Origin of the sequence: Parapedobacter sp., assembly GCF_035556095.1 — a bacterium.
Classification (GTDB): domain Bacteria; phylum Bacteroidota; class Bacteroidia; order Sphingobacteriales; family Sphingobacteriaceae; genus Parapedobacter.
Map to the genome: position 1 here is coordinate 1 of NZ_DATMFT010000011.1, position 57,671 is coordinate 57,671.

At 49.5% G+C, this 57,671-nt stretch carries 46 protein-coding genes (1 of these 46 running past the window's edge); 19 read left to right on the forward strand and 27 right to left on the reverse strand.

The window, feature by feature from the left end; all coding sequences use genetic code 11:
• The 8 genes from VNQ80_RS04820 to VNQ80_RS04855 form a co-directional block, all read right to left on the reverse strand.
• Window positions 1-5,705, reverse strand: a 5,705-nt coding sequence (locus VNQ80_RS04820; RefSeq protein WP_325636321.1) for a DUF4347 domain-containing protein, incomplete at its 3' end; no start/stop codon positions are given.
• Window positions 5,706-5,721: 16 nt separating this feature from the next.
• Complete coding sequence (locus tag VNQ80_RS04825) at window positions 5,722-6,555, reverse strand: sulfotransferase (protein ID WP_325636322.1); 834 nt, start codon at window positions 6,553-6,555, stop codon at window positions 5,722-5,724.
• Window positions 6,552-7,115, reverse strand: a complete 564-nt coding sequence (locus VNQ80_RS04830) for an adenylyl-sulfate kinase (protein WP_325636323.1) — start codon at window positions 7,113-7,115, stop codon at window positions 6,552-6,554. The genes VNQ80_RS04825 and VNQ80_RS04830 overlap by 4 nt, the downstream gene beginning before the upstream one ends.
• Before the next feature lie 383 nt (window positions 7,116-7,498).
• Entirely contained in the window at window positions 7,499-8,236 is a 738-nt protein-coding gene (locus VNQ80_RS04835; RefSeq protein WP_325636324.1) for a hypothetical protein, read from the reverse strand.
• 384 nt (window positions 8,237-8,620) lie between these two features.
• The gene (locus tag VNQ80_RS04840; RefSeq protein ID WP_325636325.1) at window positions 8,621-9,100 is read right to left on the reverse strand and encodes a hypothetical protein; all 480 of its coding nucleotides are present in this window, start codon (window positions 9,098-9,100) and stop codon (window positions 8,621-8,623) included.
• Window positions 9,101-9,154: 54 nt separating this feature from the next.
• Complete coding sequence (locus VNQ80_RS04845; protein WP_325636326.1) at window positions 9,155-10,756, reverse strand: hypothetical protein; 1,602 nt, start codon at window positions 10,754-10,756, stop codon at window positions 9,155-9,157.
• Between the two features lie 7 nt (window positions 10,757-10,763).
• Window positions 10,764-11,714: a FecR domain-containing protein gene (locus tag VNQ80_RS04850; RefSeq protein ID WP_325636327.1), complete on the reverse strand. Its 951-nt coding sequence runs from the start codon at window positions 11,712-11,714 to the stop codon at window positions 10,764-10,766.
• Window positions 11,707-12,285 (reverse strand): RNA polymerase sigma-70 factor, encoded by a 579-nt coding sequence (locus VNQ80_RS04855; RefSeq protein ID WP_325636328.1) that lies wholly within the window; start codon window positions 12,283-12,285, stop codon window positions 11,707-11,709. Before VNQ80_RS04855 ends, VNQ80_RS04850 begins: the two co-directional genes overlap by 8 nt.
• A 113-nt stretch (window positions 12,286-12,398) precedes the next feature.
• On the opposite strand from VNQ80_RS04855, the gene VNQ80_RS04860 reads away from it, so the two are divergent.
• Window positions 12,399-13,253 (forward strand): transglutaminase-like domain-containing protein, encoded by an 855-nt coding sequence (locus VNQ80_RS04860; RefSeq protein WP_325636329.1) that lies wholly within the window; start codon window positions 12,399-12,401, stop codon window positions 13,251-13,253.
• 14 nt (window positions 13,254-13,267) lie between these two features.
• Here VNQ80_RS04860 and VNQ80_RS04865 read toward each other — a convergent pair whose 3' ends face one another.
• Window positions 13,268-14,347 (reverse strand): hypothetical protein, encoded by a 1,080-nt coding sequence (locus VNQ80_RS04865; RefSeq protein WP_325636330.1) that lies wholly within the window; start codon window positions 14,345-14,347, stop codon window positions 13,268-13,270.
• Window positions 14,348-14,491: 144 nt separating this feature from the next.
• Between VNQ80_RS04865 and VNQ80_RS04870 the strand changes: the two genes are divergently transcribed.
• From VNQ80_RS04870 to VNQ80_RS04925, 12 genes are all read left to right on the forward strand, one after another.
• Complete coding sequence (locus VNQ80_RS04870) at window positions 14,492-15,145, forward strand: epoxyqueuosine reductase QueH (RefSeq protein ID WP_325636331.1); 654 nt, start codon at window positions 14,492-14,494, stop codon at window positions 15,143-15,145.
• Window positions 15,146-15,261: 116 nt separating this feature from the next.
• Entirely contained in the window at window positions 15,262-15,798 is a 537-nt protein-coding gene (locus VNQ80_RS04875; protein ID WP_325636332.1) for a DUF177 domain-containing protein, read from the forward strand.
• Between the two features lie 91 nt (window positions 15,799-15,889).
• Entirely contained in the window at window positions 15,890-16,081 is a 192-nt protein-coding gene (rpmF, locus tag VNQ80_RS04880; protein WP_325636333.1) for a 50S ribosomal protein L32, read from the forward strand.
• 103 nt (window positions 16,082-16,184) lie between these two features.
• A complete protein-coding gene (gene plsX / locus VNQ80_RS04885) occupies window positions 16,185-17,123 on the forward strand; it encodes a phosphate acyltransferase PlsX (RefSeq protein ID WP_325636334.1) in 939 nt (312 codons plus the stop codon).
• An 8-nt stretch (window positions 17,124-17,131) separates the two neighbouring features.
• Window positions 17,132-18,127 (forward strand): beta-ketoacyl-ACP synthase III, encoded by a 996-nt coding sequence (locus VNQ80_RS04890; protein ID WP_325636335.1) that lies wholly within the window; start codon window positions 17,132-17,134, stop codon window positions 18,125-18,127.
• A gap of 116 nt (window positions 18,128-18,243) precedes the next feature.
• Window positions 18,244-18,723 (forward strand): acetyl-CoA carboxylase biotin carboxyl carrier protein, encoded by a 480-nt coding sequence (accB, locus tag VNQ80_RS04895; protein WP_325636336.1) that lies wholly within the window; start codon window positions 18,244-18,246, stop codon window positions 18,721-18,723.
• Window positions 18,724-18,802: 79 nt separating this feature from the next.
• Window positions 18,803-20,143, forward strand: a complete 1,341-nt coding sequence (gene accC / locus VNQ80_RS04900; protein ID WP_325636337.1) for an acetyl-CoA carboxylase biotin carboxylase subunit — start codon at window positions 18,803-18,805, stop codon at window positions 20,141-20,143.
• Between the two features lie 73 nt (window positions 20,144-20,216).
• Window positions 20,217-21,122 (forward strand): twin-arginine translocase subunit TatC, encoded by a 906-nt coding sequence (gene tatC / locus VNQ80_RS04905; protein WP_325636338.1) that lies wholly within the window; start codon window positions 20,217-20,219, stop codon window positions 21,120-21,122.
• A 2-nt stretch (window positions 21,123-21,124) separates the two neighbouring features.
• On the forward strand, window positions 21,125-21,565 hold the full coding sequence (rpiB, locus tag VNQ80_RS04910; RefSeq protein WP_325636339.1) for a ribose 5-phosphate isomerase B: 441 nt from the start codon (window positions 21,125-21,127) through the stop codon (window positions 21,563-21,565).
• Window positions 21,566-21,612: 47 nt separating this feature from the next.
• Window positions 21,613-23,184, forward strand: coding sequence for a M28 family peptidase (locus VNQ80_RS04915; protein ID WP_325636340.1), 1,572 nt, complete (start codon window positions 21,613-21,615; stop codon window positions 23,182-23,184).
• A 15-nt stretch (window positions 23,185-23,199) separates the two neighbouring features.
• On the forward strand, window positions 23,200-24,846 hold the full coding sequence (gene pgi / locus VNQ80_RS04920; RefSeq protein WP_325636341.1) for a glucose-6-phosphate isomerase: 1,647 nt from the start codon (window positions 23,200-23,202) through the stop codon (window positions 24,844-24,846).
• 65 nt (window positions 24,847-24,911) lie between these two features.
• Complete coding sequence (locus tag VNQ80_RS04925; protein ID WP_325636342.1) at window positions 24,912-25,409, forward strand: hypothetical protein; 498 nt, start codon at window positions 24,912-24,914, stop codon at window positions 25,407-25,409.
• A gap of 24 nt (window positions 25,410-25,433) precedes the next feature.
• Here the strand turns inward: VNQ80_RS04925 and tpx are convergent, their stop codons facing one another.
• From tpx to VNQ80_RS04950, 5 genes are all read right to left on the reverse strand, one after another.
• Window positions 25,434-25,934, reverse strand: coding sequence for a thiol peroxidase (gene tpx / locus VNQ80_RS04930; RefSeq protein ID WP_325636343.1), 501 nt, complete (start codon window positions 25,932-25,934; stop codon window positions 25,434-25,436).
• 202 nt (window positions 25,935-26,136) lie between these two features.
• Window positions 26,137-27,255, reverse strand: a complete 1,119-nt coding sequence (locus VNQ80_RS04935) for a DUF4998 domain-containing protein (RefSeq protein WP_325636344.1) — start codon at window positions 27,253-27,255, stop codon at window positions 26,137-26,139.
• 25 nt (window positions 27,256-27,280) lie between these two features.
• Window positions 27,281-28,495: a DUF5000 domain-containing lipoprotein gene (locus VNQ80_RS04940; RefSeq protein WP_325636345.1), complete on the reverse strand. Its 1,215-nt coding sequence runs from the start codon at window positions 28,493-28,495 to the stop codon at window positions 27,281-27,283.
• On the reverse strand, window positions 28,489-30,420 hold the full coding sequence (locus VNQ80_RS04945; RefSeq protein ID WP_325636346.1) for a RagB/SusD family nutrient uptake outer membrane protein: 1,932 nt from the start codon (window positions 30,418-30,420) through the stop codon (window positions 28,489-28,491). Before VNQ80_RS04945 ends, VNQ80_RS04940 begins: the two co-directional genes overlap by 7 nt.
• Window positions 30,421-30,425: 5 nt before the next feature.
• A complete protein-coding gene (locus VNQ80_RS04950; protein ID WP_325636347.1) occupies window positions 30,426-33,650 on the reverse strand; it encodes a TonB-dependent receptor in 3,225 nt (1,074 codons plus the stop codon).
• A 471-nt stretch (window positions 33,651-34,121) separates the two neighbouring features.
• On the opposite strand from VNQ80_RS04950, the gene VNQ80_RS04955 reads away from it, so the two are divergent.
• Both VNQ80_RS04955 and VNQ80_RS04960 read left to right on the forward strand, forming a co-directional pair.
• Window positions 34,122-34,826: a polysaccharide deacetylase family protein gene (locus VNQ80_RS04955; RefSeq protein ID WP_325636348.1), complete on the forward strand. Its 705-nt coding sequence runs from the start codon at window positions 34,122-34,124 to the stop codon at window positions 34,824-34,826.
• Complete coding sequence (locus tag VNQ80_RS04960; RefSeq protein WP_325636349.1) at window positions 34,807-35,448, forward strand: outer membrane lipoprotein carrier protein LolA; 642 nt, start codon at window positions 34,807-34,809, stop codon at window positions 35,446-35,448. The genes VNQ80_RS04955 and VNQ80_RS04960 overlap by 20 nt, the downstream gene beginning before the upstream one ends.
• 42 nt (window positions 35,449-35,490) lie before the next feature.
• On the opposite strand, the gene VNQ80_RS04965 is transcribed toward VNQ80_RS04960, so the two are convergent.
• Together VNQ80_RS04965 and VNQ80_RS04970 are read right to left on the reverse strand one after the other, a co-directional pair.
• Window positions 35,491-36,546, reverse strand: coding sequence for a sugar phosphate isomerase/epimerase (locus VNQ80_RS04965; RefSeq protein ID WP_325636350.1), 1,056 nt, complete (start codon window positions 36,544-36,546; stop codon window positions 35,491-35,493).
• A 46-nt stretch (window positions 36,547-36,592) separates the two neighbouring features.
• A complete protein-coding gene (locus VNQ80_RS04970; protein WP_325636351.1) occupies window positions 36,593-37,762 on the reverse strand; it encodes a Gfo/Idh/MocA family oxidoreductase in 1,170 nt (389 codons plus the stop codon).
• A gap of 265 nt (window positions 37,763-38,027) precedes the next feature.
• On the opposite strand from VNQ80_RS04970, the gene VNQ80_RS04975 reads away from it, so the two are divergent.
• Window positions 38,028-38,882: a hypothetical protein gene (locus VNQ80_RS04975; protein ID WP_325636352.1), complete on the forward strand. Its 855-nt coding sequence runs from the start codon at window positions 38,028-38,030 to the stop codon at window positions 38,880-38,882.
• On the forward strand, window positions 38,883-40,265 hold the full coding sequence (locus VNQ80_RS04980) for a peptidylprolyl isomerase (protein ID WP_325636353.1): 1,383 nt from the start codon (window positions 38,883-38,885) through the stop codon (window positions 40,263-40,265). It begins immediately after the preceding gene.
• Between the two features lie 31 nt (window positions 40,266-40,296).
• Here VNQ80_RS04980 and VNQ80_RS04985 read toward each other — a convergent pair whose 3' ends face one another.
• The 4 genes from VNQ80_RS04985 to VNQ80_RS05000 form a co-directional block, all read right to left on the reverse strand.
• Window positions 40,297-41,166 (reverse strand): nuclear transport factor 2 family protein, encoded by an 870-nt coding sequence (locus VNQ80_RS04985; protein WP_325636354.1) that lies wholly within the window; start codon window positions 41,164-41,166, stop codon window positions 40,297-40,299.
• 9 nt (window positions 41,167-41,175) lie between these two features.
• The gene (cysS, locus tag VNQ80_RS04990; protein WP_325636355.1) at window positions 41,176-42,639 is read right to left on the reverse strand and encodes a cysteine--tRNA ligase; all 1,464 of its coding nucleotides are present in this window, start codon (window positions 42,637-42,639) and stop codon (window positions 41,176-41,178) included.
• Window positions 42,640-42,889: 250 nt separating this feature from the next.
• A complete protein-coding gene (locus VNQ80_RS04995; RefSeq protein WP_325636356.1) occupies window positions 42,890-44,083 on the reverse strand; it encodes an ATP-binding protein in 1,194 nt (397 codons plus the stop codon).
• A 174-nt stretch (window positions 44,084-44,257) separates the two neighbouring features.
• Complete coding sequence (locus VNQ80_RS05000; protein ID WP_325636357.1) at window positions 44,258-47,776, reverse strand: DUF4157 domain-containing protein; 3,519 nt, start codon at window positions 47,774-47,776, stop codon at window positions 44,258-44,260.
• A gap of 306 nt (window positions 47,777-48,082) precedes the next feature.
• On the opposite strand from VNQ80_RS05000, the gene VNQ80_RS05005 reads away from it, so the two are divergent.
• Window positions 48,083-48,310, forward strand: a complete 228-nt coding sequence (locus tag VNQ80_RS05005; RefSeq protein ID WP_325636358.1) for a hypothetical protein — start codon at window positions 48,083-48,085, stop codon at window positions 48,308-48,310.
• Window positions 48,311-48,380: 70 nt separating this feature from the next.
• Here VNQ80_RS05005 and der read toward each other — a convergent pair whose 3' ends face one another.
• The 4 genes from der to recJ form a co-directional block, all read right to left on the reverse strand.
• Window positions 48,381-49,682: a ribosome biogenesis GTPase Der gene (der, locus tag VNQ80_RS05010; protein WP_325636359.1), complete on the reverse strand. Its 1,302-nt coding sequence runs from the start codon at window positions 49,680-49,682 to the stop codon at window positions 48,381-48,383.
• A 37-nt stretch (window positions 49,683-49,719) separates the two neighbouring features.
• Window positions 49,720-51,237, reverse strand: coding sequence for a GH3 auxin-responsive promoter family protein (locus VNQ80_RS05015; protein ID WP_325636360.1), 1,518 nt, complete (start codon window positions 51,235-51,237; stop codon window positions 49,720-49,722).
• 69 nt (window positions 51,238-51,306) lie between these two features.
• Complete coding sequence (gene lptB, locus VNQ80_RS05020) at window positions 51,307-52,041, reverse strand: LPS export ABC transporter ATP-binding protein (protein WP_325636361.1); 735 nt, start codon at window positions 52,039-52,041, stop codon at window positions 51,307-51,309.
• Between the two features lie 43 nt (window positions 52,042-52,084).
• Entirely contained in the window at window positions 52,085-53,785 is a 1,701-nt protein-coding gene (gene recJ, locus VNQ80_RS05025) for a single-stranded-DNA-specific exonuclease RecJ (protein ID WP_325636362.1), read from the reverse strand.
• Window positions 53,786-53,918: 133 nt separating this feature from the next.
• Here recJ and VNQ80_RS05030 point away from each other — a divergent pair, with 133 nt between their 5' ends.
• Window positions 53,919-54,698, forward strand: a complete 780-nt coding sequence (locus tag VNQ80_RS05030; protein ID WP_325636363.1) for an MBL fold metallo-hydrolase — start codon at window positions 53,919-53,921, stop codon at window positions 54,696-54,698.
• On the opposite strand, the gene VNQ80_RS05035 is transcribed toward VNQ80_RS05030, so the two are convergent.
• From VNQ80_RS05035 to VNQ80_RS05045, 3 genes are all read right to left on the reverse strand, one after another.
• Window positions 54,695-55,645: an endonuclease/exonuclease/phosphatase family protein gene (locus tag VNQ80_RS05035; protein WP_325636364.1), complete on the reverse strand. Its 951-nt coding sequence runs from the start codon at window positions 55,643-55,645 to the stop codon at window positions 54,695-54,697. The two genes, VNQ80_RS05030 and VNQ80_RS05035, sit on opposite strands and share 4 nt — an antisense overlap.
• A complete protein-coding gene (locus VNQ80_RS05040) occupies window positions 55,642-56,544 on the reverse strand; it encodes an endonuclease/exonuclease/phosphatase family protein (protein WP_325636365.1) in 903 nt (300 codons plus the stop codon). Before VNQ80_RS05040 ends, VNQ80_RS05035 begins: the two co-directional genes overlap by 4 nt.
• Window positions 56,545-56,656: 112 nt before the next feature.
• On the reverse strand, window positions 56,657-57,671 hold the 3' portion of the coding sequence (locus VNQ80_RS05045; protein ID WP_325636366.1) for a BT_3987 domain-containing protein. Its footprint extends 374 nt past the window's final position; only the last 1,015 of its 1,389 coding nucleotides appear in the window; its start codon lies off the right edge, out of view; the stop codon is at window positions 56,657-56,659.

A 57,671-nucleotide genomic window follows, 5' to 3' on the forward strand; every position in this document is an offset into this window, starting at 1 on the left:
TTGCCCTCGTTGAACGTAACGACCACATCATCCCTGTAGAACGCCCCATCTTCCACACCCGTGATCTCCGGTAACGTTCTGTCAATCGTAAACATCACCGTATCCGCGTTGCCAGCGGCATCCGTGACCACCAGTGTATACTCATCCTCATCGGTAACCACCGTACCTGGAGTGAATGCCTCGCCGTTGAGCGTCGCCGTGCCTTCGTTGAATGCCGGGGTCACGTCCGTATTATAGGACGCGCCGTCATCTACGCCCGTGATTTCAGGAACGGTCTTGTCAATAGTAAAGGCCACCACCGTCATATTACCCGCAGCGTCCGTAACCACCAGCTTGTAACCACCTTCAGCGGTAATCGGTGTACCCGAAACATAGGGATTGCCGTTCAGCAACGCGGTGCCTTCATCGAAAGTGGGCGTTACATCTTCGTTGTAGTATTCACCGCTCACAACGCCTATAACCTCAGGGACGGTCTTGTCGATGGTAAAGGCCACAACCGTCATGTTGCCCACTGCACCCGTAACCACCAGCTTGTAACCGCCTTCGGCCGTAATCGGCGTACCCGAAACATAGGGATTGCCGTTCAGCAGCGCGGTGCCTTCATCGAAAGTGGGCGTTACATCCTCCTTATAGTATTCACCGCTCTCAACGCCTTCCACCTCAGGAACCACCCGATCAAGTATCGCAGCATCCGTCACCGCACTGGCACTGTTTCCCGCAGCATCCATCACCATCACCGATAGCGTCAGCGTACCGTCCGAAAGGCCGCTCACGTCAATGCCGCTTATCGGATCGGTGGTTGTCGCAATCGTACCGTTACCCGTCACCGGCGTGCCGCCGCCGCTGCTCGCAATCGTATAACTATAGCCTGTACCCACTTCCGCGTCTCTGAAAGAGAAGCCGATCGAAGCAGCTTCGGTGGCATTGATGGCATCGTCGTCAAAGCCTACGCTATGGCCGTCGGGGGCAGTGGCATCGATTACAACCGTCACCGCATCGGAATATACGCTGGTATTGCCCGCAGCATCGGTAGCGTTGATCTGTAGCTCATGTGTACCCTCGGCGAGTGCCAATACGTCAAAACTCCAGCTGCCATCGGCGTTGGCCGTACCGCCCGTCAATCCGCCATCCAGTGCGGAGCGCGCGTGGAGCGCCGTGTTGGCCTCCACCGAGCCGACGGCGCCCTGTAGGGTGAGATCAGTAAGGTTTGTGATGTTATCCGTATTGCTTTCACCGCTGTCCGAGGCCGGCGCCAGATCCGGTACGGCCGGCTTTGCCGGGGCCGTAATATCTATAACAACAATCCGTTCGGCTGATGCTTCTCCCGGATTGCCCGCCGCATCCGTGGCTATGGCCGTAAGCGTGTGCGTGTCCTCAGTGAGCACGTCGCTGGTGATTGTCCAGTTGCCATCTGTGGCAACAGCCTGCCCTAACTCGGTGACACCATCTGTATCGTACAATCTCACGGTTGAACCCACTTCCGCTGTTCCTGTAAATCTTGGGGCTACCACATTCGTGATATGGTCCGAACCCGATGTGCCGGTATCATCGTCTGCGTATAACAGCGGCCGCGATGGCGCCGCCGGGGCAACTCCGTCGATCACGATACCGTGCTGACCAGCGATCGAGTTGGATCCGCCCACTGCAGGCAACGTCAATACCGCATCATCAGCGGCCGTATTCCGAATGGTCGCGCCATTCAATGCCAGTGCAGCCGTGGATGCATAATCCAGGTCGGCACTATGGTCGCCCGCCTCAACGGTGTAGGTAAAAGCCAGTGTATTGGAACCAGAGCCAGAATCGTAAACTGCCTCCCGGTCCGTATCGCCTGTTTCCAACAAAAGTGCCGGTGATCCACCCGATTCATCCACCGTGACGGTCTGGTCGAAGGTCACAATGAGGATAACCTCATCGCCGATTTTATAGGTCCCGTCCGGGCTAAGCGAACCCGTCGTATTCACTGTCGGGCTGATGGAGTTCACGGTGATGCTGATTTCGTCCGTATCGGTCCGTGTTCCGCCCGCGCCCGAAAGGCCGTTGTCGTCCGAGATGATCTGTAGGCTGGCCGGGCCGTTGTAGCCACCTGTCGGGGCGAACTCCAGTCCCGCAAGCGCCAGGTTGATGTCTGCGATGGTACCCTCGAAGGCCATCGTCCCGTCATCTGTTCCGTCGCCTGCAGAGAACGTCAGTCCCGTGGTACCCGATAATGTCAGCAGGCCATTGGCGGCGGTCAGCGTGACCTGTATGATGCCTCCCCCGGCATCAACATCGGCTACCGAAATGGCATTGCTGTTGGCCGCACTGAATACCAGTACCCCGCCCTGGTCGACCGTCTGGCCGCCAGGAACCGTATTCACCGGCGCATCGTTCACTGCAGCAACCTGCAACGTGGTCGTTGCAGCATCCTCCTTGGCCCCACCCGTTCCGGTGTTACCGCCATCATTGATGGTTACTGTAAGCGTTACATCGTCCGTCTCGTTCAGCACAGTGGCGTATGCCACGCTGCCCGAAGCTATAAAAGCATTGATGTTTGCGATTGTTCCGCTCAATGTCAGGGCACTGCTGGTACCCCCAACGGTAACACTGCCGCTGCTGGCCGCTGCCAGTGAGCCGCTCGGGACAGTTAATGTCGCGGTAACACTCCCGCTACCCGCATCCACATCGCTGAAGCTGATGCCCGTAAGCGCCGATGGCACGTCCTCATCCACATCAATGGTAGCGGGCACGGTTATCACAGGCGCATCATTCACCGCAGTAACCGTGACACTGATGGTACTATCAGCAGGACCCGTATTTGCGGCATCGCGGATGCGGGTCGTTATCGTAAAGTTCTGGTCGTTGTCGGCTGATGGCGTGAAGGCCACCGCTGCCAGTGCCGCGTTCACGTCGGCCACCGAACCGGTAACCGTCCATAGGCCCGTGGGAGCATCGTATGTTGACGTAGCCGAGCCATAGGTACCCGTGCTCAGCGTACCCGCCGCCGGGTTGCTCAAGGTCAGCGCCGCGGTGATCGTCTCGCCCATATCTCGGTCGGTCACCACGATGTCATCCAATGCCACCGCGCCACCGCCTTCCGTAACAGCTTTCGACTGCGTCATGCTGGTCGCCTCCGGCGCATCGTTTACCGGTGTCACCGTCACACTGATTGTTCCATCAGCAGGCCCTGTACCCGCCGCATCTTCGATATGCGTAGTGATGGTAAAATTCTGGTCGTTGTCGGCTGATGGTGTAAAAGCCACCGCTGCCAGTGCCGCGTTCACGTCGGCCACCGAGCCGCTTACCGTCCATACGCCCGTACCCGCGTTGAAGGTCGAAGTAGCCGAACCGAATGTACCCGTGCTCAGCGATCCAGCCGCTGCGTTGCTCAATGTGAGCATTGCAGTAACCATCTCACCAGCATCCACATCCGTCACCACGATATCATCCAATGCCACAGCGCTACCGCCTTCGGTAGCGGCTTTCGACTGCGTCAGGTTAGTTGCCGTGGGCGCACCGTTTACTGCCGTATAAGCCGAGGCGGCGGTTTGCGTGCCGCCGTTGCCGTCGCTGGCCGTCACCACCACCCGCAGGTATTTATGTGCATCGCTGGTGGTCAGCGTGTAGCTGGCACCGGTGGCACCGGCGATCAGCGCCAGGTTAGTGCCGCTGTTGTCATCCGCACGGTACCACTGGTATGTGTACGTCCGGCCGTCTCCGTCGGCATCCGTCCAGCTGCCGTTCGTCGTGCTGAGCGTATTGCCAACGGTAGCGGTGCCACTGACACTCGGCGCCACGCTGTTCACCGGCGCTGAGTTGGTTACCGCCGTGTACGCGGAGGTCGCTGTCTGGGTACCGCCACGGCCGTCATTGGCCGTCACCACCACCCGCAGGTATTTATGTGCATCACTGGTGGTCAGCGTGTAGCTGGCGCTGGTAGCCCCGGCAATCAGCGCCAGGTTGGTGCCGCTGTTGTCATCCGCGCGGTACCACTGGTAACTGTACGTGCGGCCGTCACCGTCCGCGTCCGTCCAGCTGCCGTTCGTCGTAGATAGCGTATTGCCAACGGTGGCGGTGCCACTGACACTCGGCGCCACATTGTTGACCGGTGCCGAGTTGGTTACCCCGGTATAAGCCGAAGCGGCGGTTTGCGTGCCGCCGTTGCCGTCGTTGGCCGTCACCTCCACGCGCAGGTATTTATGTGCATCGCTGGTGGTCAGCGTGTAGCTGGCACCGGTGGCACCGGCGATCAGCGCCAGGTTGGTACCGCTGTTGTCATCCGCACGGTACCACTGGTAGCTGTAAATGAGGTCATCGTCGTCGTCATCTGTCCAAGTGCCTGAGCTGCCGGAAAGCGCATTGCCCACGGTAGCCCCTCCTGCGATAGTTGGGAGAACCGTGTTTACCGGGGCGGCATTAGCGGGTGCTGCCGGGCCAATATCTTCAAACGTTATTTTTCTAATGCCGAACTGAAAGCCAGCGCCGGATGGACCGTTCGTCTCAAAGGGTCCCCAAGAGTTATTGGTAATAGTTAATGAGGTTGCTCCAGGAGGAAGGGAACCAAGATCAAATGTCTGTGTGCTATAACCAACCTGATGATTGTGAAGAATATTGGTACTGATGCTGCCACCATTATCCGTTGTAATGGTAGCCAAATCCCCTTGATATGCATAAATTTCTATAGAGACTGGTTTAAATACGCTACCATCGGTAAAACTAAGGGTTACGCTTTTTTCTGAACGGCCTACGGTTATGCCATATCCAGGGTTGTCAGATAAAAACCCAGTACTATTATATTCCCCGTCAATTTTAAGCGTTTTTCCACCTTGACTGACTTGAGCATCAAAATTTGGTGCAGTTGGATCATTTACGCCGTTCGTCCTGAAGCGCCGATCGGAAGCTCCTAGCTCCACGACGGACCAACTTGACGGTTCAAACGTCACCGTTTGCAACACCTCCGTAAAATCCTTCATCGCCACGGAATTGGCCAATGGCTTCGTCTCGATATCTCCTTTCTGGATTTCCAATTCCCAATCACCATCGAAAGCCACATTCCCCGTCAGGTTATCCGAAGCAGCCACATCCACATGGGTGTTACCTTTGATGATCTCCAGAAATTCTTCCCCTGCTTCTCCTTTGGCCAGCTCGCAGCCATACAACATAAAGTCGCCACCTACTTTGACGGCTCCGTTTACCACCTCCACAAACCCGGGATGGCCTCTGAGCACACGGCCATTTACCGATGTATTACCCAACAACAGTTCGCCCGCTTGGGCATGTGAGAAGAGGTGTACGGCATTCAGGTGTTGGTATTGTGCCAATGTTTGCAACAGGAATTCCAAACCGTCCACACCCTGCGGTATTTCCACCAACTCCACGCCCGGCTTCACTAATCTGCTAAACTGCCGATAGTCCCTGATGTTCCGATCGACAATCAGCAGCTCGCGGACGGAAGCTGTACGGATAGCGAGATCCGCCCCCTCCGAAATCGGCTGTACCGATACGGCCCCCGGATGCACCTTACTATAGTTAAACGCGCTTTTTGATACCCCAGCCAACGCTGGGTCAACGAGGTAGGTTTTATTATTGCCCGAGCCGTATGCACCCCGCCGGCCGCTATAATACGCCGAAGCGGCTGCACTAAGCGAAAGCGGACTGGCCACCATGGCCAGTTGCATCAAGGCTGTACTGAATTTTTTGCTTTTCATCGTAAGGTTGGTCAAACTCATCGTCGTAAGTTTATTTTTATCCGGTTGTTTGTTGTAGGTTATTTTCTTTCGGTGCAATGACATGCGCGTCGCTTCCTGCCGTATCCTTCCAGAACGCCATTTCGCTGTATTTTTGGAATAAGTCCGGCGGCAGGATGGACCGCCGCTGCTTGAATTCGACTTTGCGGCCTACCGTATGCAGGCCTTTCACACCCAATGTATAATCAAATTCGTCGTGCGAATAGTCGATGTTGTCGAAGTCGTGCCGATACGGTTCCACCCCCGTAAACTCATAAATCAGTTTCAAGGTCTTTTCGGGAAAACGGGCCAATAGCTCGTAATCCACCAACAGTAGCCGATCCGCATACTCCCCGTAAAACGCTTCTTTGAGTGCGGTGAGTGCGATGCCCACCACACCGTTCAGCAGGCTCTCGCAACGGGTATATACGGTTGCCCGGTTGCCCGGGGAAAACATCCGACTGTAATCGAACGGGTTTTTCCGGTAGATTTTTTCGAAGCTGTCCATAATCCATGCGGGGTCGCGCACGAGGCAAACGATCTTAAAATCGTCAAACAACTCGACCAACTGGTGCATGCGGGCCGTCCACAGGCGGTTGGTATCGAAAATGATTTCTTTGGGATTATCCTGGTAATAGGCGTCAAACAACGCAGAGCAAATCGCCTTTCTTTTCTGCTCGTCGAAAAACGAGTAAAACTCGCTGCCGGCGCCGATCTGTTCGAGGCAACCGTTGATCAAGGAAGCCACCGGGCTGCTCATTGCGGCGTGCACATCGGGATTCTGGGTGAGTATACCCGACAACAGCGTTGATCCCGACCGCGGCAAGCCCGATATAAAGTGTAGCTGTTTCATGTTGGTAGCGTTTCGGTAAGTTCTCTAATCGCCAAGGTATCGTCCAGCACCGACATCAGGTAGGTGACCAATTTAGTCGCTGAATTTTCGAGCGTGTCCGTTCCGGTATCGATGACCAGATCGGCATCGATGGGCTCTTCGTACGGGTCGCTTACGCCGGTGAGGTTCGTTAACCGATCGGGGTGGCCCTCCGGCAGTGATGCCCGCGCGTAAAGTCCCTTCGTATCCCTTTCCCGAAGTACATCCAATGCGCATTTAAGCCACACTAAATGGGCGCCACATATTTCCCTGAAATAAGAACGGCCCGCTTGATAAGGGTTAATGACAGCAAGTAAAACGATGTCGGCATCGGTTTCATTGGCCAGGCACGCCAGTCGCCGAAGGTGTTCGAGCCGGTCTGCTTTACTGAATCCCAGATCGGCAGAAAGCGTTTTCCGAAGCTCATCACCGTCCAGCACCGCGACGTTGTAACCCCGCACTGCCAGCCAATCGCCTGCTAGGACAGCCAATGTTGTTTTACCAACGCCCGAAAGCCCGGTAAACTGCACGATATTCTTCATCGTATCAGGCTACAAGCGCCGGAAAATCTAAATAGCTGCCGCACCCAAATGGATAAGCGAATGCAAAAGAAGTGGTGATACCAAATTGGAGTATTGTAGAATTCATAGGCGGTAGTGCTCTCTTTTCGTTCTTTTCAGTATTGGCAAATTTGTTGAATCACCATCTCCATCAACCTCTTCTTTCATTGCTTAAACCCATCTTCCCCGAGGACTTTGTTTAAGTGACTTTCCAGCTACAATTATGGCTATTTTTTTTTATAGTTCTGATTTTTTCTAAAAAAAAATCCGACGGCACAATTCACAAACATTTTGTTGCCCCAATGAAACCAGTAAAGTGGCAATACGTTAAGAAAACCCCTGATATGGCGAATCGTCAGCCGATATTACACCACAAAAGCGCCTACAATAGCGGAGGGATGCAAGTCTTTATTGTTCAGCAGATGGAAACGGGACCCCATGTTGTACATGAATTCCAGGGAAAGCCCCACGATGATGACGGTACCCGCAGGTTCGGACACATCGAAATGCCAATGGTGCTCCGGCACGTCCTTTTCCCTCGTGCGTAACGAAATGATGTGTTCCTTGCTGCCGATTGCCTTCGATGTGCCTTTTTCAAAATCAAAAGCAGATGCCCTGAGTTGGATACGGCAATGCGTCATGTCGCCAGACCACCGCAAATCGTCCTCCGAATGAAAAGCCGGAATACGGATATCCAATCCCTTTGCGGGTGAGCATTCGACTTCGACATCCACAAACAGGTAGTCCTGCAAATGGGATTTGGCATTGAACTGAAAATCGACCAACCGGTGCAATTTCCCTGCAGCGAGCTTCATGGCTCCCGCCTGCTGGCCCCGGTTGGCCCGCATGGACCGCAGCACCTGTGCATTCAGCCTATTGATCATTCCACTATCCTGTTTATCCAGGATCAGCGCCCAAAGCTTATGCCGGATCAGCCGCGCGCAACGACTGGCTGTGCCGAAATCTATCCCCGCGGCCTTCGTGGCTTCGGTTTGTTTTATCCCGAATTTTGGATGCCCTTGCAACACATTCAAATTGCCGACCCTCCGGCTGATCACGGAGCCGACCATTCCGCGGATATAACCGTCTTCTATCTTTCCCATTATCCTGTTTTATTGATGAAAAATAGGGCTAAAGTAGTAATATAATATATTGTATATCAAATATTTGTTTATTTTTACGATTGTCAAAAATAGGCTTCGGTGCGCGATGTAAATTTCGAAATGCGTTGTCGAAGCGTCATTATGAAAATGGAAAACCGGTAATGACACTGGTTCGACACTTGTTCACCAGTGGTTTGTCACTTGTTTGCCAACGGTTCGACAGTGGTTCGCTATGCCTGCACCCTGTGAGCACGGTGAGTCCACGTCGAGTCCACGTTTTATGTGATACTACGTGCTTTTAGCGCGGACACACCGCGGTTGAACCGTCTTCACGTAGCGAAGCAGTCTCGGACGAGTGTCGAACCGGCCTCAACCAGCCCCCTTTCAAAATCTGATCTTAAAATCCTCCTTGCATTGCCCTGAATGGAAAAACACCAATCCCACCCAAAACAAATCGATGGTGACCGTTACATTAGGTTTGGCTTTTATGGAACGCCATAACGCTTTTGCATTGTCGTGGCGATGGAAACCCGACAATACCAATACACTCCTGGGATGGAGCCGCGGCCACAGTGCTTCGATTTGAGCAGCCAACTTTTCATGACCCCCACCGTCAATTATCACGAAATCGAGCGAGGAGGGGAGGTGCTGACCACCACTTAGCTTATATACCGTATGGGGTTGGAACCGATCGATGAGCCGGGTGGTCAACCGTTCGACCTTGTCACTTGGCTCCCCCGGTCGGCGGTCAGCATAAACCACCTCATCCACCAATTGGTAAACGAACGGTGAATGGGTGCCATGCCTGGAATTTGCCGACAAGAAATGCACCAACCACTCGAAATAAAAGCGTAAGCGACCCATGCCAGCAAAAATAGCATAAACTGCCGATTGCCGCACGTTGCTTTTTATATGTACTTACCAACCGTACAAAAGACCGCCATATAAGCCAGCCTTCAGTGTTTTGGCGTGCCCGCGTTCGCCATCCCTATGACGGTAGGTTAACGCCGGACCCGCCACTATGCCCCAACCGCGACCGATACGGAGCCGGGGTAGTAGCCGTGCGGCGAACTGCGACGTACTGCTGTTTTTCTTGAAGTCAGTGCGAATCACGTTAACAAACTCTGCATCTAACCCAAACATCCCCGCTGTTACCAGATGTCCCCCTAACCCCGTTTCCAAACCATACCGCAGTATGCTGCCATCAAAACCATAACCGGCGCCCAGCAGTCCATACAGCGCCCGTCCCCCCGAGCGGAATGTCAACAGCGCCATGCCGGCCTCTCCGAACCCTACTCCCATGTTTCGGCTGCCGTTTTTTACCAGATTGACTAATCCGATGGGATAATCGCTACTATCGGCGATATTGACCAGTCCGGCCAACTGGACACCCCGTACCCGGCCGGCAACATTGGCGATACCGGCCATTTGGAATCCCCATACATCCGCGGCGGCATTGAACACGCCCGATAACTGAGCACCACCTACATCAGCGGCACGGTTGCTCACCCCGGCCACTTGCATACCCAAGACCTCCCTAACCACCATGTTGGATGCCCCGGCCACCTGTACACCCCGCACGCTGCCGCCCACTAAATTGAATAAACCGGCGGTTTGAAAGTAACGGGCATCCTGCTGGTTGACATTGAATACCCCACCCACTTCAACACCGTTCACACCGGCCGTGTGTCCACCGATGATGTTCAATGAAACCTGGTTTACCACTTGGCTATTGAATAACCCTTGTGAGCTTATCCTCGGTGTGAGGGATAGCTGATAGGCATTATATGCGAAGAATCCATCAAGGTTAATCCGTTGGATCCGTTGTTTCGAATTGGTGAAAAATCGTCCCAGTGCCGTTTCATCCAACCCCTGGCCGTCATTTTCTGGAAAGAACCAATAACGTCGCGCTGCCGTTTTCGAACCGACGTCTACGGGCAGCAACAGGGCTACGGTGGTATCCCGGTAATTTTCTTTGCTAACCGTAAGCCATATCGTCTCGTTGGGCCGCCGAAACGATAGTTTAAAGCTCCCGGTTGGCCCCGAGAGCGTGGAGACAAGCACGTTGCGTTCATAGATGCTGGCTTGGCTAATCACCGTACCGTCGTTGGCATCCCTCACCTGCCCTTCCACCACCAGCGGCCTGCCGCGCCGTTGCTCCACGCGTACCGTGAGATCGATCAGCCGGGGAGCATAGCGGATGATGACGTATCCGGGGCTTTCTTTGAATACATAATCCGGACCGAGCAATTGTTCGAGAAAGCCGAGCAATGCCCCTCGGTAATGGGGCATGCTTACCTGTCTGCCTGTTTTCACCACTTCGCTATTGTACGAAAAATAGAATCCCTGGCGCCTGCTGATCGAATCCAGCAAATCGCCCACGGATTCGACAACCGCACCGTTTACGGTGATTTCGCGTGTCAAATACGATTGGGCTACGCAATTAGTCCCCTTTAGCAGCATCCCCGCAACGATCAGGCCATTGAGAAAGACGATATAAGCAAAACGGCTAAACTGCATGCGCTCGCTACTTGAAAACGACCTGATCACCTTGCCGTGTAGCGGTTATACCCAAGGTTTCTGTGATGACAAGGAGCGTCTCGTCCAGTGCACCCCGATGCAGGGTGGTCGTCATTGGCAAGTTGCGGATAGCATCGTTGTCTATGATGATTTCCACATGATACGCATCTTCCAGCATTTCAGCAATACGCCATAGCGGCGTATGGTCGAGCACGCCAATCACCGTACGCTCTTCAAAGCGTCGGGTAGCGGTATTGATGGTCACCTGCTGGCGGGCTTCCAACTCCACGGCCTTATCGAGACCCGCAACCTTCACCTTTCCCGATTCGACGATAACCGTCGTTTCGTCGCCATTTCGCATTACATGGAACGAGGTGCCCAGTACGGTAACGGTCACATCCCCGGACTGGATGACAAAAGGTTTTTCCCGATCGGGTGCCACCTCAAAAAATACCGACCCGTTATGGAGTTCTACCGCCCGCTTCTGCTGAAACATCCCTTGGGAAAAATGCAACGACGCATACTTGCTTAATGTGATGACCGACCCATCCGCCAACGTATCCGTGCTTACCGCGTCGGTTGTTTCGTGTACCGCTCCTAAGAGCCGGTTACCGGTGCGGTCTACGCTCATGAGGTAATAACCGACAAGGGCAGCCATCAATCCCATGACGAGCATCGCAGCAACCCGTATCCAGCCCATCTTGCTGTCAATCGGCTTTCTTGCGGGTACCCCCGATGCGGCACCCGCGCCTTCCCTACGCTGTACAAAACGCTCCCACGCCTCGTGCTCGTCAACGTCGCTTTCGACAGCAAGCGACTGGCTGGCATCCCACAACAGTTGGATATGGGAATAATAGCGCCCATTATCAGGATGTGCAGCAATCCAATGGCGCACCGTCCTGGCTTCCTCTTCGCTGACCTCGTTCAGCAAGTATTTAGTCAACAATACATCATCCATAACAGCATAGATTAGGTAGTAAAATAATCAGCAGCGGCAGGAAGTCTGCCAAGCGCATCCTTAGTAGCTTCAGGGCCTTCCCCATGTGGGCTTCCACGGTTTTCACCGAAATATCCAGCCGGTCGGCGATCTCTTGGTATCGTAATTCTTCGAAGCGGCTCAGTTGGAATACGGTGCGGCACTTCTCGGGCAACCGCTGCAACGCGGCATGCAGCTGACGCCGCAACTCACCGTCGCCAACGACTTCGTCAGCTTGCCTCTGCCTGTGTTCCACCATCGCTTCCTCCATGTATTTACGTTGCACTTTCTTGTGTTTCAGATAGTTCAAACTTTCGTTATACACCGACTTGTAAAGGTATGCCCGGAGGGAGGTGTGGATCGACATCCGGTCGCGGTTTTCCCAAAGTTTCAAAAATACCGTTTGAACGATCTCCTCAGCCATCAACTCGTCTTGGAGCACGGTATGCGCGTAGGCATGCAATGCCTTGAAATTACTTTTAAATGCCTCCTCGAAGGCTACCTCGGGACCGGAATGTGCCACTGTTTCGCTTTTGGCCAAAGTTACTTCCATTTAGATACATTGACAACTTCATAACGATCTACCCTTACAACACATATAAAAATCGTGTCATATTCAATACAATGTATTGCATATCATAGCTATTATCCCTAAGTTTGTCATAGATGAACGAGAAAGAAATAGATTCGTTGATTAAATTGTTGGATGACCCGGATGCCGAGGTGTTCCAACATGTCGAGCAGAAGCTCATCATGATGGGGCCGGAAGTAATCGGCCGGTTAGAGATGGTTTGGGGCCAATCGTTCGACGTGATGCTGCAAACCCGCATCGAGAACCTCATCCATAAGATACAGTTTGAAGATGTATTGCAAGAGCTGGAACTCTGGAAACTGAGCGGTTCTTTCGATCTGCTCCAGGGGTTGATTATCGTCAACAAATACCAGTACCCCGATGTCGATGAGCAGAAAATCATCAACCAAATCGAAGCCATCAAACGCGATGCTTGGTTGGATATGATTTACAGCATGAGTGCGGTCGAGAAAGTGCGTCTACTCAACAACATCCTATACAATGTTCACGGCTTTTCGGGCAATACGAGCAATTACCACGACCCGCAGAACTCATATGTGGGACAGGTACTGGAAACCCACAAAGGTAACCCCATCTTACTGGCCTGTATATATAGTATCGTGGCCCAGAAGCTCGACATTCCGATATATGGTGTCAATTTGCCGAAGCATTTCATATTAGCCTACACGGAAGACCACACACCTGTGGAAAACAAGGATGGCATTTTGTTCTACATCAATGCGTTCAATAGGGGGCAAATATTCGGACGGCATGATGTGGTCGCGTTCCTTAAGCAACTCAATCTCGCCCCCAACGACGATTTTGTATTGCCATGCAGCAACGTCGATATCATCACGCGGGTACTACGTAACCTGACGACTTCTTATTCGCAAGCTGGCAATGCGGCCAAGACCGACGAAATCAACCGGATGCTGGATTTACTAGATTAGGCTGTCGGTTACTTCTACTCCACATTGCCCCGCACGTCAAAATAAATTCCAAATGGGCGGCGTTCATTTTCAGGCACGTCTAATTTAACCACCCCCTCTGGGGCCGCATTTCCACTGGCCGATAGCGGAAACCTCGAAATGGTATGCGCGTCGCGGTCGGCAACAAAGACGGTGCGCCTGCTGGCACCACCCCTGGGGTCTATGGCAACGTCTACCGGCCCGGTCAAGCCGGTTAATGTGCCACTGATGGTACGGGTGGGTGATACGGTAGCGGATGGATTGGCAAGATGCGCCTTGATCCCTTCAATAATGTACACTTTTCCGTTGGCGACGCGATTAGTGCCCTCCACGGTACCGTAGTCTGCCGCGACCAACAGATCCAACGAATCGACGAATGCAATCCCCCGGATAGCGGTCGCACCTTCGATACGGACGGTGGAAAGCGCTTGGAAATTAGGTGCCAACGAGTCAACTTGGGAAAGGTTCCCATAGAGTGAAACACCGCCGTTGTCTCCCGAATTAGACACCAGCAAACTATCGTTCCATAGCAACACACTCCAGGGACTTATTTCCGGGCCTAATCGTAATACCCGATCCGGTCGGGTAAATCCGTTACGGTTCATCGGTTGATAGAAGCCGTAAATCGTGGCGGGAGAGGCTAAGCTTGCCACGTACAGCAGCTGTGTGGGATGGTGGTACGCAATGCCGCGCATCTGCCGCAACAAAGCGTTTCCGATACTTCCCGAATTACCCAAATTACCGAGGTTGCCTACGGTCATTATCCGGATGGTCGTATCGCTATAACCCGCTTGGAATAGCCGGCTTACAAAAGGGCTAAAGTGGATACCCGCGCCGCCAACCGCTTCGGAATCGTGATTCAACGCCATGTACATTTCCGAAGTATCCGCAGGGTCTATGAGTACGACGTTGTCGATATCATCTTTCGAAGCATTCGTCTGATAATCCTCAATCGAGACATACAACCGAGCAATCGGCCGTTTTGGATATTCCGGCTCATCATCGTTGCGCATGCACCCACTGAGGGCCAGCAATGCACCAAATGCTATCAATGAAAAACCAAACGATTTCTTCATCCAACGGAGTTTTGTGCAAACTTAGATAAAGTTGTATATAAAAGCAACTTTATCGGTTTCCCCTCTGCCACTGAGCGACAATTGCTATAGCGGAAATGTAAAGAAAATTCACTAATTTTGCCGTTTCACTAACGTTGTTGCGATATGGATAACACGGGGTTCAAACGCGAAAAACTAGCATTGCCCGATGGCAATAACAAACTATTGCTGCATTCGTGCTGCGCACCCTGCTCGGGCGAGGTGATGGAAGCGTTGATTGCGTCCGACATCGATTTTACAATCTACTTTTACAACCCCAACATCCATCCACGCAAGGAGTACGACCTGCGCAAAGATGAAAACATCCGCTTTGCAGAGCAGCATGGGATTCCCTTTGTGGACGCCGACTACGACGTAGACAATTGGTTTGCCCGTGCGAAAGGCATGGAACACGAGCCGGAGCGCGGCATCCGCTGTACGATGTGCTTCGATATGCGTTTTGAGCGCACCGCGTTGTACGCCCATGAAAACGGATTCCCGGTCATCACCAGTTCGCTGGGCATTTCGCGCTGGAAGAACTTTGAGCAGATTAACGATTGCGGCGAGCGTGCGGCGGGCCATTATCCAGGCATCACGTATTGGACATTCAATTGGCGCAAGAAGGGAGGATCGTCGCGCATGCTTGACATCAGCAAGCGGGAGCAATTTTACATGCAGGAATATTGTGGTTGCGCTTACTCCCTGCGTGACACGAACCACTGGCGACTGGAGAATGGCCGCGAACGCATTGAGATCGGAAAGAATTACTACGGTGAATAAGCATGGGTTCTGATTGAATCGTCCGACCGATCTGTGGCCGGAGCGTTCCGGTTACCGACAAAAAACTTTCATATCTTATAATTTATATTTACCTTTGCGGGCTCAATTGTGAGGTGGTGAATTATTTGAAGCAATACCGGATTCCCTTCACGGGGCTGAGCTTGGGCACGCACGACTTTGAGTTTGATATTGACAAGGCGTTCTTTGATTGCTATGATTATTCCATCGTAAAGGATGGCAAACTGAAAGCTCATGTAAACCTGCTTAAACAGGAGACCATGATGATTTTGAAGTTCCACATCACGGGTTCAGTAATGCTCACGTGCGATGTGTGTTTGTCGCCTTTCCCGGCAAAGACCGATATCGAAGAAAGGCTGATTGTCAAATTCACGGATGAAGGCGCTGCTGAAAACTCGGAAGAAATCATCGTACTGGCTAAACATGAGCATGAGCTGGACGTGGCGGGGCTACTGTATGAATACATCAACGTGGCGATACCGCACTATATCAAGTGCAGCGAGCAGGGCGACAATATCACCTGCGATGAGACGGTGCTGGCGAAGTTGAACGACCTGACACCAATACAGGAGCAAAAGGAAGAAAAGCAACCGGATCCCCGTTGGGATGCACTTAAGAAGATCAAGTATAATTGACAGCTGATAGTTGACAATTCGGCGGATCGACGATATGATAAAGAGGAATTAACGAATAACAATAAGCAAATAACTATAAGAATAATACGAGATGGCACATCCAAAACGTAAGGTCTCCAAATCACGGAGAGACAAAAGAAGGACACATTATAAAGCAGAACGCCCCACCTTGGTAACGTGCAAGGAAACAGGTGCTGTACACTTGCCACACCGTGCGTATTTGGTAGATGGCAACCTTTATTACAACGGTAAACTGATTGTCGAGAACACTGCTTCCGCCTAAATTGATCTTTCAAAAAAATCGAACATCCCATAACGCGTAACTGATTTTTTATGCGTTACTTTGGGGTGTTTTTGCGTCTTATCGGATTCAGCGACACTAACGAATGAAGATTGGTTTAGATATATTGGGTGGCGACTTTGCCCCGGAAGCAACCGTACAAGGTGCTATTTTAGCAGCCAAACAGCTTTCGGAAGCGGAAAAGATCGTACTCATCGGCGACCAAGATATCGCTAAGCAACGCATCGAACAAGCAGGGGGAAATCCTGCTTTTTTTGAATATGTACACGCCCCCGACCGGATCGGCATGGGCGAACACCCGACTAAAGCCATTGCCCAAAAGCCCGATTCTAGCATCAGCCGCGGGTTTCAACTACTCAAGGAGGGCGCAATTGATTCTTTTGCTTCGGCAGGGAATACCGGCGCCATGCTGGTTGGAGCGGTATTGAGTGTAAAAACTGTGCCCGGCGTCATCCGTCCAGCTATAGCCACCAATGTACCGAAAATCAAAAGTGGCTTCGGCATCCTCCTCGACGTAGGCGCTAATGCCGACTGCAAACCGGAAATGCTCCCCCAGTTTGGACTGTTGGGCAGCCTTTTTTCCGAACACGTGTACGGCATCGAAAAGCCCACGGTCGGCTTGGTCAACATCGGCGAAGAAGCCGAAAAAGGCAATGCGCTCACGCTGGCAGCCTACCCCCTACTAACGGAAAACAAACACATCAATTTTGTCGGCAACGTGGAAGGCCGCGAGCTCTTTGACGAAAAGGCCGATGTGATGGTGTGCGATGGTTTTGTAGGCAATATCGTGCTCAAACTTGCAGAGTCATTTTATGTTCTCACGCGGAAGAAAGGATTCAAAGATGCGTTTTTCGACCGATTCAATTACGAGCAATACGGCGGCAGCCCCATCCTGGGGGTCAATGCGCCCGTTATCATCGGGCATGGCATTTCTAGTCCAGAAGCCATAAAAAACATGGTCCTATTGTCTAAAAACATGATTGACTCCGACATCATCGAACGAATAAAACGGGCTTTCAATTAATTTGCTATATGTCAAAAATTCATGCTGCCGTAACGGCTGTACACGGGTACGTACCTGATTATATCCTTACCAACCAGGAACTCGAAACGATGGTCGACACGAACGATGAGTGGATCACCACTCGTACGGGCATCAAGGAACGGCGTATCCTGAAAGGCGAAGGCAAGGCGACCTCCGACATGGCTGTACCTGCAGTGAATGGCTTACTGGAAAAGCGGGGTATCGGTGCAGACGAGATTGACCTGATTATCTTTTGCACGGTTACGCCAGACATGCCGTTCCCGGCCACGGCTAACATCCTGGCCGATAAAGTCGGTGCGGTAAATGCTTGGGGGTTTGATTTGCAAGCCGCTTGCTCGGGTTTTATCTACGGTTTAACCACCGGCGCGCAGTTTATCGAAGCGGGCACACACAAAAAAGTGCTGGTGGTAGGCGGCGACAAAATGTCGTCCATTATCAACTATAAGGATCGTGCCACCTGCATCATTTTTGGTGATGGTTGTGGCGCGGTACTGCTCGAACCGAATGAAGAAGGACTTGGCGTGATGGACGCCATCCTTAAGAGCGACGGTTCAGGTTGCCCTTACCTCAACATCAAAGCCGGTGGATCACTAATGCCCGCCTCACACGCTACGGTAGACGCTGACCTGCATTATGCGTACCAAGAAGGCCGTACCGTGTTCAAATTTGCGGTGACTAGCATGGCAGATGTGGCCGCGGAAATCATGGACCGCAACAACCTTACAGCCGATGATGTCGCATGGCTCGTTCCCCATCAAGCCAATAAGCGCATTATCGACGCCACGGCAGACCGCATGGGGCTTAACGACGAGAAGGTGATGGTCAATATCGAACGCTATGGAAATACCACCGCTGGCACCATCCCGCTCTGCTTGTGGGAATGGGAAAGCCGACTGAAAAAAGGCGATAACCTCATACTTGCGGCGTTTGGAGGGGGATTCACATGGGGCTCCGTGTTCTTAAAATGGGCGTATGGTGATTGAGGAACAATAAATACCGATTTTATTTGTTATATAATAGATTAGCTAATATTTTTGATTCTTTATTAGGGCACCTTTAGAAATAACAGTATGAAGGCGTCCATTAAACCTACAAAACAATGAGCATGGATATCAAACAGATTCAAGACCTGATTAAGTTTGTGGCGAAGTCAGGGGTGAACGAGGTAGCTATTGAAGAGGAAGATTTCAAGATCACCATAAAGACAAACCAGGCACCTACTTACGTTACCGCAACTGTACCAACCGCAGCACCGGCGCCATTACCAGCGGCTGCTTCGGCGGCTCCCGCACCCGAAGCCCCCAAGGCCGAAGTACCCAAAGCGGAAGATACATCGAACTACGTGACCATCAAGTCGCCGATGATCGGCACATTCTATCGATCACCATCGCCAGACAAACCGGTATTTGTGAATGTCGGTGATGAGGTTAGCACTGGCAAGGTGGTCTGTATCGTAGAAGCCATGAAGCTTTTCAACGAGATCGAATCGGAGGTGTCGGGCAAAATTGTTAAGATACTGGTCGACGACGCACAGCCGGTGGAGTACGACCAGCCGTTGTTCTTGGTTGAACCGAAATAGTGCTATTTCACTATATCCGTTCCATACACTGCATTTTGCACACTAACGACCACACACTACCGAAGATAGTTAGACATTCATGTTCAAAAAAATACTAATAGCAAACCGAGGAGAAATTGCGTTGCGCATCATCCGCACCTGCCGTGAAATGGGCATCAAAAGCGTAGCGGTGTATTCCACTGCCGACCGCGACAGCCTACATGTACGTTTTGCCGATGAGGCCGTATGCATAGGCCCTCCCCCAAGCAAAGATTCGTACCTGAATATACCCAATATCATTTCAGCTGCGGAGCTCACCAACGCGGACGCGATACATCCTGGCTACGGTTTTTTATCTGAAAACGCCCGTTTTTCGTCCATCTGCAACCAATATGGCATCAAGTTCATCGGTGCCACGGCAGAGCAAATCGAGCAGATGGGTGACAAGGCTTCCGCTAAGGAGACCATGAAGAATGCCGGGGTACCTACAATCCCCGGCTCGGATGGGCTCGTAAACGACGTAAAAGAAGGAATAGCTATTGCCAATGAAATTGGCTATCCGGTCATCCTCAAGGCCACAGCCGGCGGCGGCGGGCGGGGAATGCGCATCGTCTGGAAGGATGAAGAGTTTGAACCAGCTTGGGATTCGGCGCGTCAAGAGGCGGGAGCTGCTTTCGGCAACGACGGCATCTATCTCGAGAAATTCGTGGAAGATCCCCGGCACATCGAAATTCAGGTGGTGGGCGACCAATTCGGCACTGTTTGCCACCTTTCCGAGCGCGATTGCTCCATCCAACGGCGCCACCAGAAGCTCATCGAGGAGGCACCCTCTCCTTTTATCACCCCCGAGCTACGCCACGCTATGGGCGATGCGGCCATCAAGGGTGCCAAGGCGGTCAACTACGAGGGAGCGGGTACCATCGAGTTCCTCGTGGATAAACACCGCAATTTCTATTTCATGGAAATGAATACCCGCATCCAGGTGGAACACCCCGTTACCGAAGAGGTAATCAATTTCGACCTCATCAAGGAACAGATCAAGGTGGCTGCGGGTATCCCCATTTCGGGCAACAGCTACGAGCCCACCATGCATGCCATCGAGTGCCGTATCAATGCCGAAGATCCATTTCACGGCTTCAGGCCCTCGCCCGGTAAAATTACCAATTTCCACTCGCCCGGCGGCCACGGCGTACGGGTGGATACGCACGCCTACTCGGGCTACGTCATTCCACCCAATTACGATTCCATGATTGCCAAACTTATCTGTGTGGCCCAGACCCGCGAGGAGGCGATCTCAACCATGGAGCGGGCACTAAGCGAATTTATCATCGAAGGAATCAAAACAACCATTCCATTGCATTTGCGCCTGATGCGCGACCCGAATTTCAGGGCAGGCAACTTCACGACCAAGTTTATGGATACCTTTGATTTGAGTGAATAAATAAATGTAACAACATCCCTTTAAAATACCATTCTTATCAAATAGAATGGTATTTTTGCTTTATTATAACAACATGAGCAAATTATCCGGTAAAAAACTCGTAGAGACCCTCAAAAATAAAGGCAAAACCCTCGAAGCCGAGATGTCATTCTTCGACCACTTGGAGGTGCTACGCTGGCACCTTATCCGGTCGGCTATCGCAGTGATTGTTTTCATGGTCGTCGCTTTTTCATTTTACGATTTTATTTTTGACGACGTCATCATGGGGCCAAAAGACGCAAACTTCTGGACCTATCGTGTGATGTGCCGGATTGCGGACTGGCTCAATACGCCGGATTTTTGCGTTACCGAAGTGCCGGGCACCATCATAAACACCCAAATGGCGGGGCAGTTTATCCTTCAGATCAACTCCTCATTGATCATTGCGGTGATGTTGGGCTTCCCCTACCTCTTGTACGAGGTATGGCTTTTCATCAAACCCGCGCTAACCGATATCGAACGGAAATCCGCCAGCGGCTTCGTGTTTTACGCGAGTCTCCTCTTCGTTTTGGGTGTGCTGTTCGGCTACTTCGTCGTGGTACCACTGGCGATGAACTTCTTGGCCAATTACTCCATCAGCGGCGACATTGCAAACACCATCACCGTACAGAACTACCTTTCGTTCGTAGCCACGCTCACGCTGGGGTGCGGTATCATTTTCGAGCTACCGATCGTTATTTTCATCCTTTCGAAACTGGGCATCATGACCCCCCAGTTCATGCGGAAGTCGCGTCAATACGCCGTTGTGGTTATCCTGATTATCGCTGCAATTATCACACCAACCCCCGATATCATCACGATGCTCACCGTTAGCTTCCCCATGTTTATACTCTATGAATTGAGTATCGTCGTTGCGTCACGGGTGCACAAGAAACGGATGAAAGCTGATGCCGATTTTTACAACAAGGAAAAACAAGGAGAAGAAAAACAACAGGATTAACTATGACGACACCACACACGATTGCCATCGGCGGTGATCATGCCGGCTTTACCTATAAGGCCGAGTTGCTAAACGTTTTAAAGGATGCAGGCTATACGGTAAAAGATTTTGGCACCCATACCACCGATTCAGTAGATTATCCGGATTTCGCGCATCCCGTGGCTGAGGCGATAGAACGTGGCGAATTTGACCGGGGCATATTGATATGCGGCAGTGCCAATGGTGTAGCCATAACAGCTAATAAGCATCAAAACATCCGTGCCGCAATTTGCTGGCAGGAGGAATTGGCCGTCCTCGCCCGGCAACATAACGACGCTAATATTGTGTGTATTCCGGCCCGCTTCATCGAAGTGGACCTCGCAAAAGACATCATCGACAAATTCCTCACCACCGATTTCGAAGGCGGCAGGCATGCCAACCGCGTGAATAAAATGTCGTGTTGAGTCGTAAGTCAAGTGTCTGTTGTCTAGAGTCTCAAAATAAAAGCACCATGAAGCATTTATTATCATTACTCCTCATTCCGGCCTTTTGCGGATGCATTATGGCCCAAGATCCGGTTCAGCTGAAATATGCGGCTGAAATCACGCCCGAAACAGCTAAAGCACACCTCTCCACGCTTGCTTCGGCCGAATTCGAAGGCCGCGGGACCGGCGAACCGGGAGGAGAGAAAGCCGCGGAATACATCGCAGATGAGTTTAAGCGACTTGGGTTAGCTGGGCCGGTAGACGGTTCATATTTCCAGCCGGTTAAACTGGTACGTACAAAATTTGATGTCAATGAATTCACCATCGATGGCAAATCATTTGCCAACGGTCAAGATTTCTATTTCGTAGGAGGCGGCCCCGAGACCACTGTCAATGCCAAAGAAATCGTCTTCATTGGCTACGGCATTAGCGACGCGAAGTATGACGATTTGAACGGAGTCGATATCAGCGGCAAAGTTGTATTGGTGATTAGTGATGGTGAACCCAAAGATGCCCAGGGAAATTCCCTCATCACAGGCACCACCAAAGAATCAGAATGGGCAACTTCCCGTACCAAACGCCTCCAAAACATCACTTCGAGAAATCCGAAACTCATTATCGCTATCTCTAACTCGGTGGAAGAAACGCTTGAGCAATTCGGGAACCGCCTCACCCAACCCCGTATTGCGTTGGATGAAGGCACAACCAATAGTGCTGCTTCCGACCGGGCACCCGTGGCCAACATTAGCCCGGAAATGGCCGATCTGATCCTGGCACGATCCAACACCTCCGTCAGTGAACTGACCAAGCGTATCGATGAGACCCAAAAAAGCCAGAGCAAGACCTATAAGGCTCGAATAAAGACAACATTTGGGTCGGTCACCGAGCCGTTTACATCCGATAACGTACTGGGATACCTCGAAGGCACAGACCTCAAAAATGAGCTGCTGGTGCTTACTGCGCACTACGACCATGAGGGCAACCAGAACGGCACGATATACTTCGGCGCAGACGACAACGGGTCGGGCACCACGGGCATATTGGAACTTGCCCGCGCCTTTGCCAAAGCAAAGGCCGAAGGTCACGGCCCACGGCGGAGTATCCTCTTCATGGCCGTCACGGCCGAAGAAAAAGGGCTATTGGGATCCAACTACTACTCGCGCCATCCGGTATTCCCGTTGGAAAATACGGTCGTTAACCTCAACACCGATATGATCGGCCGCATCGACGACGAGCATCTCCGTGGCAACCATAACTACGTGCACGCCATCGGGTCGGATAAATTGAGCTCCGAACTGAAGGTCATCAACGAAAATGCCAATGCCGAGTATACGCACATGGAGCTGGATTATATGTACGACGATCCGAAAGATCCCATGCGTATCTACTACCGTTCAGACCAGTATAACTTTGCTAAACATGGCATCCCGGTGATTTTTTACTTCAGCGGCTTGCATCCCGACTACCATACTCCGGCAGACACGGTAGATAAAATCAACTTCGAGATGCTTGCAAAGCGGGTCCGACTGGTCTTCCATACCGCATGGGAAATCGCTAACCGCGACAAACGACTCGTTGTAGATTCCAACAAAGAATAATTTAAAGAAATACATATGTTACCCCGTATCAATTTTACCGTTACACAGGCTTACAAATACCTAAGCAATCACTACGTTGACATTGCGCCGAAACACCTTACCGAGCTCTTCGCCGCAGACAAAGAACGGTTTGCCAAGTTCTCGATCACTTTCGGCGACATCTTGTTCGATTATTCTAAAAACCGCATCGATGACACGACGAAAGCACTACTCCTCCAGTTGGCCCGCGAATGCCGGCTTGAGGAAGCTATCAACGCGATGTTTGCCGGGGACGCCATCAACGAAACGGAAGGGCGTGCAGTGCTACACACTGCGTTGCGCCACCAAGGCGATAGACCCGTGCTGGTGGATGGCAAAGATGTGATACCCGATGTAAAGGCTGTATTAACCAAGATGCGTGGGTTTTCCGAGCGAATCATTGGTGGTGATTGGAAAGGCCATACCGGCAAGCCCATCACCGATGTGGTCAACATCGGTATCGGTGGCTCTGACCTGGGTCCGGTGATGGTTACGGAAGCGCTGAAGCCTTACAAAAACCACTTGAATATCCATTTCGTCTCGAACGTAGATGGTACACATATGGCAGAGACACTTAAAAAAGTGGAGCCGGAAACCACTTTGTTCTTGATTGCTTCCAAAACGTTTACCACACAAGAGACCATGGCCAATGCCCATACTGCCCGGCAATGGCTCCTGGATAGCGGTGCCGCCGCCGATGCTGTAGCCAAGCATTTCGTAGCCCTTTCTACCAATGCGAAAGCGGTAGCCGAGTTCGGTATCGATACACAGAACATGTTTGAGTTTTGGGATTGGGTAGGCGGCAGGTACTCGCTGTGGAGCGCCATCGGACTCTCCATTGTGCTTAGCATCGGTTATGAAAACTTTGAGCAGTTGCTCCAAGGAGCAAACGCGAGCGACAAGCATTTCCGGGAAACACCGTTTGAGGAAAACATTCCGGTCATCATGGCGCTGCTTGGTGTGTGGTATAACAATTTCTTCGACGCCGAAACGCAAGCCATCCTCCCCTATGACCAGTATTTACATCGATTTGCCGCGTATTTCCAACAGGGTGATATGGAGAGCAACGGCAAATATGTGGACCGCGAAGGCAATCCCGTAGAATACCAAACAGGGCCCATCATCTGGGGTGAGCCGGGCACCAATGGCCAGCATGCCTTTTACCAGCTTATCCATCAGGGCACAAAGTTGATTCTCTGCGACTTTATCGCGCCTGCGCAGACCCACAATCCCATTGGCGAGCACCATACGCTGCTCCTATCCAATTTCTTTGCGCAGACCGAAGCACTGATGAATGGTAAGGATGAAGCCGAGGTAATCACCGAATTGAAAGCATCGGGCAAATCAGACGAGGAAATCGCTCGTCTGAAGACCTTTAAAATATTCGAAGGTAACCGGCCCAGCAACTCGTTCCTCATCAAGAAAATCACGCCCTTTACGCTAGGGTCATTGATTGCCCTCTATGAACACAAGATTTTCGTGCAGGGCATCATCTGGAATATCTTCAGTTTCGACCAATGGGGCGTGGAGCTCGGCAAGCAGTTGGCTGGGAAAATTTTACCCGAGCTGCGGAACGATGAGGCTATTACTTCCCACGATGCGTCTACTAACGGCTTAATCAACCGCTATAAAACATGGCGTTGACCGATTAGACGGCACTTTCTTCGGTAAGGGGAATTTCTTGCACGGAATTTGCCGCCTTATTGCCTATGAACAGGCAACTTCATTGGCGATCAATTACGGCGATTGTTAGCACGGCTGCATTGTTGATTGGTAGCTCTTGCCAGGAGCCCACGTCATCGGACGACAAAACCACAGCACAGGGCGATACCGTATCCCACGGCGCAGTAGTTCCGATGGCAGCGACTTCGTGCTACCTCCACACGCACGGGCGGGATTCCGTACACCTGCGCATCACGGTGACAAACGACAGCGCTTCGGGCACGCTACAATTCAAAAACTACCAGATCGACGGCAGCCAAGGCACGGTAAGCGGCCGGTTTCGGGGCGATACGCTCATGGTTATCTACGACTTCCATGCCGAGGGCACCCACAACCGTACAGCGGAGGCATTCCTTAAACGGGGGGCCGATCTAATACGGGGGGTCGGCGACCGGGAACCGGTGGGAAACACGTACCGGTTTACCAATCGTAGTGCCATCGATTTCGAGGCTGGCCAGATTTTTCAACCGGTACCGTGTGATTAGTTGGCTGGTATGCGAAGACTTAATTTACGCCAGTGCTGCCAGCGCATTGTCGTAGTTGGGCTCGTTGGTTATCTCAGCAACCTGCTCGGTATATTGCACCGTGCCGTCTTCACCAATAACCACCACCGCACGACTCAAAAGCCCTTCCAATGGACCGTCGGTTAGTTTCAATTGGTAAGCATCCGAAAAATTGCTATCCCTGTACTCCGATAAGGTTTCCACGTCGCTAATGCCTTCCGCTGCACAGAACCGCCCTTGTGCGAATGGCAGGTCTCTTGAAATGCAGAGCACCACAGTGTTGTCCAAGCCAGCGGCTTTCTCATTGAACGCCCGTACCGAGGCCGCACATGTGCCCGTATCTATGCTCGGAAAAACATTGAGGATTACTTTCTTTCCTTGGTAGTCACTCAACGACGTCGTTGATAGGTCTCCGGCTATCAATTTAAAATCGGGAGCTTTGCTTCCCACAGCCGGAAGCGATCCGGCAGTATGTACTTCTGTACCTTTGAATGTTATTGTTGCCATAATTTTTTGATTTTCCGTAATAATAGCAAATTCCTACTGGGTTTGAAAGGACTTGGCCAATTGTTGACAGGTGGATGATATTACCTGCGCGTCGTAGTCGTTAGTTACCCGGAAAACCCATGAAAGCTGATTTCACCGTCCATCAGACGGGAAATCAGCTAACACACTTGATGTTCGACGCATTTCTGTACGTCCACTACATTCAATCTCCGTAAATATATACTTCAGCTATGCTTGTAAACGGATCCCTATTACTATCTGGCAATACCAATTTCAGATAACGACCCGTTAGCGTAGAAGACGAATTGCTTATCGATATTTCGATATTATCTCTCCCTGAAACAAATTCCGCTTCTCCGATTTTTGTCCATGTGGTTGCATCGGCATCAGGATCTGGACCAACAAAATACTGAATTGTTTTTGCGTCTCCGTTTCCAGGTCGCCTATACGTATCAATTTTGGCAATCTTCTTGGACGAGGTCATATCGATAATAGCCCAGTGGGGAAGAGGTATATTTCCTCCATCCCATCGCGAATGCCAGTAGCTACCCAAATTCCCATCAAGTAACGTGTTCTTACCGCCGCCATCACTAGCCGTTTCATCCGAAACTTCCAATACACTCCACGAACTCCGGTCGTATTTGTAGAGCCCTTCATATTGTTCCCAATCTACAGAAAACGTATCGATCGAAAATTCTTCCGGGATAAACGATGATGAAAACTGGAAACTTGTTCCCTCCTTAAAATCAGGACAAACAATTCGCTCATCCCCGGGGTACAACCTTACCGTATTTGTTTCGCCATTATCCATCGTATATCTGATATCTGTCCAGGTCAGTCCCTCCATCGCACCAAACCACTCAATAATACCGCCACTTGCTGTTAATTCGAAGCTTTTAACTCTTCTATTAAGTAGCGAACTTTGAAAAAAATCGCCGTACGAGTTACCAAATCCAGTAAGATACAATGAGCTGTGCCCAAAATTATCCGTCGTTTTTACTTCAAAGGTATAAGCACCTTCCGGTAAATCAGGCACATCTACGTAAAAACTATCCAAACCGGTTGTTGGAGAAACGGAAGTGATTAACGAGTCCGACATGGAATTCCAATACAAATCGACGCTTTTCACGTTCGGCGCGTTTTCTAACCAAAATGCGAACTGAACACGGCCTTTACCGGCAATAAACTGTACGGAGTCCACTTTAGGCGCGTAGATTGTTTCTCCATTTTTGACATATTCCTCATGGATATCCATAAAGCTTTCGCAGGACGTCGCGACAACAGCCAGGGAAAGCAGGAGTATACTATATGATTGTTTCATTCTTTCTTGATTTTAGTTCTTCTTATTACTGTACTTCGCCAAACACGTCGACTTCTGCAGGGTGAGTGAATGTCGTTCCTCCCCACGTGGATAATATATTAATCCGGATGTAGCGCGCAGGGGGTAAATCCAACGGAAATGCAAACTCATGTCCCTCTTGTGCTAGCGCTAAATCCTCATCGTTTGAAGTCCCAATAGGTAGCCCTGATGGTTTGACTATTTCACAATCCATGATCTTAGTCCATCCGCTCCAATCGCCATTCTGTGAAGGCTTAGTCTCTGAAACGTATACTTCAAACTCTTTCGGATTGCCCCAATTGTAGTAATCGCTGCTAAAGAACCGTTGAAACATTACAATTCGGCTAAGTTTCGCGTTAACACCCAAATCGATCGTAAACGGCGCCGGAATGGAAGAGTTGGCGGAATGGCCAAAATTATCCCGATCATCGTCAATTAGGAAATTATCCATCCCTTCCCAGTTTGTGAAACTGGCATCGTTGCCGAGTTTCATGATAGACATCCCTGTTTTGGGAATTTCTTCTTCAAATAACGGTACAACAGTTGTAGCAATCGTATCGGTATAGTTTCCGAATTGGTCACTGAGGATTACCGCAAACTTTCGCGGTTCTGGTGCAAATCCACGTATGGATTGCATCATCGTCTCCGCTTCGGACGATGCTATTCGGCTTGTAACCATCTGACCAGTAGAGTCGGCCGCGAGGAATTCAAAAACAACCGGTGCTTTCAGTTCATTTGACCACTGAAATTGCGCTCCACCGAAGTCATTGACAATATTCATGCTCTTCCTAACTTTACTAAGCGGGGATTCTAAGGGGGTAAACGTTACTTTCACCGGATCTGACAGCTCCAACGCGCGATTGAACACGTAAATGTCTGCCGTATGCTCCAACATGTCATCGAACCCGACGATCGCTATTTTATTATCATAAAAAGACGATGATACCTCCCGTTTACTTCCATTGGAAATGGTGTAAACGGCTTTCACACCCAGGATATCCTCGGAGTTGGGTATACGATAGGTGACAATTGCCCCTCCGGGTGTCGCTTCTACGGATACATCGGTTATGACACCGGGTTTTCCTAAGCTAGGGCTGGTTGGGTCCAAATTCTTCTCCGTACATGACCATAAAATCAATACTGAAAAAAGGACTAAATTTATCCGTTTAATTATCCGTTTCATTATCGGTTTCTTTAGAAATTCATGAAAAAAATCTACCATCCTGGGTTTTGAACAAGGAGTGGGTTATTGACGAGATCATATTCCGGTATTGGTGCAAAATAATCCCTGTATGTAAACTTCTGTACATAAAGCGTAGTGACCGTATAGTACTCATTAACGTCACTGGCCGACACGTTCCATCCCTGGATCAGGCGGTTCTGCTCGCGTACCGCTGTTTTCCACCGATGACTATCCCAATAGTAATGCCCTTCACAAGCCAATTCAATTTTCCGTTCTTGTTGTATAATCTGGCGCATTCCGTTTTTTGAAGTCGGTTTGCTGGGATTGTTAGAATATTGCTGCCAGCTCTCCACGACCCCTTCCAGGCCGGCTCTTTCCCTAACCAAGTCAATATATTTATACACTTCGGCATCCGGGGCTGCTTTACTTTCATTCAGCGCCTCGGCGTAAAAGAGATATAAATCGGCTAGGCGCATATCGGGGAACGGGAAGGTTTCATAAGAAACACTATTTGCGTCCCTGAATTGCGTATTCATAGAGACCAGTTTTTTAGGCCAATACCCGGTGGCGTTGTAATCTCCCGGATTAAATACCGAAGAAAATTCACCAAACCTGTTTCTGGGGTACAATGCATCCAAATCATTTTCTGGCTCATTACGATAGGAATTACCCCACCATTTTCCGCGATCGAATCCTAGCGTAGAATAGAAGCGGGGCTCCCGGTCAAAATTCAATGCTGCCGTTTGCTCTCCTTTTTGGATCACTCGTGCATGTTCGTCATCCCCTACGCGTATATTATAACGGTTGGTATAATCATACTCAATGTCTTCTTCGATAGGCACACCGTTTTTAGAATAGAACTCTTCAACCGTGGCTAAACTCACGCTCATCCTACCGCTCGACGACGAGGATGTTCCTTGCTCGAACCGGGGTAATGCTGGTGACTGCAACCCTGAATTTACCGGATAAGAAGAGTTTCCCCAAATTAACTCCACATTCCATCGCTCGCTAACACTACTACGCAATGTATTTACAAGCCTAGTTGTATCCGATATCGGTTTGGACGTGACGTAGTCTTCCATTTGGTAAAGACGAATTCCCGATTGTTCACATATTTCAATAGCCTCTCTACACGCCTCTGCCGCACGATCCCACCTGGTGGCATCGTAAACTTGGTTAAAGAAAGGTTCGCCATTTTCGTCAAGGAAACTATTGTAGTCGGTATTACCATTGAATAGCGGGCTGGCCCAGTATACCAGTGCTTTTGCTTTCAGCATATAAGCAGCTGATTTTGTAAACCGGCCGAGTTGGGTGGATGTGGCCTGGATAAACAGCGGCAGGGCATCGCTAACGATAACTTCATCGATCAGTTCCGTGATATAGGCAAAACAGTCGTCTACTTTCTGGCGCGTAACCCGTACGCCGGTTGTCGATTCATTGACCGGAAGGCTTTCTTTTAACGGGGTTATCGGCCCATAAAATGTGACGAGGTAGAAGTGCATGTAGGCTTTAATCAACTTTACTTCCGCAATCATTCGCTGCTTTTCATATTGATTCAAATCTTGCACGCCGCCCACGTTTTCCAAGAATGTATTACATTCCCTTATTCCGGCATACAACGAGCGAATCATATCACCTTTCCCACCCCAATAATCGATCATATTGGATGTCGAACTATTTTTCCCCAGCCCGAACTGCATGCCTCCGGATGTTTGGCCCTCTTTATTGAAGCACATTTCCAGCGCACCGAAAATCCCCGGGTTTTCATTCCACCCCGCAGATTTCGGCATTCCCCAATAACATGTTGCCAAATACTGTTCCGTCGTGTACCGATCGGAAAAGGCATTATCCAACGTCGCGATGTTATCCGGTACCACATCCAGGTAATTACAGGAGCAAATAGTCGTTAGTATAACTAACGAGCATATGTATTTTTTCAATGTCGATTTCATGTTACGTTCCATGCTTATTATAAATTTACGGTCAGTCCGAGGTTGAATACGCGTTGTACAGGGTATCCCAATCCATTTCCGGCCATTTCGGGATCCCACAATTTAAATCCACTCCAAGACATCAAGTTGGTTCCACTCGCATACACCCGGAGATTTCGCACGAAGAACCTTTCAGTCAGCGTTGGAGGTAGTGTATAACCGATCTCCGCGGATTTCAGGCGCAAAAAAGTCGCGTCTTGCATAAACCACGTACTTTGTTGTCTGTTATTAGCTATCTCGTAGTTAGCAAGTCGTGGCCACAGCGCGTATACATCTTTGTTCCCTTCCGACCAATAGCTATCTGCATATGCCTGTATAATCGCATTATGCCCGATTAAACCATCGTCTTCTCCGGGTATCCCCGAGTTACCATCGAGGAATGGCGTCGTTTTCTTTAAATCGATCCAAAATGACTGACGAGCTGAGCCTTGAAAGAAAAACGACACGTCAATCGATTTATACCCCATGGACAAACCGAACCCGTAGTTGATTTCCGGCGTCGTCGGAAAGCCAATCGGGACTTTATCCAAATCGGTAATTTGCCCATCGCCGTTGATGTCTTTGTACTTAATATCTCCGGCCATATAGGAACCAAATTGCGTGGGCGAATTTTCAACTTCTTCATCGTCTACGAAGAGGCGTTCAGCTACAAATCCCCATTGTTGACTCAAGGGTTGGCCTATTTTCGATAACCACGGCGTTGCCGAATAGTCCGGCTCTTCCCATTCTATTGCTTTACTTGTGGCATAGGTGAAGGTTCCGCGTCCGGTAAACCACAGGTCTGGACTCACGCTTTTCTCATAATTCAATTCTACATCAATCCCTTGCCCCTCGGCTTTGCCCAAGTTGGCTTTCACGTCAGGAATAATTCCCATCGTTGCTGGAATGACACGGTTCAACAGGATATTTTCCCTACGCTCCCTAAAAAATTCAATTATTGTAGAAAAACCACCTACGGTTGTCGCTTCAAGTCCAATATTTGTTTTATAAGCGGTTTCCCAACCAATTCTATCATTAGCATATCGGGAAATACTTATGCCCAGCGGATTATAATTTAGTTGGGTTCCCCAGTTTACGAGTCGCCCTGCGTTCATATTTACTTCTGACAAATAGTAGAAACGGTCGTAGCCACTTCCAATGCCATCGTTACCTACCAATCCGTAAGTACCTTTCAGCTTCAGTTGGCTGAATACATTGGTCATCGGTTCGAAGAAACGTTCGTTAGATATCATCCAGGCAAAGCCGGCAGAGGGGAAAAATCCCCAACGGTTGTTCGCCGAAAAGCGTTCCGATCCGTTATATCCAAAATTAAATTCCGCAAAATACCTAGAGTCATAATTATAGGTTAAACGTCCTGAAACCCCCATATTCCGGCTAGGCAGCGATAGTTGCAGGTTGTCAGAAATACCCTGTTTTTGACTCCTCATCGTGTAAACTAACAATCCCCCCAAGCTGTGAACGTCATTGAATGTTCTGTTATAATCGACTGCACTTTCCAAATAAAACACGGTGTTGATGTGTCGTTGGCCGGGTATATAATTGATGTATTCCGTACCACCGGCAGGATTCAAGCGCTGCAATTTATAGCTTTGATCTGCCAAGTTGTATGATTGCATATCATAATAAAAAGGGAAATATTGCCTATCAACCGTATATTCCGAGTAGCGGTTCATGTTAAACAACGCCCGTGCGCTCAGTCCTTCGGTTACTCCAGACAAATCCTGTTTAAGTTCAAATTGGGTCAATGCCTGGTTTTTGCTATAATCCCTGTAACCTTTCAATGATTCTGCATAAGGATTGGTGTATCCAGCATTCCCATAGTTTCCGAATAATATATGTTTGGCATAGGCAAACTGATCATCAGGCTCGTAATAAGGCTTAAAGAGTACAGGGTTCGCCTGCATAACCTTATTGTACATTTGTGTACCACCATCTATCGGGCCTGTATATTCATCAAAAGTCACATTCAGGCGAAGTATCAATTCGGTTGTGTTGGTCACATTCACATTCACATTAGAACGGGCAGCATACTTTGTCAGACTAATATTTGAATTGAAATTATTCCGATTATCGACTTTCATGTTCCCGTTGTCCTGCGTCACATTCGCAGCCACGTAGTATCTCGCTACTTTACCCCCTCCACTTAGGCTTAGGTTGACCCGCTGGTTAGATATCACATCATCAAACATCGCGTCGTACCAGTCAGTAGACGGGAAGATATCCGGATAAAGCCCACGTTCGGTCATAACGACTTTCTCCTGTGGATAAATGGGTATACCCAATGGATCGCGTGTTTTAATCGCCTCGTTGTGCATACGCATAAATGTGACCGGATCTGCAATATCGATCCGCTTCGTTGGGGAAGAGAATGAATTTTCAGCCCGGACATTAATCTGGACTTTCCCTTCCGTTCCTTCTTTGGTTGTGACGGCAATAACCCCATTTGCTCCGCGAGCTCCATACAGTGCAGTTGCCGTAGCATCTTTCATGATCGAAAAACTAGCGATATCGTCGGTGTTGAGACGGGCTAAATCTTCGGTTGTAAGCTCTACTCCGTCAATAAGGATCAAAGGATCTCTCTTTGCGTCCGCCCCAAAAGTAGTAATACCACGGATAAAGAAACTCGCATTGTCCCTTCCTGGTTCCCCACTTTGCTGAAAGGATATCAAACCTGCCACACGGCCTGCAAAAGCGGTGGTGAGATTACTGCTTGGCACTTTTAACTCACTCGGCTTGACTGTCGTAATTGAGCCTAGTACGCTCTCCTTCTTTTGTTTACCAAAGGCAACGATCGTTACTTCATCCAATTCACTCGATTGGAATCTGAGCACAATATTTAACGTTGTCTGTCCGGTATAGGTCACTTCTTCTGGAATCATTCCGAGGAATGTCGCAACCAACACCGTATTGAGCGGAATATCATCCAATACGAAATCACCAGATTCGTCGGTCATCACCCCGCGTGTGCTTCCTTTAATTGAAATAGTCGCTCCAGCGACAACGTCTCCCCCTTCATCCGTTACTTTGCCTTTTACCCGTTGTTGATTCTGCTGTGGTTCATCTGAATAAAGTACACCAGCTTTTAAGCTAATAGCAGGCGACACAGAAAAGGCAAAAAATAAAAATAAGATTCCCCTGATTAAATAAGTTGTTAGTAATTCAGTTGCAGGGCACCCTGAAACCGATTTTTTTCGTTTTCTCATACGATACTTCTCCATAAAAAATAGTTAATTAACTGGTTGTTATACAATAGTTTTACTTGGTTGCTTGGCACATGGATAGACCGATTACATTTCTAAAATGCGACCTGACTAGATTTTCTGAAAAAAGGCTATAAGATAAGTAATGTTTTAATCATAGAGTCCTACAACTGAAATTCATATTATCAAAGGTTAATAATTAATTAAGCCCTACGTGCCACAACCCACCAAATAAATAAATGTGTAAAGCACGCTATTGGTTGAGGGTAAATGTATGGATAATTTATTGAATTGCAAAAAAAATACACACAACTAATTTTTCGATGCGTCGTTGTTCAAAAATGCAATGAATTCGGAACCATGGCGGTCAAACTCCGAGTGGCATTTTGGAATGGCTTTCGCGCGTCCAATCCGCTTTCACCTTGTAACTAAAAACCAATTTAGCTAAGTTTGCGAGATGAGGATGATTGGTTTATGGTTACCTGGTTAGTGATTACAGCGCTTGTCATCGGCCCCGCAATTATCGTTTGGGGCGCATTCCATATCCAAGCGAACTTTTTTCTCAAAGCTACCCATCAAGGCAATGTTACACGTCGCCAGATCGCCCTCACGTTTGACGACGGCCCCCATCCGGTTTATACGCCACAGGTACTAGAACTATTGGACCGACACAACGCAAAAGCAACCTTTTTCTGTATCGGGAAAAACGTGATGAAACATCCGGAAATTGCCAGCAGAATCCAAGTTGCAGGCCACATCGTGGGCAACCATTCGTTCTCCCACGCGCATACCATTGATTTCCATGGAAAAAACAGCTGGCTTGAGGAGCTGCGGAAGACGGATATCGTCATCACACAGGCAACCGGCTACACGCCCCGATTCTTCCGCCCGCCTTATGGTGTGACCACACCGCACCTCGCCAAAGCCATCCGCACGAGCGGTCATCGGGTCATCGGCTGGCGCGTACGCCCATACGATACGTTGGACAGCCGCTCGCCGGCTCGAATCGTCCAAACCATATTGGGAAAGGTAAAGCCAGGTACCATCGTTCTACTGCATGATACACACGACCGGATCGTGCCGGTTTTGGAACAGTTGTTGCCTGCACTCCTCCAGCGCGGTTATACGTTGGTTACCGTGCCTAAATTAATCGATCAGGATGCATACACTGAAATATAGCATAATCGCCTTAGGCCTACTGCTGTGCGGCACCGCGGGATTTGCACAACGCAAGGCGCTCGGCACCGAAGAATCTACTGTACTGAAGGCTAAGGTAACCGCCAATACCCAAAACCTTCAAACGTTGCAAGGCGACTTTACGCAAATCAAGCAGCTTAGCTACATGGACAACGCCATCCGTTCCACAGGGAAGCTTTATTTCAAAGCACCGGGCCAAATACGGTGGGAATACGTGTCGCCCGCAAACTACGTGGTCATCTTCAATGGCCAATCCATGCATACCATAGAAGGTGGCCGCACCAAAACAACAAGTCTCGGCGCTAATCGGCGGATGCAAGGGCTGAACGACCTCTTGGCGGGATCGGTGCGGGGCGGCGATATGCTCGATGAAAGCCGCTTCCAAATTTCCTATTTTCACGACAAAGCCGACTATATAGCTATACTGGTACCGAAAGACAAAGGCCTCAGCAGGTATATAAAGCAAGTAGAACTAACCTTTGACGGAACCTCCCTGCTGCTTACCCAGGTTACGCTCACCGACCCAGCGGGAGACAGCACCCAACTCGCCTTTGTCAACCAGCGGAAGGACCTACCGATACCGGACGCGATGTTCCAACCTTAACGATCGCGGGCCAACCCCTCAAATGCATCCGCCCAGTCGCCGCTATTCCAAGCCCAGTAGGCGCCGATTGCTGGCTTCGTCGGCATCGCCACCGGCAAAGTCATCGAACGTCTTCTCCGTAACGCGGATAATGTTGTCGTTGATGAATACCGCGCCTTCGCGGGCACCATCTTCAGGGTGTTTCAGTGCACATTCCCACTCCATCACAGCCCACCCCTTGAAATCGTACGCTGTCAGCTTGCTGAATATGGCTTTGAAATCCACTTGTCCATCACCCAGTGAGCGGAACCGACCAGCACGTTCCACCCAGCCCGTGTAACCACCGTATACCCCTTGTTTGCCAGTAGGGTTGAACTCCGCATCTTTCACGTGGAATGCCTTGATGCGTTCGTGGTAATGGTCGATATAAGCCAAGTAATCCAGGCATTGCAGCACAAAGTGCGAAGGGTCATATAGCAAGCATGCCCGTGGGTGGTTATCTACCTTTTCAAGGAAACGCTCGTAACTTACCCCGTCGTGCAGGTCTTCACCGGGATGGATTTCATAACATACATCCACACCTTGCTCGTCAAAAGTGTCCAATATCGGACGCCAGCGTTTGGCCAGCTCGGTAAATCCGGTATCGACCAGCCCCTGTGGGCGCTGCGGCCATGGATACACGGTTTGCCATAGCAAAGCACCGCTGAACGTGGCATGGGCGGTGAGCCCGAGGTTGGCTGACGCCTTAGCCGCGTATTTCAATTGCTGCACGGCCCATTCGGTACGTGCCTTGGGATTGTTGTGGTATTGCGCCGGCGCGAAGCCGTCGAACTGCTCGTCGTACGCAGGATGCACCGCTACCAGCTGCCCCTGCAAGTGGGTAGATAGTTCGGTAATCTCCAGACCGATTTCGTTAATCAATCCCTTGATTTCATCGGCATAGGTCTTGCTCTCCGCCGCTTTTTGCAGGTCGAAGTAATCGGTAGCCCATGTCGGTATCTGCACCCCCTTAAACCCCAATTCCTTCGCCCAGCGGCAAATGGATTCGAGTGAGTTGAATGGTGGTTGATCGCCCAGAAACTGGGCAAGGAAAATACCGGGACCTTTAATTGTTTGCATAATTACTGTGAGTTTAAAACTATAACTGATTTATTTTTATCTGGGACTATACTGTAAATGGCGTCCATTTTTCGGTGCTATCGTTGCTGCGCAGTACGTTGTCGAGGAAGGCCATCCCACGTACACCATCGGCTACCGATGGGAAATCTGCTCCTTCGTTTCCCCCACTGCCGCGCCGCGCACGCCATGCGTCAGCAAAGCTGCGGTACAGGTTGGCAAAAGCCTCGAGGTAACCTTCTGGATGTCCCACGGGCGTGCGACAAAAGGCACGAGCTTCAGGCGAAATGGCGGCATTGCCCCCTGCGCGGTATATCTGGGCAGGTTCGTCAAGCCATTTCACCGTTAAGGTATTGGGTTCCTGTTGGTTCCATTCCAGCCCCCCATTCTCACCATAGATACGCACCTTCAATGCGTTTTCCTCGCCTGCTGCCACCTGCGAGGCCATCAATACGCCGCTGGCCCCATTGTCAAACTGCAAGAGGATGTTCCCGTCGTCTTCCAGCCTGCGACCTTCCACATAGGTATATAACGAAGCACACAGCTGCGTGGTGCGTAAGCCCGAGATAAATTCGGCAAGGTGGAGGGCATGGGTTCCGATATCGCCCATGCAACCGCTCCTACCCGACTTGCTCGGGTCCGTACGCCATGCAGCCTGCTTATCGCCCGCCTGCTCCGAAGGTCGACTGAGCCAGCCTTGCGGATATTCCACATAAACTTTGCGGAGTTTGCCGAGTACGCCATCACGCACCAACTTCCGCGCCTGCCGCACCATCGGGTAACCGACGTATGTGTGGGTGAGCAAAAACAACAGCCCCGTTTCGTCGACCTTCTGCTGCAGTCGTTTGGCTTCTTGCAAGTCGAGCGTCATCGGCTTATCCAACACCACGTGGAATCCGTTTTCCAGTGCGAGCATAGCCGGTTCGAAATGGACATGGTTTGGCGTAACGATGCTGACGAAATCCATGCGTTCGCCCTCTGGAAGTTCGCGCTCCGCTGCTATCATCTCTTGATAACTCCCGTAAACCCGGTTGGCAGGAAGATAAAGCGACTCGCCGCTTTCCTTCGATCGCCCCGGGTCGGAACTAAACGCTCCGCATACCAATTCGATCTGACCATCCATCACAGCGGCGATGCGATGGATTTCACCGATGAACGCCCCTTTCCCGCCTCCTACCATTCCCATCCTCAGTTTGCGATTGATTGGATTACTGACCATAATTATGTTGATTTAATTGTAAGTTACACATTGTCATCGTTGGCATTTCCCTTGTAAGGGTACACAAAAATAGCATTATTGAAAAGAATCGGGCATATTGATGCAAAGATTTTACCCAATGAAGCAAATCAGGTCACCGGCTGCCCGATGGCTGTGCCAGAATGGCGTTTCGAATGTGTTAAAAATGGTTAAATTCATCGGGTATTGGTCTCGAATATGTATTTTAGCCACTTGTATAGTTAGGTCTTAAGGTCGCGCACGTTGCATGGAAAAACGAATGGTCTGGATGTTTATATGGGCGGTTATGATCTTCACGACGTTGCTCTCGGCCTGCGATCCTAAAAAACCAAAGCCAGTGGCGCGATCATTTGATCAATTTCTTTATCCTGAAGACCTGAAGGGTGTCGTCCCAGCGGGCGTAACCGGCGATGACAGTACGCAGTTGGTACGCGCATACATCGAACAATGGTTACGTCAGCAAGCGTTGCTATACCATGCACAACGCAACGTCGATATCAATACCGAGCGCCTCAACAAACAGGTAGAGAACTATAAAAATGGCCTCATCGTATATGAATATGAGCAAGCGCTGGTGAGCCAGAAACTGGATACAGTGGTGACGGACGATGAAATCTGGCAATATTACGATGCACGTCCAGACCTGTTCATCCTTCAGCAACCCATTCTCAAGCGTTCTTATATCCGGCTTCGTACGAATGCACCCGAACTGGACCGAGTAAAGCGGCTCTTGGTTTCATCGAATTTTGAAGAACAGGACCTGCTGGCTAAATATTGCGCCATGTATGCATCGGGCTACGCACTTCTCGATACCTCATGGCACTACGTTGACGACCTGGTAAAGGAAATCCCCCTTGCACAGATCGATGAGGAAGATTATGGGCAAATTGGGCGAATTTTTGAAATAATTGAAAATAATGAATTATATCTGATAATTTTGCACGATTCGAAATTGAGGGAAGCACGATCGCCCCTACCATTGGTACGAGGGCAAGTTCGCAATTTAATTTTGAACAAACGCAAAATCGATCTGATTGATCGCATGCAACGGAGCATCGTAGCGGATGCCCGCGAGAAGAACAACATAGAAATATACAATTAAATGAGTAAATACAACGGCATTTTTCTGGTTTTGGCATTAGTAAGTATATCCCGTTGGGCCATCGCCCAAGAACCACAGGTCATTGATCGGGTGGCAGCAGTGGTGGGGTCCAACATCATTCTGGAATCTGAAATCGAGATGCAATATGCCCAGTACCTTGCCCAGGGTAATAAGGCCAGCGAAAACTTCAAATGCTACATCCTACAACAGCAGCTTACCCAGAAATTGCTTGCCCAACAGGCGGCTATCGACTCCATCGAAGTGAGTGAAGGTGAGGTAGACGACAACATTAATTCCCGCTTGCGGTACATGTCGGGCCAAGCTGGTGGGCAGGAGCGTCTTGAGCAGTTCCTCAACCGCTCGTTGCTGCAATATAAGGAAGAAATGCGACCTAGCATATACGAACAGCTAAAGGCCAACAAGATGCAACAAAACATCGTTGCGGGCATCGATGTAACACCGTTGGAAGTACGGCGATATTTCGAATCGCTGGACGCTGACAGCCTTCCTTACTTCAACACCGAAGTGGAAGTGGGTGAATTGGTGGTATTTCCCGAACTTACACGTGAGGAAAAACAGCAATTCCGTGACCGCGCCGAGGACCTTCGCCAACAGGTGATAGACGGTTCTGACTTTGCGACGATAGCACGGCTATATTCCCAAGATGGCGGCTCCGCAGCCTATGGTGGCGACCTGGGTTTCCATACCCGAGACATGATGGTAAAGGAATATACGGCGGTATCGTTCCGGATGAAGCCGGGCGAGGTGTCGCCGGTTTTCGAATCCGAACACGGCTTCCATTTTCTCGAAGTGCTGGAGCGTCGGGGTGAGGAAGTGCGGACCCGGCATATCCTTATTCAAATCAAGCCAACGGCAGCCAGCTTGGAGCGGGCCAAAACACGTATCGATAGTATTTACGGAAACGTGGTAAACAAGAAACTCGATTTCTACAGTGCTGCAACGCTCTATTCTGACAATAAAGAAACAAAGTATAATGGCGGCATGTTGCTTAATATGGAAAATCAGCAAAGCCGCACAACGCTGATTCCGGCTGACAAACTGGACGCCTCCGTTTTCACGGCGATTGATACGCTTCAACCGGGTGAATATTCCCGACCGGCCCAGTTTACAGACCGCACCGGAAAAACCGGATACCGGTTTACATACCTGAAGTCGCGGACACCACCCCATCAAGCCAACCTTGACATGGACTTTGCTAAAATTAAGGAAGCTGCCCTGGAGGATAAGATCAATCGGGAGCTAAGCCAATGGTTTGAAAAGCGCCGGGAAGTAACGTTTATCGATATCAACGAAGCATATCACAGCTGTGACGACCTGAAGATTTGGCTGAAGGACAAGCAAACAACTGTAGCGAAGCTTTAAGAGGTAAGATTAAGGAGCAAGGAGCAAAGACTTACGACTCAAACAACATCTCAATAATAACCCGCCATTGGAAATCGGGCTGTAGTTGCCATATGCGCACATAATTACATTTCAGCGTCTCAGAAGATGATGCCGTAGCTACATCAGCTTCGCCATAAGAGTATGCGAGTTCACCGCTAATTGATCGACTCGCTACAAGCGATCTCGATTGCACCGCCAAATCCTGCTCCTTCACAAAATCAAGAATGGCCGACTTACCAATAATGGGGGTTTTCCACGGGAAATAAAGCCGCGCATCTTCCGCCAGGAACTCACCATAAGCGATTGCTGCATCGGTTTTGAGTACGGTAGCTAGCAATTGGTCATTGCTCATCACGATTTCCTTCCGCTGCTGTATACGTTCTTTGGTCTTGAAGCGCCTAAATTCTTTGTCGTCCGGCTCGACGTAACGGATATCGGGTTCCTCATTGCCCCCATGGTGTTCAATCTGTGCACGAAGATCGATTTTCCAATTGCCCTTGCGGTCGCGTCGCCACACGGTGAGATACTCGCCATACCGTTTGATTGCCCCAATACGTTGGAAGGACAAGGTACCGGTCGTTACGCCCCATTCCATGCTCTTGGCAATGGCTGCAAAAGTAGGGCGCCACGTCATCACATCGGGAATATTCGGGCGGTTGTTCAGGTATGTTAGCGCATCCATCGGCGCTGGGCCGAAAAACGTGGAGTTTTGATCCACTACGGACATGAACGCCGCATGCGGCCCTTTGATTTCCGAGAGCCGCGCCGCGGTCCGATCTGCCATCAATAAGCTCCCTACCTTGCCGAGCATCTGGGCGGTTACCGAATGGACGGTAACCATCAAAAAAACAGTAAAACCAATCCTGCTAATAACGGTCATTTCTACTAATCAAATCTTATTCCAAAGCGTGCCCTCTTTGCTGTCCTTGAGCTGAACACCTATCGTATTCAAGCCTTCTCGTATACGGTCTGATGTGGCGTAATCCTTATGTTGTTTTGCTTCGTTGCGCAGGTTGATAACGACCTCCATCAACTTCTCGAAATCGTCAGATCCGGTATTGTCGTCGACCAGTCCCAACACGTCATGGACGAAATCCTGCATCAACGTTTTGAGTGCTGACAAAGAGGCTTCATCGATGGTGAGCTTGCCATCGTACACGCTATTGACAATACGTACTGCTTCAAACAATTCGGCAATCAGCACCGGGCTGTTGAAATCGTCGTCCATCGCCGCATAACAACGTTGTTTGAGTTCATCGATATTCACATCGACGTTCTTGGCTGTCGCTTTCAGTTTGGGTAGCAGCGCCATCGCATTCATGAGCCTCTTATAGCCTTTATCTGCTGCGTCCAAGGCATCGTTAGAGAAATCGAGTGTACTCCGGTAATGGGCTTGCAGCATAAAAAAGCGGACGGCCATGGGCGAATATCCACGTTCGAGCAGCGGGTGGCTACCACTGAAAAGTTCGTAGGGCAGGAAGCCGTTGCCGGCAGATTTCGACATCCGCGTGCCGTTTACGGTCAGCATATTCGTATGCATCCAATAGGTCGCCGGCTGGGTATGGTTACATGCTTGCGATTGTGCAATCTCGTTGGTATGATGCGTAGCCGCAAGGTCCATCCCACCTCCATGGATATCGAAGCGGTCGCCCAGGTATTTACTGCTCATGGCCGAACATTCGATATGCCAGCCCGGGAAGCCAACGCCCCACGGTGAAGGCCAGCGCATGATATGCTCTGGTTTAGCTTTGATCCAAAGCGCGAAATCAAGGCGACCACGCTTCTCGTCCTGTCCATTGAGCTGCCGTGTATTGTTAAGCATGTCGTCCAGTTTACGATTGGTAAGGACGGTGTAATCGTATGTTTTGACATATTTTTCAACATCGAAATACACGGTACCATTCACTTCGTAAGCATAGCCTTGGTTGATAATTTCCTTGACCATCTCAATCTGCTCGGAAATATGGCCCGTAGCCGTAGGTTCGATGCTGGGAGGCAATGTATTAAACAGTCGTAGCACTTCATGGAAGCCCAACGTGTACTTCTGCACGATTTCCATAGGCTCCAATTGCTCCAGTTTCGCTTTCTTAGCAAACTTGTCGTCGCCTTCATCGTTATCTCCCTCTAGGTGGCCTGCATCAGTGATGTTACGCACATAGCGCACCTTGTAGCCCAAGTGCTGGAGGTAACGGAATATGAGGTCGAACGATACAAACGTACGGCAATTGCCTAAATGCACATCGCTATACACCGTTGGGCCGCATACGTACATACCAACAAAGGGCGGGTTTAACGGTTCGAATTTTTCCTTAGTCCTTGTTAACGTGTTATACAGCACCAGTTGGTTATCCATGGGCGCGAAAATACGAATAATAATATTATTTATATCTTCAGCGCACTGCTGTGTGGCAGTCAATTTATTCACCTATCCTTTGCCCGTACAATGCCAATTTGGCTAAATGTGGCAAAACTGACATTGGATAATTTCGAACAGACTACCCCCTCGGCTATCCTGCAGCGGGGCCGCGATTATTTCGACGGCGGCAGTGTTACGGAATTTTTGCAAACATCGCAGATTCACCAAACCAAGTCAGCGAGCCTGCTCAATACAAAAAACCAAACAACCATAGTGGCACCCTATTTCCGTTGCCCACTTCGATATCGTCGGCAGCGATGTAAGCATTGTCCAGTCCTGCCAGTTGGCGGAAGCTTTTCTTTGCTCCCCCCACTTCGATCGTGTACCTACCGTCAAGGACGAAATCACCCTTCTTGGCCAAATCCACGCGGTGTCCGGCATTACGCAGTTGACTGACAAAGAAGCTCTCTCGTACACTGCCTTCATTCTTAGGTTGGGTGGAAATGGCATGGAAGAGATTCGGATTGTCCAACAACAGTTTACCGGGCTTTTCCATCGGCCCAAGCCCTTTTCCTTCCAGATACACCTGTTGGACCAACCGGGCTTTTTCGAGGTAGTGGAGGTATTGGATGAGGGTTACCCTTCCCATGCCGATGGTCTTTGCCAATTCGGAAACGTTGGGTTTAAAGGGAACTTGGGTAGCCAGGCTCGCCAGCAATTGATTGATTTTACGGATCTGTTGTTTATCCACGTCCTCAATGAACGCAAGATCGTAAGCGACGGTCAAGTTTACGACATTTGCAAGCTGGTTAGTATAACCTTTTATATCTTCTTTATAGAATGGGTAGTATCCGTATGCGGTATATTGCTCAAACAACTTGACAGGTTTCACACTGTTCAGCGCTGTCGCCAACACAACGTGCTCATCGAATAACTGGCCGAGCGGAATAGGATCGTGATGGACGCCATACTCGAACAACAGGAACTCGCGGAAAGACAGCCCTGGCAAATGGTATACATGTGCCCGTCGGCTCAAGTCCACCTCCAGCGAAAGCATCTCTACGATGGAAGAACCGGTGAATACCAGCTGCAGGTCTTTATAGAAATCGTACAGGTTCTTCAGCTCACGTGCCCAACCTTCGTATTTGTGCACTTCATCAATAAACAGGTACCTGCCCCCCGACTTCCGGAAGGATTCTGCCGTCTCCACCAACGAATGTGTCGCAAAGTATAAATCGTCTAGGCTGACGTACAGCATTTCTTCGGGTGGAACATCCAACAGCCGCATGCGCTGTAACAGCAGGGTCGATTTGCCGACCCCGCGTGCGCCGAGCAAACCAATGAGCCGATTCTGCCAATTGATACGGCTCAATAACGGCCGCTGAAATCCCATTTCCGCTTGGCTTAAGAGGATTGCTGACTTTTCCCTTAGAATATCCATTAATCAAATTGTTTTTATATGAAAACAAAAATAACTAAAAATGCTTTCAATTGGAAACAATAAGCATGAAAAGTGTTTTTATATCAAAACAAAATAGATAGGGGTACTATTTAACAACCCCTCCAAATAAGCGACCTTCTCCTTATTCTGCCTCAGTAAGGCGCACCGGCTCTTTCAATCCACATCATCTATTTTCGGGCTAGCTGTAGCCAAAGCAATTTGTTGCTGGGCCAATCGTTGCATGATTTGCTGCCATGGGTCTTGAAGCCCTCCGCCGTTTAATGCATGTAAATACTGAAGAACTTCCGGAGCTACATGGTAAGTCGGAGGTTCAACAGGCTCTTGTCGGGCAACGGTAGGATGAAGAACGAGGGCAAATTGATCCGGATTAGCTTTCTTGTAGAGCGCCTCATCCATTTGCCTCCTCAGTTTATGCAGAACAGGGTTGTATGCCTTGTTTGCCACAGGTCCAATTACGGTTTGTGCCAAGTCTAGAAAATTCGCCGCATCCAGTCCGCCTATTGCTGTCCCGGCAGTATTTGAAACTACGATTAATCGCCCCATTATGAACTTGTCTGCACCCAATTGCTCGTGTTTTGTCAGGCTTTCAACCAGCATGAAATTATTGGGCATAGCACCTAGAGCACTGATCTTTGATAAGGAGCTATTAGTAATATCCAATATTGGGATAACATCGCTCTTCGTGGGATCTACAGTACCGTTTTCCAGTTGCCATTTACCTTTAATTCTATTGGTGACATCCTCAAGTGGCATTCGATCTCCTGAAGTGATCACGGGCGACATATCCGCATGCACGATGTCGCCCGCATCATGTCGACCCAAATTCGAACGCCGTGCACCACCAAATACTCCTACTTCGAAGTATGAATCCAAATCCTGATACTGATTTGATGGTACGTCCCTCTCATCGGCATCCACATTTTGCTTGAATCGATTTGCCAATAAACCTGCCGCCACTAACGCCTGCTCTCCACTATCGAGGTAGAAAACACGATGATCTCCCCGTATCCCCTCAAGGCTCTTTTTCAGGTAAATCTCAAAGGGATCGGACTCATCTTTAAATTTACCAGGTTGATCCGGGTTCAGGTTGGGGTTGGTGGTTATCGGCATCACCGCTGTAGTATAAACGAATGAATATTCCTGTAATTTATCGACCAGATCGGATGCCAGGAGGAAGTTCTTTTCCAATTTGTTGGTAATATTTGCGTTAGAATCCCTTTTCTTCATACCCACGAGGTCATCACCAACTTTCAATACCGTTTCGGCCTGTTTGAGCTTGATCAGCATCCTAATTTTCAGCCAGCGCGCCACTCTTTCTTGTTTTTCACTCGGATAAGCCTGGGGCTCTGGATTCTTTAAAGCAACGTAGGTATGGCGCATTGCCGTCTTCAGCCCTTCAAGATGCGACAAACCACTATCAAAGTTGGATGAAACACTTGAAAGATCAAAATCCTGGCGCGCTCCCGGCAAAGGTGCTTCTTCTCCTCTTGAACGATAGGCCCCTTCTTCCAATTTGGTCATGATCCCGGTCAGGCCTGCTGTCAGGACCTCTATCGGGGCGTAGCCGGGCCAAAACCGCACCGAATCTCCGGTATCGGTTAATGTAGGCCGTTGAAAACCAAAGCTTCCCCGGCGGGTAAGTTGTACCTGCCAATCACCTCCTGCGCGCTGGTTGAAATCCGTGATCATCAAGGGTAATACGTCGGCGGTGTTGGCAGATCGAGGGTTAGTAAAATCCCGATCCCCATAGAATACCTGGATATGGTTGCTCTTCTTACCCCGAAGCACCTTTTGGGGTACATGCAAGATCAAACTCGGATGATCTCCGGAACCGATAGCCTTTACACCCGGAACCTTTCCATTGATCCGCGTGGCAATGGCATTGATTACCTGTGCCCGTTCCTGCAAAAATGCATCATGGGCATTGGTATTCGGATCTTTTGCAGCGATGGCCTGTTGGAACGAGGGGCCGTCCAGTCGTGCAAGATGCTTATCAAGATCGCCGGATAGCCGCCGTGATTTTCGGATACCGGGATCAGGGGTCGCATCGAACAACAACTGGTTCGAAGCTGCCTGAGTATCTGTCGTGTCCACATCCATTGTTTGCAATGGATCCGCAGTCAAAGTCCCCATCGCATCCCCTTGTACGTGGATATGTTTTAATTCCCCTCCCTGATAAATACCGGTGCCACGACCGCTAACCTCAAAATCACCCCTGCCCTTATAAACGGTTGGATGATCATTTAACTGCACATTTTTATCCCTAATATCGATGCTTTTTCCATCGCCTATCAATCCGACATCAGTACTATTTATTATTCCCTCCCCAGGCCCTTCTGCATGACATTGATTTGGATGTGGATTTTGAATTGTTGGATTTTGAATAAATCCAAACCGGTCATTGTTTCTGCCGGGATCTTGGATCAGATAGAACTTGCTCGTACCCCGCGTACTTGCCAAATCGATTGCACGATTCAATATCTCCATATTATTAGACGGTAATCCGGCTGATGGCAAGCTCAGGCGTGCCGTACTTACGTGTGTACCGGACTCGTCTAAAATCAACTTATCCACATTCGCCTGATCACGGGTTTTTGCCTGCAATTCAAGTAAGGCCGTATTGAGGGGTTGGATCCAGGAAGTAGGCACTCTCCCCTTCAACTCGAGTAATTGTTTGTGCAGGATATTCAGCCTATGGACGGTGTTGCTTCTGACATAACTTCCATCATCTTGTCCTGTCCGATCGAATCCCTGACCTGAATCCCCACTAAACGGAGCAATGTGCTTATGCATTGCAATCATCATTGCGAGGAAATTGGAATCCACGGTGTTAATATCTACCGCGTCCACTTGTTCCGCTAAATCAGTTTGGTCGGTGAGACCGAAAAAGCTGTATAAAAGCTGCTGGTACTTTTTCTTCGCTTTTGCTGTTGAGGAAAGTGATTTGGAATCTTTATTTCCGTACCAATCATCTCCTGTTTTTGAACGATCATTGAGATCAATTTCTTCATCATCCAGTTGAATTAGCGGTACCCGCTGGATGTTGTGTCCTATTACACCTTCCTGTAATTCTACATGAGGATGCGCCTCTTCCCCTTGTGATGCTTTCTCTCCCATTAAGTCGGCTTCACTTTCGAGAGTGGGATCGTCATTGATATCAATCTTTCCTTTGAGTTGTTTTGTTACAGACACCCTTCCCTGCTTCTGCTGCACAACGTGCCAAGCTTCGTGCGGCAGATGTTTTTCCTTTCCGGGTCCGATATGGATATCTGTTCCCTGAGCATAAGCATGAGCCCGAAGTTGAGCAGGTTTTGAAGAATTGTAGTGAACTTTCACATCATCCATGGAGTACCCCGAAAGCCCTTCAATCCCAGATTTCAGGTTGTCGGGCAAGCCCGTGTTATTTTGCCTTTGACTTGACTGAAGACTTGCTCTCTTTTCGATGGGCTGCTGTTGTTGGGCAGAATGGTTATCAGCCATAGCCTGCAATTGTGCAGCTTGCTTGTCTTGAAGGCTCTTGTTGGCTATTTCTTGTAGTTTTCCTTGTATAACCGCTTCAGGTCGATTGTCGACAAATTGAAGAGTTGATTCACCACCGCTCGGCATCTGGGAGGCTGCAACGGAAACCGATGGGCTTTTATTCTCCTGTGTTTTGTCAGCGTGAGTATTCATAATTTATTCTTTCCAGTTTCTGTCTATTGCCTATAACAGTTCGGGGCTTGACGTTCGGGCGGGATCTCAGTACAAACCTGAATACGAGCCGGCATTTCAAAGTTACACAATCGCTTACGACTTTTGAACACCTTTTCTAAATCCTATCAAACTCGGGTTTATTCTTTTTTTTCCAATCATTAACCAACTGGCCCACCTACATAAGGCACGCGAACGGCTTCGGGCAAATACGGATGACACCGATAAGCTCGCGCTTGATTTCGAGACCAAGGCGCTCGATGCCTGTTACCGGCAGCACGACCATACTTGAGAAACAAACTTAAGCTTCTTCAACATAAAGACGCACTATTCAGCTTCGAAGTGCGGATTACCGAACTGGAATACACACGTTTGCCCATTGAGCAGCAGCTCGATTTCCTGGAAGCGGGCTCCCAACTGACGGACCAGCAAGAGCTTCCCATGGTTGACGAACGGCTTACCATGTATCGCAGGGCTGAAAGGGTCAACGACCACATCGAAAAGAATATCCTCTAAACGAGCATCCGTGGGGTCACAACAAGCGGCCATTCCCAAAAAGGGCGTGGTCGTTTTTTATGTATTTGGATTACTTTTGCCGGAAATATACCTCAATAGGCACACCTTCAAAATCAAAGTTCTCGCGCAGCTTATTTTCTACGAAACGCTTGTAGGGTTCTTTGATATACTGGGGGAGGTTACAGAAAAAGGCGAACATCGGTGATTTATCGCCAACCTGTGTCACGTATTTTATTTTGATGTATTTGCCTTTGGTAGCTGGAGGCGGGTAGCTTTCGATAATGGGTAGCATCACCTCGTTTAGCTTCGAGGTGGATATTTTTTTTACCTTATTTTTATAAACTTTCGATGCTGCTTCTATCGCCTTGAAAATGCGTTGCTTCTCCGTAACCGATGTGAAGATGATCGGCACATCGGTAAAGGGCGCGATTTTTTCGCGGATGAGCTCTTCAAAAACTTTGGTGGTTTTATTGTTCTTTTCAATCAAGTCCCATTTATTGACCAGGATGACCACGCCCTTCCGGTTCTTTTCAGCCAGATGGAAAATATTGATATCCTGGGCCTCAATTCCCTCGGTCGCATCCAGCATGAGGATGACGACATCCGATTCTTCCAGCGCCTTGATGGTCCGCATCACCGAATAGAATTCGATATTTTCCTTTACCTTGGCCTTGCGCCGGAGACCGGCCGTATCGATCAGGATAAAATCATGCCCGTATTGATTGTAATTAATGCGGATGGAATCCCGCGTGGTGCCTGCAACAGGCGTAACGATATTACGCTCCTTGCCAATTAGGGCATTGATAAGAGAAGATTTGCCTACGTTGGGCCTTCCCACAATGGTATATTTTGGCCGTTCGTCTTCTTCCTCTTCCTCCTGCTCGAAGTGCTTGACCACCTCATCTAACAACTCGCCGGTGCCGGATCCTGTCATGGACGACAGCGGATATATTTCGCCTAAACCGAAGCTGTAGAAGATACTGGCCTCTTGCTGTAGCAGCGGATGGTCGACCTTATTGACCACGACAAACACGGGTTTCTTGCTACGGCGCAACACGTCGGCGATGGCGTCGTCCAAATCGGTAATACCGGTGGTTACATCTACCATAAAAAGGATAACCGAGGCTTCCTCAATGGCAATCATCACCTGCTCGCGGATGGCAGACTCAAACACGTCATCAGACCCATGCACGTAGCCGCCCGTATCGACCACGGTAAACTTCTTGCCGATCCATTCGCCCTGTCCATAATGCCGATCGCGTGTCACGCCACTGAAATCGTCTACAATCGCCCGCCGGCTCTCTGTCAATCGGTTATATAACGTCGATTTGCCAACGTTTGGCCGTCCTACTATTGCGATGATATTTGCCATAAGCCCACAAAGGTAAGGATAAGGAATGGTAAACGGATTAGTTTGCTTTCAGTTGCTCCAAAATATCGTCGAGGTAGGCACGGTCATTGGCCAGCCGAGGCACCTTATTCTGGCCACCGAGCTTGCCCCGCGACTTCATCCAGCGGTAAAACGTTCCTTCGGGTGCATGATGGATAATAGGGGACCGCAAGGCCAAGTCATTAAACCGCTTCGCGTCATAGTCTGAATTGACCTCACGCAACGCCGCATCCAACACCTTGCAAAACTGGTCGAAATCACGGGGTGGCTCTTCAAATTCGATGATCCACTCGTGCGCACCCGCCTTGTCATCACTAAAATAAACCGGCCCTGCGGTGTAGTCACGGATGCTGGCCTCCGTCTCCGCACAAGCCTGCTTCAACGCCTCGTCGGCATTGTCCACGATGACCTCTTCGCCAAATGTATTGATGAACTGCTTTGTCCTTCCCGTAACCTGGATTCGGTAGGGGTGCAGGGTCGTGAATTTAATCGTATCGCCTACCATATAACGCCACAACCCCGCATTGGTCGAAATAACCAACGCATAATTCTTGCCCAATTCCACTTCGTGCAGACCCAATGTTTTCGGGTGTTCGTCAAACACGTTCTCCATGGGAAGGAATTCATAGTAAATCCCATAATCGAGCATGAGCAATAGGTCTTCGGAATTGGATTGATCTTGCAGGGCGAAGTACCCCTCCGAGGCGTTGTAATTCTCGAGGTAATACATGCTATCGGACGGGACAAGTTTCTTAAAAAGCTCACGATAGGGTTTGAAACTAACACCACCGTGGCTGTAAAACTCCAGGTTGGGCCAAATCTCAAGGAGGTTGTTTTTTCCCGTAAGTTCCAGCATCCGTTTGGCCAGCACCACATACCATGTTGGCACACCCGATAGACTGGTTACGTTTTCATGTATGGAGTTTTGGGCTACCGTTTCGATTTTCTCTTCGAAATTGGGATTGAGGGCGGTCTCCAGATCAGGGGTGCGATGGGTCTCTGCCCAAAAAGGCAGGTTACGCAAAATAATGGATGAAAGATCGCCATAATAAGAGTCGGACTGGAAGTTGTTGATTTGGGAGCTTCCGCCGAGTACCATGGACTTCCCCGTCAGTATCTTGGTGTCCGGCCGGTTGTGGCAGTATACGGAAAGCATATCTTTTCCACCCTGATAGTGGCAGTCTTCCAGCGCCTCCTCACTCACGGGGATAAACTTACTCCGGTCGGCAGTGGTACCCGATGACTTGGCGAACCACTTGACATCCGATGGCCAGAGAATATTCTGTTCGCCCTTGATCATGCGGTCAATGTATGGTTTGAGACTGTTGTAATCTTGTATCGGCACGCGCTCTTTGTAGGTTTCGGCAGTTAGTATGGAATTATAGTCATACTTTTTACCCCATTCCGTAGCCTCGGCTGTAGAGAGCAAGCTCTGGAACCACTCCTCCTGTACCTCGTGCGGATATTTCATGAAAAGCTCAATCTGGTGAATGCGCTTTTTCATGATCCACGTGAATATCGAGTTGATGAAAGCCATTTTTTTAGTCGTGAGTCCTAGTCGTTTGTCGTAAGTCGTTTGCCTTAAGTTCTTGGTAATCTAAAATCGTCAAAGTTTTTTACGTCGCAACTCAAAATTTCGCCCGAGGTAAAATTTACGGGCCATTTCATTCACCGCGATCTCCTCTGGCGTGCCGGCAAGCATAATCTTACCTTCTGTCAGCAGGTAAGCACGGTCGGTGATTGATAAGGTTTCCTGCACATTATGGTCGGTGATTAAGATACCGATGTTACGGTGTTTCAACTTAGACACAATGGTCTGTATTTCTTCCACCGCGATCGGGTCTACGCCGGCAAAAGGCTCATCCAGCAGGATGAAATTCGGCTTGGCTGCAAGGGCACGCGCTATCTCCGTGCGACGGCGCTCACCACCCGACAGCAAGTCACCGCGGTTTTTCCGCACGCGATTCAGGCTAAACTCGGCCAGCAATTCCTCCAATTTTTCCTTCCGCTCTTCACGGTCCTTATGGTGGATTTCAAGGACCGCCATGATGTTATTTTCAACCGACAACTTCCGGAATACAGATGCCTCCTGTGCCAGATAACCTATTCCCTTTTGTGCCCTGCGGTACATGGGATCTTCGGTAATTTCTTCGCCATCCAAGTATACATGCCCTTCGTTAGGCTTGATCAACCCTACAATCATATAGAACGACGTCGTTTTTCCAGCACCATTGGGGCCCAATAGCCCCACGATTTCACCTTGTGCCACTTCGAAAGAAACATCGTTTACCACTGTACGTTGGCGGTATTTCTTGATGAGATGCGCTGCTTTTAATATCATGTATGATTTTAGATTTTAGATTTAATCCAAAAACCGTAAATTCCTATATCCTTATATCTTTTATATTCAACTGCAAATTCCGCTTATCACGCCACACATTTTCTTCAATGGTATAGCACATGTCAAACGGGCGATGTGTATTGATGGCTGCTGCATAGTCTGCCAAACCGAAGCCAATGCAGTCAAAGCGGGGGGAACCCGGTTGTGCAACGGCCATTTTGAGGTGGCTACCTCCAACGATCGTTGCCTCACCCACAACTCCTACTTGCTTACTCATAAACAGTGGTGCCTCGTTTTGCGGCCCGAACGGCTCGAACCGTCGCAAAATACGGAAAAATTTGGCGTCGATCTCCGCTAATTCCAATTCCGCATCAACGACCATCTCTCGGTGTAGCATACCCGGGAGGATACTCGCTTCGACAACGCGTTCGAAACGCTCCTGGAAAAGGGCGATATTCTCCGGCTTCATTGTCAGTCCGGCCGCATACTTGTGGCCACCGAATTGATCGAGTAAATCGCTACAAGCGTTCAAAGCCTCGTATAGATCGAACCCAACGACTGATCGGGCGGAACCCGAAACATGTCCATTGGTTTGTGTGAGCACTACAGTAGGCCGGTAATACTTTTCGGTAAGCCGGGTTGCGACAATGCCGATAACACCTTTATGCCAGCCGGGCTGAAACACAACCGTTGTTTTCCGTTTTTTGAGCACGTCATCCCCCTCAATGATAGCGAGTGCTTCTTCGGTGATGCGGAGATCAAAATCTTTCCGTTGGGTATTTTGAACATCGATACGCTGACTGTATTCTCCAGCTTCCTGTAACGATTTTGAAGTCAATAATTTAACAGCATCTTTCGCGTGATCTATCCGCCCAGCGGCATTGATACGGGGGCCGATCTGGAAGATAATATCATTCACCGTAAAATGGCCGCTACGGTGGGTCGATAAATCGATCAGCGATTGCAATCCGCAGCACGGGTTGGTGTTCAGTTTCTTGAGCCCATAATGGGCAAGTATCCGGTTCTCACCAGAAATGGGCACAATATCCGATGCAATACCTACGGCTACTAAATCAAGATATTGATAGCAGCGGTTGATGTCCATGTTGTTTTTCTGAACAAAGGCTTGGACAATCTTAAATCCTATACCACATCCCGGCAGTTCCTTATAAGGATATGGGCAATCGCTGCGCTTTGGATCCAGCACCGCCACCGCGTCGGGCAGCTTATCGCCTGGAAGGTGATGGTCGCCAATAATGAAATCAACTCCCCGGCTGCGGGCATAGCTAATCTTGTCCAATGCTTTGATACCGCAATCCAGCGCAATCACTAACGTAAATCCGTTTTCGGCCGCGTAGTCGATACCTTGCTTGGAAATGCCGTATCCTTCGGCGTACCGGTCGGGCAAGTAAAATTCCAAACCCGAGTGAAACTGCCTGAAAAAACTGTAAACAACAGCCACAGCAGTAGTACCATCCACATCATAATCGCCATAGATAAGTACTTTTTCCTTATTTCCGATGGCTTTTTCAATCCGGGCAATGGCTTCATCCATGTCTTTCATAAGAAAGGGATCGTGAAGCGACGACAAATCGGGACGAAAAAAGCACCGCGCATCGTCAAAGTTGTTGACGCCCCTTTTTACCAACAGCTCAGCCAATACCCTGTGAATACCAAGCGCTTCACTTAGTTGCCGTGTTTCGGATCCGTCATTGCAAGAGGCGATAGCCCATCTTTTCTGCATATATTTTCGCTATAAGCTGTCTTTCGATGGCAGCTGAGTAGACTATACACTCGCTTTTTAGCTACCAACTTAGATTTGCAAAAAAGGCAAATTTAGCTAAGTTTGTGTACTACGAAAGGGTAAAGATAAAAACATGCAGGCACATTCCTTGTTCGAAGGTTCATTTTCCGTCGATTCTTCCAAAAAGTTCATTCCTTTTGATGCGGCTACAGACCGTAAAACAGATCGTCCCGGTTCACTATTTATCCATGTACATCCGTTTTTAATTGAATCGGCAGATGGACTGCTACTACTCGATACTGGCATTGGTTTCGCAGACAGTGATGGAGACTTGCAATTACATCATAATATCCGGAAAGCAGGTTTCGACCCTGCTGATGTGCGATACGTCCTATTGTCTCACTTACACAAAGACCACGCTGGCGGCATGGTTGCGGATCGCAACGGCACGTTCAGGCTCGCTTTTCCCGATGCGGAGTATGTGGTGCAACGGGGCGAATGGGAAGACGCATACAGCGGCAAGTCGGATTCGTATAAAACGGAAATCTTCGATGTACTCCAGCGCAGCGGCAACCTCTTGTTAGTAGAAGGAGACGGAAGGATTAACAACGAGATCAGTTACGAGCGATCCGGTGGCCACACGCCACATCATCAAGTTTTTCATATCAAGACGGGAGGCGAGCACTTTTTTTTTGGCGGTGACGAAGCGCCCGAACCCGAGCAATTCTTCCGCCAATTCGCCGCTAAGTATGATTATGACGGACGTAAATCCATGAAGTTACGGCAGCAATATTGGGAACAGGGTAGCGTAGAAGGCTGGGTATTCCTGATGTACCACTCGACCAACATTGCGATCGGCCGCCCGGAACGAAAAGAAAATGGGGATTATCGACTGGTGGACGCTTCGAATTAGCGTATCTCCAACTCCGCAACCACCGCGCGGTGGTCTGAAGGCCACGTTTCAATAACGACGTTTGTCATCGGCGATGGCTCGCCCACCACTTGTGCTTCGATTACCTTAAACCTATTCTTGCTTACATAGATCAGGTCAATGCGATCATGTATTTCAGGTGTGCGCCATAACCCTTCTACGGAAGTCCAGGTATAACCCGGTCGCTGCTTCACATCCGGATACATGTCCCGGTAGACATCCTTAAATCCCTTTTCAATAAGCAGTGCGGTGGCTGGCCAGTTGACAGCAAACGGCAGCAATGTGTCGCCCCGATTGCGGATAGCCTCTTCGGTCCAGTCCAAACAACTCGGCTCATTGAAATCGCCCACCAATACTGTGGGGTAGTCCGAATAAGCCGCAACTTCGTCTAGCATGCCCTGCACTTGGTGTAATCTTGTTTCACGGGCTGAGGCTTCGGCCTCTTCTGTACTTAGGAGCTTTCTGTCAGCAATGTCATACGGCTCATAGGGGGTATACATGAGGTGCATCACCCCAAAGACGATGTATCTACCATCGGGCAGTTGCAGCAAAACCGCTTGGGATACCGTGGTGGTATCTACCGGCCGGAAGTCATACTTTGAAATTACCGCCCGGCTGCCATCAATGATGTGGCAATCCCATCCGAGGCTGTCTGCGAGCAATTTTGCCCGAGACTGGTTATTACTTTGATTGGTCGTCTGTTCCTGGAAGCCCACCACATCAGCATTTGCACGTCGGATGGCCTCCAGCTGGTACTTGATGGTCGTATCGCGTGGCAGCTTGACAGCATCACCACCATGCCAGAGATTGAAGGTCATCACGCGTACGTTGGCGTGCTTATTCGTTTTCCCGTGTTTAACCGATTGACAGGAAATAATACTGAATACGGCAATGGTAAATGCCTGGATGGTTATTATTGATCTATTCATTTTATTGGCTTTTTGGAATCCTGCTTTCTGATTTCAAAGGTTGTCACTACTGCTGCATGGTCGGAAGGGTATTTTTCAGCATGTGTATCAATTGTCTTCGATTCAATAGCTTTAAGGATATCCCCTCGGTAAAAGATATAGTCGATGCGATCGGGAAAAGCATCGGGAAATGCGGGGCTCCACGTGATTCCTCGCACGGCCAACGGATCGGGATGTATTTCGCGGAAGGAATCTTTGAAATGGCAATGGTGCATCAATAATGTAGCCGGGAATGGCATGACATGCCCTTTGTTGACATGCCGGGTATTGGGTATCCAATCGAGATGCGAGCCGCTATTGAAATCACCACATACAATGACAGGGACGGTATCCGAATTTTCAATGGCTGGTCGCAATACGTTTAGAATTCCCCACAGGATTCCCGTATTCTTTTCACCCTGAAACCGACCCCGCCATGCGGCCGAATCGATGGGCTGCCCTTTTTCTAACATATCCCAATAATCGAAGGGGTAGCTAAGCCAGCTGTTGGCAACAACAATTGGTTGACCACTGACATCGATCACGACAGCGGCACTATGGAAAGGCTCATAGGCATCCAATGTATCCACAATGGGGTAACGGCTAAGGATTGAAAGGTTGGAGCTTCGCAAATAAAAGTAATAGCCCAACGCATCGGCTATCCGCGGCCCGGAACCATAAGTCTCCTGCATGGCCACGATGTCAGCACCCGAATCTCGAATCACATCCACTACGCGCATAGGCCCCTCCATTTCCCCGGTTTCTCTGCCACCGTGCCAAATATTGAACGTCATAACCTTCAGCTGTTGGGCCAGTACCTGTTCGTGTACCGCAATACTAACGATGACGACAAGCAAGCATTTGGTAATTAGTGGGGTCATCCTCCGTCTTTTTCCTGTGCATAATGAATTCCAATACCTAACCACAGTAACGAGAAAAGCAAACAAATGGATATTTTTTATCACGCTCGGCATTCGGTCATGAGGTGGTACCTTATTTTTTAAAAGATCGGTTATACATACGTTCATGTGTCCACCAACCGGCCCAATCCCTATAGAGGTATTCAATAAATAGCTCATTGGTTGCCAGATTGAAGGCGTTCGCGCTTTCTTGCACCGCGTAATTTCCCTGTTGAATAAAAATTTCTTTCGTCTCCGGGTCGATTGAAATATACTGGACATCCGTAATCCCGCCGACTTGATCTTCGTTTGCACTGTAACTACCAAATAAATAGCCCGTCTCCCAGGTCGTTACACCCGTTCGCTTTACATAGCGCCGCCTATCATTTGGATTTGATGGATACTTACCTGCTCCTTCTCCGGACTTACCTAGCCGATCAACCGTATACCAACCGGCCAAATCATCCACCTGATACAAAAGCATCACAGTATTCGTAGCACCATCAACTGCTGCGCCTTGTGCCGATTCGATGGTCAGTGGTAGCGCATACGCCTTGCCATCGCCCAAAAGACTGATGTCCAGCTCAACGGTTACCTCTTGAAAAGCAGATGTACCCGTAAACGTATAGTTTTCAGGCAGCGAGTATGCGCCAGCAGGCACCAGATCAAATTGACTATCGTTTGTCGTATTATATTCCGTCAGCGCAGTTTCATCTACCGCAAATTGCATGGCTACACCTTCGTTTTCGTTAAATTCGTTGCTGCCAATACGAATAGAGGTAACGTGTGCGTCCGTACTTCGAAAGTAGAAAGGCAACCATTCCGCGATCATATTCTTTTCGAAGCCAAAGGCCACCAATTTCTGTGCCTGCTCAACCACAGTTGCGATTTCCCCCACATCATTTTCCTTGTCGACAGACTGTACGGCAAATGTATATTCGCCATCCGTGCTCATCAAGTCGGTCACTACATAAGTTACCACACCACTTGGGACCGTGAGTAACCGTTCCTCGCCACCTTTCGTATAACGGATAATTACGTGGGAGAAGTTATCGTCTGTTGGTTCGACCCATTTCAACGTAACCTGTCCCGGTCCCGAGATTGCCGTT

What these genes read in the sequence shown, in the direction of transcription:
- VNQ80_RS04825 (WP_325636322.1), bottom strand. Translation starts at nt 6,555, where the DNA reads ATGAAACAGCTACACTTTATATCGGGCTTGCCGCGGTCGGGATCAACG.
- VNQ80_RS04830 (WP_325636323.1), bottom strand. Translation starts at nt 7,115, where the DNA reads ATGAAGAATATCGTGCAGTTTACCGGGCTTTCGGGCGTTGGTAAAACA.
- VNQ80_RS04835 (WP_325636324.1), bottom strand. Translation starts at nt 8,236, where the DNA reads ATGGGAAAGATAGAAGACGGTTATATCCGCGGAATGGTCGGCTCCGTG.
- VNQ80_RS04840 (WP_325636325.1), bottom strand. Translation starts at nt 9,100, where the DNA reads ATGGGTCGCTTACGCTTTTATTTCGAGTGGTTGGTGCATTTCTTGTCG.
- VNQ80_RS04845 (WP_325636326.1), bottom strand. Translation starts at nt 10,756, where the DNA reads ATGCAGTTTAGCCGTTTTGCTTATATCGTCTTTCTCAATGGCCTGATC.
- VNQ80_RS04850 (WP_325636327.1), bottom strand. Translation starts at nt 11,714, where the DNA reads ATGGATGATGTATTGTTGACTAAATACTTGCTGAACGAGGTCAGCGAA.
- VNQ80_RS04855 (WP_325636328.1), bottom strand. Translation starts at nt 12,285, where the DNA reads ATGGAAGTAACTTTGGCCAAAAGCGAAACAGTGGCACATTCCGGTCCC.
- VNQ80_RS04860 (WP_325636329.1), top strand. Translation starts at nt 12,399, where the DNA reads ATGAACGAGAAAGAAATAGATTCGTTGATTAAATTGTTGGATGACCCG.
- VNQ80_RS04865 (WP_325636330.1), bottom strand. Translation starts at nt 14,347, where the DNA reads ATGAAGAAATCGTTTGGTTTTTCATTGATAGCATTTGGTGCATTGCTG.
- VNQ80_RS04870 (WP_325636331.1), top strand. Translation starts at nt 14,492, where the DNA reads ATGGATAACACGGGGTTCAAACGCGAAAAACTAGCATTGCCCGATGGC.
- rpmF (WP_325636333.1), top strand. Translation starts at nt 15,890, where the DNA reads ATGGCACATCCAAAACGTAAGGTCTCCAAATCACGGAGAGACAAAAGA.
- plsX (WP_325636334.1), top strand. Translation starts at nt 16,185, where the DNA reads ATGAAGATTGGTTTAGATATATTGGGTGGCGACTTTGCCCCGGAAGCA.
- VNQ80_RS04890 (WP_325636335.1), top strand. Translation starts at nt 17,132, where the DNA reads ATGTCAAAAATTCATGCTGCCGTAACGGCTGTACACGGGTACGTACCT.
- accB (WP_325636336.1), top strand. Translation starts at nt 18,244, where the DNA reads ATGAGCATGGATATCAAACAGATTCAAGACCTGATTAAGTTTGTGGCG.
- accC (WP_325636337.1), top strand. Translation starts at nt 18,803, where the DNA reads ATGTTCAAAAAAATACTAATAGCAAACCGAGGAGAAATTGCGTTGCGC.
- tatC (WP_325636338.1), top strand. Translation starts at nt 20,217, where the DNA reads ATGAGCAAATTATCCGGTAAAAAACTCGTAGAGACCCTCAAAAATAAA.
- rpiB (WP_325636339.1), top strand. Translation starts at nt 21,125, where the DNA reads ATGACGACACCACACACGATTGCCATCGGCGGTGATCATGCCGGCTTT.
- VNQ80_RS04915 (WP_325636340.1), top strand. Translation starts at nt 21,613, where the DNA reads ATGAAGCATTTATTATCATTACTCCTCATTCCGGCCTTTTGCGGATGC.
- pgi (WP_325636341.1), top strand. Translation starts at nt 23,200, where the DNA reads ATGTTACCCCGTATCAATTTTACCGTTACACAGGCTTACAAATACCTA.
- VNQ80_RS04925 (WP_325636342.1), top strand. Translation starts at nt 24,912, where the DNA reads ATGAACAGGCAACTTCATTGGCGATCAATTACGGCGATTGTTAGCACG.
- tpx (WP_325636343.1), bottom strand. Translation starts at nt 25,934, where the DNA reads ATGGCAACAATAACATTCAAAGGTACAGAAGTACATACTGCCGGATCG.
- VNQ80_RS04935 (WP_325636344.1), bottom strand. Translation starts at nt 27,255, where the DNA reads ATGAAACAATCATATAGTATACTCCTGCTTTCCCTGGCTGTTGTCGCG.
- VNQ80_RS04940 (WP_325636345.1), bottom strand. Translation starts at nt 28,495, where the DNA reads ATGGTAGATTTTTTTCATGAATTTCTAAAGAAACCGATAATGAAACGG.
- VNQ80_RS04945 (WP_325636346.1), bottom strand. Translation starts at nt 30,420, where the DNA reads ATGGAACGTAACATGAAATCGACATTGAAAAAATACATATGCTCGTTA.
- VNQ80_RS04950 (WP_325636347.1), bottom strand. Translation starts at nt 33,650, where the DNA reads ATGAGAAAACGAAAAAAATCGGTTTCAGGGTGCCCTGCAACTGAATTA.
- VNQ80_RS04955 (WP_325636348.1), top strand. Translation starts at nt 34,122, where the DNA reads ATGGTTACCTGGTTAGTGATTACAGCGCTTGTCATCGGCCCCGCAATT.
- VNQ80_RS04960 (WP_325636349.1), top strand. Translation starts at nt 34,807, where the DNA reads ATGCATACACTGAAATATAGCATAATCGCCTTAGGCCTACTGCTGTGC.
- VNQ80_RS04965 (WP_325636350.1), bottom strand. Translation starts at nt 36,546, where the DNA reads ATGCAAACAATTAAAGGTCCCGGTATTTTCCTTGCCCAGTTTCTGGGC.
- VNQ80_RS04970 (WP_325636351.1), bottom strand. Translation starts at nt 37,762, where the DNA reads ATGGTCAGTAATCCAATCAATCGCAAACTGAGGATGGGAATGGTAGGA.
- VNQ80_RS04975 (WP_325636352.1), top strand. Translation starts at nt 38,028, where the DNA reads ATGGAAAAACGAATGGTCTGGATGTTTATATGGGCGGTTATGATCTTC.
- VNQ80_RS04980 (WP_325636353.1), top strand. Translation starts at nt 38,883, where the DNA reads ATGAGTAAATACAACGGCATTTTTCTGGTTTTGGCATTAGTAAGTATA.
- VNQ80_RS04985 (WP_325636354.1), bottom strand. Translation starts at nt 41,166, where the DNA reads ATGACCGTTATTAGCAGGATTGGTTTTACTGTTTTTTTGATGGTTACC.
- cysS (WP_325636355.1), bottom strand. Translation starts at nt 42,639, where the DNA reads ATGGATAACCAACTGGTGCTGTATAACACGTTAACAAGGACTAAGGAA.
- VNQ80_RS04995 (WP_325636356.1), bottom strand. Translation starts at nt 44,083, where the DNA reads ATGGATATTCTAAGGGAAAAGTCAGCAATCCTCTTAAGCCAAGCGGAA.
- VNQ80_RS05000 (WP_325636357.1), bottom strand. Translation starts at nt 47,776, where the DNA reads ATGAATACTCACGCTGACAAAACACAGGAGAATAAAAGCCCATCGGTT.
- der (WP_325636359.1), bottom strand. Translation starts at nt 49,682, where the DNA reads ATGGCAAATATCATCGCAATAGTAGGACGGCCAAACGTTGGCAAATCG.
- VNQ80_RS05015 (WP_325636360.1), bottom strand. Translation starts at nt 51,237, where the DNA reads ATGGCTTTCATCAACTCGATATTCACGTGGATCATGAAAAAGCGCATT.
- lptB (WP_325636361.1), bottom strand. Translation starts at nt 52,041, where the DNA reads ATGATATTAAAAGCAGCGCATCTCATCAAGAAATACCGCCAACGTACA.
- recJ (WP_325636362.1), bottom strand. Translation starts at nt 53,785, where the DNA reads ATGCAGAAAAGATGGGCTATCGCCTCTTGCAATGACGGATCCGAAACA.
- VNQ80_RS05030 (WP_325636363.1), top strand. Translation starts at nt 53,919, where the DNA reads ATGCAGGCACATTCCTTGTTCGAAGGTTCATTTTCCGTCGATTCTTCC.
- VNQ80_RS05035 (WP_325636364.1), bottom strand. Translation starts at nt 55,645, where the DNA reads ATGAATAGATCAATAATAACCATCCAGGCATTTACCATTGCCGTATTC.
- VNQ80_RS05040 (WP_325636365.1), bottom strand. Translation starts at nt 56,544, where the DNA reads ATGACCCCACTAATTACCAAATGCTTGCTTGTCGTCATCGTTAGTATT.